Annotated in this window: 59 protein-coding genes, 1 pseudogene and 1 riboswitch (2 of these 61 only partly in view); of the genes and pseudogenes, 57 read left to right on the top strand and 3 right to left on the bottom strand. The window is 30.9% G+C overall.

From position 1 onward, the window contains the following. The 41 genes and pseudogenes from ribE to EDC18_RS06690 all read left to right on the top strand — a co-directional run. Positions 1-106, top strand: partial view of a riboflavin synthase gene (gene ribE / locus EDC18_RS06875; protein WP_132251668.1) — the end only. It extends 545 nt beyond the left edge of the window; 106 of the gene's 651 nt are visible here — the last part of the coding sequence; the start codon falls outside the window, past its left edge; its stop codon occupies positions 104-106. 16 nt (positions 107-122) lie between these two features. After that, positions 123-1,334 (top strand): bifunctional 3,4-dihydroxy-2-butanone-4-phosphate synthase/GTP cyclohydrolase II, encoded by a 1,212-nt coding sequence (locus EDC18_RS06870; RefSeq protein ID WP_132251608.1) that lies wholly within the window; start codon positions 123-125, stop codon positions 1,332-1,334. A gap of 1 nt (position 1,335) precedes the next feature. Next, on the top strand, positions 1,336-1,797 hold the full coding sequence (gene ribH, locus EDC18_RS06865) for a 6,7-dimethyl-8-ribityllumazine synthase (RefSeq protein WP_132251607.1): 462 nt from the start codon (positions 1,336-1,338) through the stop codon (positions 1,795-1,797). 13 nt (positions 1,798-1,810) lie between these two features. Beyond that, complete coding sequence (locus EDC18_RS06860) at positions 1,811-2,464, top strand: HAD family hydrolase (protein ID WP_132251605.1); 654 nt, start codon at positions 1,811-1,813, stop codon at positions 2,462-2,464. Positions 2,465-2,585: 121 nt separating this feature from the next. After that, positions 2,586-3,329: a SurA N-terminal domain-containing protein gene (locus EDC18_RS06855; protein ID WP_132251604.1), complete on the top strand. Its 744-nt coding sequence runs from the start codon at positions 2,586-2,588 to the stop codon at positions 3,327-3,329. A 108-nt stretch (positions 3,330-3,437) separates the two neighbouring features. Beyond that, complete coding sequence (locus tag EDC18_RS06850) at positions 3,438-3,716, top strand: cupin domain-containing protein (RefSeq protein ID WP_207669175.1); 279 nt, start codon at positions 3,438-3,440, stop codon at positions 3,714-3,716. 325 nt (positions 3,717-4,041) lie between these two features. Next, the gene (locus tag EDC18_RS06845) at positions 4,042-4,758 is read left to right on the top strand and encodes a GntR family transcriptional regulator (RefSeq protein WP_132251602.1); all 717 of its coding nucleotides are present in this window, start codon (positions 4,042-4,044) and stop codon (positions 4,756-4,758) included. 127 nt (positions 4,759-4,885) lie between these two features. Next, positions 4,886-5,104: a hypothetical protein gene (locus EDC18_RS06840; protein ID WP_132251600.1), complete on the top strand. Its 219-nt coding sequence runs from the start codon at positions 4,886-4,888 to the stop codon at positions 5,102-5,104. Then, on the top strand, positions 5,104-5,400 hold the full coding sequence (locus EDC18_RS06835) for a spore coat protein (RefSeq protein ID WP_132251599.1): 297 nt from the start codon (positions 5,104-5,106) through the stop codon (positions 5,398-5,400). The genes EDC18_RS06840 and EDC18_RS06835 overlap by 1 nt, the downstream gene beginning before the upstream one ends. Before the next feature lie 272 nt (positions 5,401-5,672). Continuing rightward, positions 5,673-6,017, top strand: a complete 345-nt coding sequence (locus EDC18_RS06830; RefSeq protein WP_132251597.1) for an encapsulin-associated ferritin-like protein — start codon at positions 5,673-5,675, stop codon at positions 6,015-6,017. Positions 6,018-6,032: 15 nt separating this feature from the next. Then, the gene (locus EDC18_RS06825; protein WP_132251595.1) at positions 6,033-6,824 is read left to right on the top strand and encodes a family 1 encapsulin nanocompartment shell protein; all 792 of its coding nucleotides are present in this window, start codon (positions 6,033-6,035) and stop codon (positions 6,822-6,824) included. Positions 6,825-7,030: 206 nt separating this feature from the next. Next, the gene (locus EDC18_RS06820) at positions 7,031-7,732 is read left to right on the top strand and encodes a DUF421 domain-containing protein (protein WP_132251594.1); all 702 of its coding nucleotides are present in this window, start codon (positions 7,031-7,033) and stop codon (positions 7,730-7,732) included. Positions 7,733-7,828: 96 nt separating this feature from the next. Continuing rightward, a complete protein-coding gene (locus tag EDC18_RS14555; protein ID WP_165878505.1) occupies positions 7,829-7,966 on the top strand; it encodes a hypothetical protein in 138 nt (45 codons plus the stop codon). A 16-nt stretch (positions 7,967-7,982) separates the two neighbouring features. Then, a complete protein-coding gene (locus EDC18_RS14550) occupies positions 7,983-8,138 on the top strand; it encodes a hypothetical protein (protein WP_165878504.1) in 156 nt (51 codons plus the stop codon). Between the two features lie 385 nt (positions 8,139-8,523). After that, positions 8,524-8,808: a co-chaperone GroES gene (locus tag EDC18_RS06815; RefSeq protein ID WP_132251592.1), complete on the top strand. Its 285-nt coding sequence runs from the start codon at positions 8,524-8,526 to the stop codon at positions 8,806-8,808. A 22-nt stretch (positions 8,809-8,830) separates the two neighbouring features. Further along, a complete protein-coding gene (gene groL / locus EDC18_RS06810) occupies positions 8,831-10,453 on the top strand; it encodes a chaperonin GroEL (protein ID WP_132251591.1) in 1,623 nt (540 codons plus the stop codon). Between the two features lie 362 nt (positions 10,454-10,815). Further along, positions 10,816-12,162, top strand: coding sequence for an NADP-specific glutamate dehydrogenase (gene gdhA, locus EDC18_RS06805; protein WP_132251589.1), 1,347 nt, complete (start codon positions 10,816-10,818; stop codon positions 12,160-12,162). Positions 12,163-12,423: 261 nt separating this feature from the next. Next, positions 12,424-13,260: a sulfide/dihydroorotate dehydrogenase-like FAD/NAD-binding protein gene (locus EDC18_RS06800; protein WP_132251588.1), complete on the top strand. Its 837-nt coding sequence runs from the start codon at positions 12,424-12,426 to the stop codon at positions 13,258-13,260. Further along, the gene (gene gltA, locus EDC18_RS06795; RefSeq protein WP_132251586.1) at positions 13,253-14,650 is read left to right on the top strand and encodes an NADPH-dependent glutamate synthase; all 1,398 of its coding nucleotides are present in this window, start codon (positions 13,253-13,255) and stop codon (positions 14,648-14,650) included. Before EDC18_RS06800 ends, gltA begins: the two co-directional genes overlap by 8 nt. A gap of 218 nt (positions 14,651-14,868) precedes the next feature. Next, positions 14,869-15,369, top strand: coding sequence for a DUF6106 family protein (locus EDC18_RS06790; RefSeq protein WP_132251584.1), 501 nt, complete (start codon positions 14,869-14,871; stop codon positions 15,367-15,369). Positions 15,370-15,555: 186 nt separating this feature from the next. Then, the gene (guaB, locus tag EDC18_RS06785; RefSeq protein ID WP_132251583.1) at positions 15,556-17,010 is read left to right on the top strand and encodes an IMP dehydrogenase; all 1,455 of its coding nucleotides are present in this window, start codon (positions 15,556-15,558) and stop codon (positions 17,008-17,010) included. A gap of 258 nt (positions 17,011-17,268) precedes the next feature. Beyond that, positions 17,269-18,180 carry a phosphate ABC transporter substrate-binding protein gene (locus EDC18_RS06780; protein ID WP_132251581.1) on the top strand — a complete coding sequence of 304 codons (912 nt, stop codon included), beginning with the start codon at positions 17,269-17,271 and terminating at the stop codon, positions 18,178-18,180. A gap of 173 nt (positions 18,181-18,353) precedes the next feature. After that, entirely contained in the window at positions 18,354-19,352 is a 999-nt protein-coding gene (gene pstC, locus EDC18_RS06775; protein ID WP_442929350.1) for a phosphate ABC transporter permease subunit PstC, read from the top strand. Continuing rightward, positions 19,352-20,476 (top strand): phosphate ABC transporter permease PstA, encoded by a 1,125-nt coding sequence (gene pstA / locus EDC18_RS06770; RefSeq protein ID WP_132251579.1) that lies wholly within the window; start codon positions 19,352-19,354, stop codon positions 20,474-20,476. The genes pstC and pstA overlap by 1 nt, the downstream gene beginning before the upstream one ends. A 15-nt stretch (positions 20,477-20,491) precedes the next feature. Further along, positions 20,492-21,247, top strand: coding sequence for a phosphate ABC transporter ATP-binding protein PstB (gene pstB, locus EDC18_RS06765; protein ID WP_132251577.1), 756 nt, complete (start codon positions 20,492-20,494; stop codon positions 21,245-21,247). A gap of 43 nt (positions 21,248-21,290) precedes the next feature. Next, positions 21,291-21,935, top strand: coding sequence for a phosphate signaling complex protein PhoU (gene phoU / locus EDC18_RS06760; RefSeq protein ID WP_132251576.1), 645 nt, complete (start codon positions 21,291-21,293; stop codon positions 21,933-21,935). A gap of 103 nt (positions 21,936-22,038) precedes the next feature. Continuing rightward, the gene (locus EDC18_RS06755) at positions 22,039-22,752 is read left to right on the top strand and encodes a winged helix-turn-helix domain-containing protein (protein WP_132251574.1); all 714 of its coding nucleotides are present in this window, start codon (positions 22,039-22,041) and stop codon (positions 22,750-22,752) included. Beyond that, positions 22,736-24,508, top strand: a complete 1,773-nt coding sequence (pnpS, locus tag EDC18_RS06750; protein ID WP_132251572.1) for a two-component system histidine kinase PnpS — start codon at positions 22,736-22,738, stop codon at positions 24,506-24,508. Before EDC18_RS06755 ends, pnpS begins: the two co-directional genes overlap by 17 nt. Positions 24,509-24,834: 326 nt before the next feature. After that, positions 24,835-26,370: a glutamine-hydrolyzing GMP synthase gene (gene guaA / locus EDC18_RS06745; RefSeq protein ID WP_132251571.1), complete on the top strand. Its 1,536-nt coding sequence runs from the start codon at positions 24,835-24,837 to the stop codon at positions 26,368-26,370. Positions 26,371-26,509: 139 nt separating this feature from the next. Then, complete coding sequence (locus EDC18_RS06740; protein ID WP_132251569.1) at positions 26,510-27,478, top strand: tyrosine-type recombinase/integrase; 969 nt, start codon at positions 26,510-26,512, stop codon at positions 27,476-27,478. An 83-nt stretch (positions 27,479-27,561) separates the two neighbouring features. Further along, the gene (locus EDC18_RS06735) at positions 27,562-28,599 is read left to right on the top strand and encodes an S-layer homology domain-containing protein (protein ID WP_165878503.1); all 1,038 of its coding nucleotides are present in this window, start codon (positions 27,562-27,564) and stop codon (positions 28,597-28,599) included. Positions 28,600-28,830: 231 nt separating this feature from the next. Beyond that, a complete protein-coding gene (locus EDC18_RS06730; protein WP_132251566.1) occupies positions 28,831-29,388 on the top strand; it encodes a hypothetical protein in 558 nt (185 codons plus the stop codon). Positions 29,389-29,605: 217 nt separating this feature from the next. After that, positions 29,606-29,812, top strand: a complete 207-nt coding sequence (locus EDC18_RS14545; RefSeq protein ID WP_165878502.1) for a hypothetical protein — start codon at positions 29,606-29,608, stop codon at positions 29,810-29,812. A gap of 775 nt (positions 29,813-30,587) precedes the next feature. Next, entirely contained in the window at positions 30,588-30,794 is a 207-nt protein-coding gene (locus tag EDC18_RS06725; RefSeq protein ID WP_132251564.1) for a hypothetical protein, read from the top strand. 82 nt (positions 30,795-30,876) lie between these two features. Beyond that, entirely contained in the window at positions 30,877-31,149 is a 273-nt protein-coding gene (locus tag EDC18_RS06720) for a hypothetical protein (RefSeq protein WP_132251562.1), read from the top strand. 419 nt (positions 31,150-31,568) lie between these two features. After that, positions 31,569-34,271: a phage/plasmid primase, P4 family gene (locus EDC18_RS06715; RefSeq protein WP_132251560.1), complete on the top strand. Its 2,703-nt coding sequence runs from the start codon at positions 31,569-31,571 to the stop codon at positions 34,269-34,271. A gap of 187 nt (positions 34,272-34,458) precedes the next feature. Continuing rightward, a complete protein-coding gene (locus EDC18_RS06710; protein ID WP_132251558.1) occupies positions 34,459-34,890 on the top strand; it encodes a hypothetical protein in 432 nt (143 codons plus the stop codon). 47 nt (positions 34,891-34,937) lie between these two features. Further along, positions 34,938-35,234, top strand: a complete 297-nt coding sequence (locus tag EDC18_RS06705; protein WP_132251556.1) for a hypothetical protein — start codon at positions 34,938-34,940, stop codon at positions 35,232-35,234. Between the two features lie 266 nt (positions 35,235-35,500). Continuing rightward, the gene (locus tag EDC18_RS06700; protein WP_165878501.1) at positions 35,501-36,046 is read left to right on the top strand and encodes a recombinase family protein; all 546 of its coding nucleotides are present in this window, start codon (positions 35,501-35,503) and stop codon (positions 36,044-36,046) included. A 143-nt stretch (positions 36,047-36,189) separates the two neighbouring features. Continuing rightward, positions 36,190-36,774 (top strand): tyrosine-type recombinase/integrase, encoded by a 585-nt coding sequence (locus tag EDC18_RS06695; RefSeq protein ID WP_132251552.1) that lies wholly within the window; start codon positions 36,190-36,192, stop codon positions 36,772-36,774. A gap of 178 nt (positions 36,775-36,952) precedes the next feature. Further along, a pseudogene (locus EDC18_RS06690) lies at positions 36,953-37,171 on the top strand (GMP synthase (glutamine-hydrolyzing)); the annotation flags it as partial. 35 nt (positions 37,172-37,206) lie between these two features. On the opposite strand, the gene EDC18_RS06685 reads toward EDC18_RS06690, so the two are convergent. Beyond that, entirely contained in the window at positions 37,207-37,545 is a 339-nt protein-coding gene (locus EDC18_RS06685) for a DUF5658 family protein (protein ID WP_132251548.1), read from the bottom strand. A 334-nt stretch (positions 37,546-37,879) separates the two neighbouring features. Here EDC18_RS06685 and EDC18_RS06680 point away from each other — a divergent pair, with 334 nt between their 5' ends. From EDC18_RS06680 to EDC18_RS06670, 3 genes are all read left to right on the top strand, one after another. Then, positions 37,880-39,205, top strand: coding sequence for an NCS2 family permease (locus EDC18_RS06680; RefSeq protein WP_207669174.1), 1,326 nt, complete (start codon positions 37,880-37,882; stop codon positions 39,203-39,205). 11 nt (positions 39,206-39,216) lie between these two features. Continuing rightward, positions 39,217-39,301, top strand: a riboswitch (ZMP/ZTP riboswitch). 74 nt (positions 39,302-39,375) lie between these two features. Further along, a complete protein-coding gene (purH, locus tag EDC18_RS06675) occupies positions 39,376-40,932 on the top strand; it encodes a bifunctional phosphoribosylaminoimidazolecarboxamide formyltransferase/IMP cyclohydrolase (protein ID WP_132251546.1) in 1,557 nt (518 codons plus the stop codon). 231 nt (positions 40,933-41,163) lie between these two features. Further along, the gene (locus EDC18_RS06670) at positions 41,164-42,924 is read left to right on the top strand and encodes a methyl-accepting chemotaxis protein (protein WP_132251545.1); all 1,761 of its coding nucleotides are present in this window, start codon (positions 41,164-41,166) and stop codon (positions 42,922-42,924) included. 100 nt (positions 42,925-43,024) lie between these two features. Here the strand turns inward: EDC18_RS06670 and EDC18_RS06665 are convergent, their stop codons facing one another. Continuing rightward, positions 43,025-43,777 carry a helix-turn-helix domain-containing protein gene (locus tag EDC18_RS06665; RefSeq protein ID WP_132251543.1) on the bottom strand — a complete coding sequence of 251 codons (753 nt, stop codon included), beginning with the start codon at positions 43,775-43,777 and terminating at the stop codon, positions 43,025-43,027. A gap of 191 nt (positions 43,778-43,968) precedes the next feature. Here EDC18_RS06665 and EDC18_RS06660 point away from each other — a divergent pair, with 191 nt between their 5' ends. From EDC18_RS06660 to EDC18_RS06610, 12 genes are all read left to right on the top strand, one after another. Further along, positions 43,969-44,913 carry an ABC transporter permease gene (locus EDC18_RS06660; protein ID WP_132251541.1) on the top strand — a complete coding sequence of 315 codons (945 nt, stop codon included), beginning with the start codon at positions 43,969-43,971 and terminating at the stop codon, positions 44,911-44,913. Continuing rightward, complete coding sequence (locus EDC18_RS06655) at positions 44,913-45,860, top strand: iron chelate uptake ABC transporter family permease subunit (protein ID WP_132251540.1); 948 nt, start codon at positions 44,913-44,915, stop codon at positions 45,858-45,860. Before EDC18_RS06660 ends, EDC18_RS06655 begins: the two co-directional genes overlap by 1 nt. After that, a complete protein-coding gene (locus EDC18_RS06650) occupies positions 45,860-46,615 on the top strand; it encodes an iron ABC transporter ATP-binding protein (RefSeq protein ID WP_132251538.1) in 756 nt (251 codons plus the stop codon). Before EDC18_RS06655 ends, EDC18_RS06650 begins: the two co-directional genes overlap by 1 nt. Before the next feature lie 60 nt (positions 46,616-46,675). Beyond that, positions 46,676-47,623: a siderophore ABC transporter substrate-binding protein gene (locus EDC18_RS06645; RefSeq protein WP_132251536.1), complete on the top strand. Its 948-nt coding sequence runs from the start codon at positions 46,676-46,678 to the stop codon at positions 47,621-47,623. Between the two features lie 173 nt (positions 47,624-47,796). Beyond that, positions 47,797-48,276 carry a free L-methionine (R)-S-oxide reductase MsrC gene (gene msrC / locus EDC18_RS06640; RefSeq protein WP_132251534.1) on the top strand — a complete coding sequence of 160 codons (480 nt, stop codon included), beginning with the start codon at positions 47,797-47,799 and terminating at the stop codon, positions 48,274-48,276. A gap of 68 nt (positions 48,277-48,344) precedes the next feature. Then, positions 48,345-51,266 (top strand): insulinase family protein, encoded by a 2,922-nt coding sequence (locus EDC18_RS06635; RefSeq protein WP_132251532.1) that lies wholly within the window; start codon positions 48,345-48,347, stop codon positions 51,264-51,266. Between the two features lie 82 nt (positions 51,267-51,348). Further along, positions 51,349-52,260: a GTPase Era gene (era, locus tag EDC18_RS06630; protein WP_132251530.1), complete on the top strand. Its 912-nt coding sequence runs from the start codon at positions 51,349-51,351 to the stop codon at positions 52,258-52,260. 115 nt (positions 52,261-52,375) lie between these two features. Next, on the top strand, positions 52,376-52,528 hold the full coding sequence (locus EDC18_RS14540; protein ID WP_165878500.1) for a hypothetical protein: 153 nt from the start codon (positions 52,376-52,378) through the stop codon (positions 52,526-52,528). 25 nt (positions 52,529-52,553) lie between these two features. Beyond that, positions 52,554-53,312, top strand: a complete 759-nt coding sequence (recO, locus tag EDC18_RS06625) for a DNA repair protein RecO (RefSeq protein ID WP_132251529.1) — start codon at positions 52,554-52,556, stop codon at positions 53,310-53,312. Positions 53,313-53,388: 76 nt separating this feature from the next. Further along, positions 53,389-54,045 (top strand): zinc ribbon domain-containing protein, encoded by a 657-nt coding sequence (locus EDC18_RS06620; protein ID WP_132251527.1) that lies wholly within the window; start codon positions 53,389-53,391, stop codon positions 54,043-54,045. A gap of 423 nt (positions 54,046-54,468) precedes the next feature. Next, entirely contained in the window at positions 54,469-55,854 is a 1,386-nt protein-coding gene (locus tag EDC18_RS06615; protein ID WP_132251525.1) for a glycine--tRNA ligase, read from the top strand. A gap of 128 nt (positions 55,855-55,982) precedes the next feature. Beyond that, the gene (locus EDC18_RS06610; RefSeq protein WP_132251524.1) at positions 55,983-56,687 is read left to right on the top strand and encodes a cytochrome c biogenesis CcdA family protein; all 705 of its coding nucleotides are present in this window, start codon (positions 55,983-55,985) and stop codon (positions 56,685-56,687) included. Between the two features lie 57 nt (positions 56,688-56,744). On the opposite strand, the gene EDC18_RS06605 is transcribed toward EDC18_RS06610, so the two are convergent. After that, a complete protein-coding gene (locus EDC18_RS06605; protein ID WP_132251522.1) occupies positions 56,745-57,089 on the bottom strand; it encodes a helix-turn-helix domain-containing protein in 345 nt (114 codons plus the stop codon). A gap of 125 nt (positions 57,090-57,214) precedes the next feature. Here EDC18_RS06605 and EDC18_RS06600 point away from each other — a divergent pair, with 125 nt between their 5' ends. Continuing rightward, positions 57,215-57,671: the 5' portion of an SLOG family protein gene (locus tag EDC18_RS06600; RefSeq protein ID WP_165878499.1), read on the top strand. 53 nt of this gene lie beyond the right edge of the window; 457 of the gene's 510 nt are visible here — the first part of the coding sequence; its start codon is at positions 57,215-57,217; its stop codon lies off the right edge, out of view.

Raw genomic sequence — 57,671 nt, 5'->3', positions numbered from 1 at the left:
TGATATGGTTGGCAAGTATATTGAGAAGTTAATGCATTTTAAAGAAGAGGAACCAAAGAAATCAGTTATAGATATGGACTTTTTAAAAAGTAATGGATTTGCATAAGAAGAGGTGAAGAAAGATGTATAAATTTAATACCATTGAAGAAGCAATAGAAGATATTAAAGAAGGAAAAATGATTATTGTTGTGGATGATGAAGATAGGGAGAATGAAGGCGATCTTTTGATGGCGGCTGAGAAAGCCACTAGTGAAGCCATTAACTTTATGGCTAAGTATGGTAGAGGTCTTATCTGCGTCCCTATGGAAAAAGAAAGAGTCAATGAATTGGATATTTTTCCTATGGTATCTAATAATACAGATCCAAAAGAAACAGCATTTACTGTATCGGTGGACCATGTAGATACAACAACAGGTATTTCTGCACCTGAAAGAGCGTTAACCATTCAAAGGTTAGTAAGTAAGGATGCAAAACCAATTGAATTTACAAAACCAGGTCATATATTCCCTTTAGTTGCAAAAGAAGGTGGCGTATTAAAAAGAGCTGGGCATACTGAAGCAGGGGTAGATTTAGCAAGATTAGCAGGGTTATATCCAGCAGGTGTGATTTGTGAGATTATGAATGATGATGGTACAATGTCAAGAGTACCTGAGTTAATGGTGTATGCACAAGAACACAATTTAAAAATTATTACCATAGCAGATTTAATTAAATACAGAAGTGATACTGAAAAGTTAGTTGAAAGAGTTGCAGAATCTTATTTGCCAACTAAATATGGTGATTTTAGAATGGTTGGTTATGTAAATAGGTTAAATGGGGAGCATCATGTTGCTTTAGTAAAAGGTGATGTAACTGGTGATGAGCCTGTTCTAGTAAGAGTCCATTCTGAATGTTTAACAGGAGATGCTTTTGGCTCAACAAGATGTGATTGTGGAGAACAATATGCAGAAGCCGTTAAAAAGATTCAAACTGAAGGCAGAGGCATACTGTTATATATGAGACAAGAAGGTAGAGGTATTGGATTAATTAATAAAATTAAGGCCTATGCACTTCAAGATCAAGGTATGGATACGGTAGAAGCAAATATTGCTTTAGGTTTTCCAGAAGATATGCGAGATTATGGAATTGGTGCACAAATATTATCTGATTTAGGGGTTAAAAACGTTAACCTAATGACAAATAATCCTAAGAAGATATCAGGGATAACAGGTTATGGTATCAAAATAGTGGATAGAGTACCAATACAAATGAATCATAATGAAAGAAATGAATTTTACTTAAAAACGAAAAAAGCCAAAATGGGGCATATGTTTAAATTCAAGGAGGAAGAATAAAATGAAAGTATATGAAGGAAAATTAATATCACAAGGACAAAAGTTTGGAATTATTGTAGGAAGATTTAATGAATTTATTGGTGGGAAATTATTAGATGGGGCTATTGATGGTTTAAAAAGACATGGGGTAGAAGAAGAAAATATTGAACTTGTATGGGTGCCTGGTGCTTTTGAAATGCCTTTAATAGCTAAAAAAATGGCAAAATCTAATAAATACGATGGTGTTATTTGTTTAGGTGCAGTAATAAGAGGTGCAACACCACATTTTGATTATGTATCAAGTGAAGTTTCAAAAGGGATTGCAAGTGTATCTTTAGATACTGAAATTCCTGTAATATTTGGGATACTAACGACAGATACTATAGAACAAGCTATTGAGAGAGCAGGAACAAAAGCAGGTAATAAAGGTTATGAAGCGGCTGTAACTGCAATAGAAATGGCAAATATACTAAAAGAAATATAAGAAGGTTGATAACATGTTTCAAAATATAAAAACCATATTCTTTGATTTTGATGGTACGTTACATGACAGCAGTAAAATATATGTGCCGGCATTTAAAAAAGCATACCAATTTCTTATAGACAATAATGGGGCTGAGGAAAAGGAATGGACTGATGAAGAAGTCGCTTCTTGGCTAGGTTATACAAGTATAGAAATGTGGAAGAAATTTATGCCTAATTTAGATGAGAACATAAGAAAAGAAGCCAGTAAAATTATTGGAAAAGAAATGAATAGTCTTTTAGCCACAGGAAGTGGTTATTTATATGATGGAACAATTCATACTTTAGAATATCTTAAAGGCAAGGGGTATTCCCTTGTCTTTTTATCTAATTGTGGCAATACCTATAAAGAGACTGTTAGAAAAGTATTTTATTTAGATAAATACTTTTCTAATTTTCTATGTGCAGAGGAATATGATTACATCCCTAAATTTCAGATTTTTAAAGAGGTTAGAGATCAATACAAGGAAGAAATGGTTATTATAGGTGATAGGATTCATGATATAGAAACAGGGGTAAAGAATAATATTCATTCTATAGGTTGTTTGTATGGCTATGGTAATGAATCAGAATTAACAAATGCTAGTTACTGTATACAATCAATTACGGAATTAATAAATATACTATAACTTTTTGATTAAAGGCAGAAGGCAACTGTGTGAAAGTGTGTTACATACTTAAATTTGTTGAAAAGAAGAAGAAATTATGTTAGTATGAGTACTGACGTTTAATAAAGGAAGGGGTTTGATCATGAATAATAAAAAAATACTATTTTTTATAATAGCTTTGATTGCAGTTTTAATGGTGGGGTGTGCTGATAAAGATACCAATAATACAGTTGAACCTAATGGAAATGTAGAAAATGGCAGCACTGAGATTAGTGGAGAATATGATGAATCAGTTGTTGTTGCAATTGTAAACGGAGTTGAAATTACTAATAAAGAATTTATGCCAATGTATTTAAAAACAAAATTAAATTATGAAGATTATGGATATACATTTGTAACAGAAGAGGAATTAGCATTATTAGAAGAATTAAAAGGAACAATTTTAGAAAATCTAATACATGAAGAAGTTCTTTTTCAAGAAGCTACAAGAAGTGGACATACAGTTACAGATGATAGATTATCTCGAGAAATAGATATGATAAAATTAGGCTTTGCTAGCGATGCAGAGTACCAAGAAGCTTTAATATCTGAAGGATTAACAGAAGCAGATTTAAAAGAAATCATAAGAAGAGATATTGTTATTGGCAACTACTTTGAAGAGGTACTTAATGTTTCAGTAACAGAAGAAGAAATCTTAGAGATGTATTATGAATTAAAAGAACTGTATGAAGAAATGAGCGAAGGTATGGAAGAGCCATTTGTAATGCCTGAGTTAGCAGAAATAAGAGATGAATTAAGTGATGAGATTATGTATAATAAAGAAATGGAAGAACTCTATAGAATCCTTGATGGATTAATGGAAAAAAGTGATGTTCAAATATTATAAAATCATCTAAGAAAGCACTTTATGTGCTTTTCTTTTTATCCAAATAAATAGTTATAATATTTATTTAATTAAATGTAAGTCGATATAATATACAAAGGAGTTGATACTGTGTCTAGAATAATAATTAAACCTATGTTATTAGAAGAAGCAATAAAATTGGGCATAGATAAATGGAGTATTTGGGAATGTGAATCTAGTACCTTTGATTGGGAGTATCCAGAACAAGAAACAGCTTTTGTTTTTGAAGGGGATGTTATTGTTACATCTGGAGATGAAGTTGCTCATATAAAAGAAAATATGTTAGTTTCTTTTCCAAAAGGTATGAAATGTACTTGGGAAGTACGAAAAGCTATCAGAAAAGCCTATACATTTAATTATGAAATATAAAAGTTGAAACTAGTAGAAAAATCTACTAGTTTTTTTGAGAAAAGAATTACCCCACTAATTTTTAAATTTCAAGAATTAACTCAAGGTATTTGCCAAAAATTTACAGTAGTATTAAAAGTGTTTTGCAGGACTTAAAATATGAGGTTTATATGTTATAATACTAGAGTACAGAACTAGACAGATTTATCTTTTTGTAGGCGTACTATGTTTTAATATTATTAAATCAAGAGGGTATAGTATTAAAATTATGTCTTGTATCAAAGGCATTATATTTATTATTAATGAATCTATAGATGATAATAAATAGGAAAGGAATGAGAAAGAGATGGGAGATATTAAGACAAGTATAACCTTGGTGCAAGAGGCATATAATATTTTGAAAAACAAAATCACTTACTTGGATTTATTACCAGGCCAAGTAATTTCTGATCATTCATTAAGTAAAGACTTAAATATGAGCCGCACTCCTATTAAGCAAGCATTAGTGGAGTTGAAAAGAGATGGGTTATTAGTTGATGTAGTATCAGGTAAGGGTTATCAAATCACAAAAATAACAAAGGAAGAAGTTATTGATTTGTTCGATGCAAGAGAAGGCATTGAAGTTATGGCCCTTAAAATTGCTATGAAAAATAAAATACCAATTGAAGATGTGAAAGAATTAATCATATTTAATGAAAAAATATTAAAGTCGGATTCCAATGATAATCTAATAGATGTTTTTAATAACGATCAAAATTTTCATATTAAACTAGTATCGCTGTCTAATAATAGAAGAGTTATTGGTTATAATGAAAATATTTTATTACAATTAACTAGAATGCGGTTCTTAACATATTTTCAACGTCAATTACCTGGACAAGCAGTAGACGAACATACAAAACTCATTAGGTATATAAAAGATGGTAATTGTGATAAAGCTGTTGAAGTGCTTTCAGAACATATACAAAAAACAAAAAATGTATATTTAACAATTCTTAATACAGTTATTTCACCTGATGAATTTGGTGTTCTTAAATATTTAATGAATGATAAAGTAAATTAGTTTAAAAAACAGTAGACAAAGTCTACTGTTTTTTTTTGTAATATTATAAGCAAAAATTACTTGGGTTTTTATAATGATATGAGTTAACAATATATAAGGCAATAAAAATATAAGGAGGAAAAAATTAATGAGAAAACTATCTGAAATGGAAATATTATCGTTAAGTGGAATACTAAAAATTGAAAAAGATGGTTTGGTTGTTTCTAAAGCATTACAAGAATTAATATCTGATGAAGATTTAGCAGAATTAGCTGAAGCTAATATTTTTACTCAAGAATCAAGAATTAAAACCATACAACAATTTATAAATGAAAACCAAATAACTACAGTAGAGGGGGGATATTAATGAATTCATTTCTTACTAATAGAATAAAATCAAGAACAGATATCACAGATGAAGTAATTGTTAGTAATATGTTAGCGGCATCTGTAGGGGCAGCTAATGTATATCTTAATGCTACAGTTTCAAGTACTACACCAGAATTAAGAAGTTTATACGCGTCTGGATTAAGTGAAGTTATTACAGATAACTCTGCATTAAATGAATTAGCTCTTAAGAAAAACTGGGAAAAACCATATGATGCTCCAAGTCAACAGTTAACGGAGATACTAAAAGAATCAATGGAATTGGATTTAGACTAATAATACTTTAAAGTAGTGATGGCAATATACGCTGTCACTATTTTTTTAATCTTATCTATTACATAAAGTTACAAATGCAACCATATATATAATGGGTATAAATTAATAAAAAATTGACTTAAAATTTAAAGTTGTTACTAAAAAAAGTTACATAAAACACAACGCAAGTTAAAAAAAATATAAAATAATAAAAAAAAAGCATAAATATTGAAAAATGGCTCCAACTATTATATAATAATTATTATTAATTAAAAAATAAAGGAGGTAATATAATGAGCAATTATCAAGAACCAATAGACCAATTGGACGAAAAAACTAAAAATATCTCTAAGGCAATAACAAGTTTAAAAGAGGAAATTGAAGCTGTAGATTTTTATAATCAAAGAGTTGCCACTACGAAGGATGAGGATTTAAGAAAAATATTTGAACATAATCGTGATGAAGAAATAGAACATGCTTGTATGACACTAGAGTGGCTTAGAAGAAATATGGATGGTTGGGATGAAGAACTAAGAAGTTGCTTGTTTAAAGAAGGACCGATTGTTGGACAGCATGGGGAAGAGGAATCTGAATATAAAAGCAGTACATTAAATATTGGTAATCTAAAAACTAAGTAGAAAGGGGAAATAATAATGGATATGTTAAAAAGATCATTGGCGCCTTTGGCGGAAGAAGCATGGAAAGAAATAGAGAATAGAGCTGCTCAAGTTTTAAAAACCCATTTGTCAGCAAGAAAAGTGGTAAAAGTAGAAGGTCCTAAAGGTTGGGATTTCAGTGCTATTTCTGAAGGAAGATTAGAATTAATTAAAGAGGGTAATGGTGAAGTTACTAGTGGGTTATACAGTGTTCAGCCTTTAGTAGAAACTAGAATTTCTTTTGAACTAGACAGATGGGAAATGGATAATATTATTAGAGGAGCTAAAGACATTGATTTAGAGCCATTAGAAAAAGCAGCAGAAAAAATTGCTGCCTTTGAAGAAAATGCAATATACAATGGATATGAAAAAGCAAAAATTAAAGGGTTATCAGAAATTGCTGCTCATAATTTGCCTTTTGGAAAAGATGCAGCCAGTATAATGGATTCAATCTCAAAAGGAATATTGAAATTAAAACATGCTTACTCTGAAGGACCCTATACTTTAATAGTTGGGGATGAAGGTTGGAAGTATGTTAATACAATTGTTAATGGATATCCATTGAAGAAAACAATTGAAAGTTTATTAGGGACGGAGATCATATATACAAAAAATATTGGGAATGCAATACTAATACCATATAACCATGATGATCTAGAATTCACAATCGGTCAGGATTTTAGTATTGGATATGAAGGACACGATACAAAAAAAGTAAAGTTGTTTATTACTGAATCCTTTACATTTAGAATATTAGATTCGAGTATTATTATAAACTATACTATATAAAAAAGGAATTAAGGCTTAATGTCTAATGTTATTAAGTTTAGAATAAAAGAAGAGTCTTTGTGTGTATTAACATAAAGAGCTCTTTTTTTATGTGATGTTGTATTTTAGCTACAAGAAGTAGTTAATTCTTTTTAAAACGTTTAGTATAACTCATATAGGAACATACTAAGAGTGAAGTTATAAATTGTAGAAAGGATAGAAGGATAATGTTTGATTCTCCAATTTTTCAATTAACAATCGAATTAATTATTGGTTTTTTTGCTTTATTTCTAATAACAAAGGTCACAAGAAAATCACAAATCAATCAAATAACACCTTTTGATTTTATTTCTGCAATAGTTTTAGGAGAATTATTAGGTAATGCTATCTATGATGAAAAAACTAGCATTTGGTTTATACTTTATGCCTTAATGTTATGGGGAACATTAATGTATATTATTGAATTTATAACTCAAAAATTTAAAGGCACTAGAAAATTTTTAGAAGGTGAGCCTGCAATTATTGTTAGAAATGGACAAATTGATTATAAAGTAATGAAAAAAGAAAAATTTGATATAAATGAATTGCTTAGTCTTTTAAGACAGAAGGATGTATTTTCCATTAGAGAAATTGAATATGCCATTTTAGAACAAAGTGGCAATATAAGTGTATTAAAAAAGTATCAATACATGACACCGACAACAGAAGATTTAAATTTGGTTTTTAAATCTATATGTCTTCCTACGACATTAGTGCTAGATGGAGAAGTTTTAACAGAACATCTTTATAAAATTGGTTATGATGAAAAATGGTTACGCAATGAAATAGATCGGTTTGGAATAAACAAAATTGAAGATGTGTTTTATGCAGACTGGAAACAAGATGAAGGCATACATGTAATTCCAAGAAATAAAACAAAGTATTTATAGTACCTTACTAGATTTTAATTAAGAGTAAAAGAATATTTTTTTACCATTCTATAAATAATAATATAGAGAAAATAAATTAAGAAAGGAAAATATAGAATGGATAATAATAAAAATAGAATAAAAGAAAGACCCAAAAGCAATGCAGAATTAAGAAAAATGAAACCTAAAGAAAATGCTGATCTTGGAATTATTGATGGGAACAAAATCTCCCAAGGAGATCATAATAAAAATTAAAGAATGAGGTGTTATAATGGATGAATCAATAATCAATAATTTACCCCAGCAAGGGTCACAAAAAAGCAGAAAAAGAAGTGGGTTAGAAAGTGACCCAGGAACTAAGAAAAAAACAGATTTACAAAAACATTGGGATAAAAATAATAAAAGTTATCAATCGAAAGAAAGATAAACAAGACAAAGAATCTGAAAGAGTCATCTTTTGGGTTCTTATTTACTTTATGGTAATATAATCTTTTATTATTTCATATACTTTCAAGGTTAATATATTATTTATATGCAAAAAAGACTATTCTAAAATATTAAAGATTGGTTTGAACTAAAAAATAAGAACGGGATTTTATTATTTAATAAAAACATATAAAATAATTATAAAAATGGAGAAAACAGGAGATATTCTAAGGTAATGAACAATAAATACCAAATGAGGCATATTTTAACCGTTTGTAAGGTTTGCATTAAAATTATGATTTTAATAATATTATAATTGAAATTAGCACTCATTAAACAAGAGTGCTAACAAACAGATTTAGATAATTAAAAGGAGGTTTTCAAATATGAAATTAGTACCTTTAGGTGACAGAGTTGTTATTAAACAATTAGAGGCAGAAGAAACTACAAAATCAGGTATTGTATTACCTACTCAAGCAAAGGAAAAACCACAACAAGCAGAAGTGGTAGCAGTTGGACCAGGTGGTTTAGTAGATGGCAAAGAAGTTCAAATGCAAGTAAAAGTTGGAGATAAAGTAATTTACTCTAAATATGCAGGAACTGAAGTAAAATTACAAGATGAAGAATTAATCGTTGTTAGACAAAACGATATCTTAGCAATTGTAGAATAATAAATATAAGGAGGATTTCAAAATGGCAAAACAAATTAAATTTGGAGCTGAAGCAAGAGCAGCATTAGAATCAGGTGTAAATCAATTAGCAGATGCAGTAAGAGTTACCCTTGGTCCAAAAGGAAGAAATGTTGTTTTAGATAAAAAATATGGTACTCCACTAATTACAAATGATGGTGTTACTATAGCAAAAGAAATTGAGTTAGAAGATGAATTTGAAAACATGGGTGCTCAATTGGTTAAAGAAGTTGCTACAAAAACCAATGATGTTGCAGGGGATGGAACAACTACTGCTACAGTATTAGCCCAAGCTATGATTCAAGAAGGTATTAAAAACATTGCAGCAGGTGCTAACCCAATCATCTTAAGAAGAGGTATGAAAAAAGCAACTGACAAAGCAGTAGAAGCAATTAAAAATATGAGTAGTACACTTAATGGTAAAGATCAAATTGCAAAAGTTGCAGCTATTTCAGCAGGTGATGATGAAGTAGGAAAATTAATAGCTGATGCAATGGAAAGAGTATCTAATGATGGTGTTATAACCATAGAAGAATCAAAAACTATGGAAACAGAATTAGATTTAGTTGAAGGTATGCAATTTGATAGGGGTTACTTATCTCCATACATGGCAACGGATATGGACAAAATGGAAGCACTTTTAGATGATCCATTCATCCTTATTACAGATAAAAAAATAAGTAATATTCAAGAAATATTACCAGTGTTAGAGCAAATTGTTCAATCAGGTTCAAAATTATTAATTATTGCTGAAGAAGTAGAAGGTGAAGCTTTAGCAACATTAGTAGTTAATAAATTAAGAGGAACATTCTCTTGTGTTGCTGTTAAAGCACCAGGATTTGGTGATAGAAGAAAAGCTATGTTGCAAGATATTGCAATTTTAACAGGTGGTACTGTAATATCTGAAGAAGTTGGCTTAGAACTTAAAGAAACAACTTTAGATATGTTAGGAAGAGCAAAATCAGTAAAAGTTCAAAAAGAAAATACAATCATCGTTGACGGTGCAGGAGACAAAGCTGATATCGATGGAAGAGTTAAACAAATAAGAATGCAAATCGAAGAAACTACTTCTGATTTTGATAAAGAAAAATTACATGAAAGACTTGCAAAATTAGCAGGTGGTGTAGCGGTTATCAAAGTTGGTGCAGCTACAGAAACAGAAATGAAAGAAAAGAAATTACGTATGGAAGATGCATTAGCAGCTACCCGTGCAGCAGTTGAAGAAGGCATTATTGCTGGTGGTGGAACGGCTTATATCCACGCTAGCAAGGAAATCGCATCAATTTTAGATGAACTAGAAGGTGATGAAAAAACTGGGGCTAAAATAATTCTTAAAGCTTTAGAATCACCACTTCGTCAAATTGTAACAAATGCTGGATTAGAAGGATCAGTAGTTGTTAACAAAGTAAAAGAAGAAAATTCTAATATAGGATTCGATGCATTAAACGAAACGTATGTAGATATGGTTAAAGTAGGCATTATTGACCCTGCTAAAGTAACAAGAAGTGCATTACAAAATGCAACATCTGTTGCATCAACACTTCTTACAACTGAATCTGTTGTTGCAGATATTCCAGTAGATGAGCCACCAATGCCAGGTGGAGCACCAGGAATGGGTATGATGTAATTGTAATACAAAAAATAAAAGTCCGTAATTGGACTTTTATTTTTTTTGTGTTATAGAAATCTAATAAAAACAGTAGAAAAGGGTATAATTATTATGGTTAAAGCTAAAGTTTAGTTATTATAACCAAAGCAATAAATTATTTAATGGTTATTTATACAGGAAATGAAATTTTTAAAAAATAAACTTGCAATAGCATGTACTTTTGCTTTATAATGATAAAGTGAAAACATAAATATAAAGGAGTTACAGCAATGTAAACTCTATAATAAAAAAACAATAGAATAAAAATGTGAGTACAGAAAGATTATCTTTAAAAAGACAAGCTTTCTTTATAAAATAAAATTAGGTGGAGGATGAAAAAAATGAGTTTTAAAAATGTTTATCTAGAAAACTTAATGCAGGAAGTACAAAGAAAAAATCCTGCAGAAGCTGAATTTCATCAAGCGGTAAAAGAAGTACTTATATCAATGGAATCTGTTGTAGAACGCAATCCAGAATTAATCGAAAAAGGTGTTCTTGATAGAATCGTTGAGCCTGAGAGAGTTGTTATGTTTAGAGTACCTTGGGTAGATGACAATGGTAAAGTACAAGTTAACAGAGGATTTAGAGTACAATACAATAGTGCAATTGGACCATATAAAGGTGGATTAAGATTTCACCCTTCAGTTAACTTAGGAATTATTAAATTTTTAGGATTTGAGCAAATATTTAAAAACTCTTTAACTGGATTACCAATGGGTGGCGGTAAAGGCGGTAGTGACTTCGATCCAAAAGGAAAATCAGATATAGAGATTATGAATTTTTGCCAAAGCTTTATGAGAGAACTTTACAGACATATTGGACCAGATACTGATGTTCCAGCAGGAGATATTGGTGTAGGAGCAAGAGAAATTGGATTTATGTTTGGTATGTATAGAAAAATTAGAAACGAATACACAGGTGTTTTAACTGGAAAAGGATTAAACTATGGCGGAAGTTTAGCGCGTAAAGAAGCTACAGGATATGGATTATGCTACTTTACAGAGGAAATGTTAAAAGCTAAAGGAACATCTTTTGAAGGTAAAACAGTGGTTATTTCTGGATCTGGTAATGTTGCTATATACGCAACAGAAAAAGCAACTGAGTTAGGTGGTAAAGTTGTTGCGTTAAGTGATTCAGCTGGATACATCTTTGATAAAAATGGTATTAACTTAGATACAGTAAAACAACTTAAAGAAGTAGAAAGAAAAAGAATTAAAGAGTATGTTACGATTCATCCAGAAGCAGAGTACCATGAAGGATCTACAAATATCTGGAATGTACCTTGCGATGTAGCATTGCCATGTGCTACACAAAATGAATTAGATGAAAATGCTGCTAAAACACTTATTGGTAATGGTTGTATAGCAGTTGCAGAAGGTGCTAACATGCCATCAACACCAGAAGCTGTAGACTTATTCTTAGAAAAGGGTATCTCTTTTGGACCTGGTAAAGCAGCAAATGCTGGTGGTGTTGCAACTTCAGGATTAGAAATGAGCCAAAATAGTTTAAGATATTCTTGGACATTTGAAGAAGTAGATGCAAAACTTAAACAAATCATGATTAACATTTTTGAAAGTTGTAGTTCAACTGCAAAAGAATATGGCGCTGAATACAACTACGTATTAGGTGCAAATATTGCTGGATTCTTAAAAGTAGCGGATGCTATGATCGCTCAAGGTGTTATCTAGTCAGTAGAATAATATAATCATAAATTATAGAAAACCTACAAGAAAAGTGTGCTTGCACACTTTTCTTGTGATATAAAGAAATGTAAAATCTGAGGGTAGTGAAGAATCTAACATGAACCTAAGTGGGGATTCTTCAATAGGTTCAGAGAAAATAGACTTTGTGGAAAAAATAACTATCCCTTATTTACTTGAGTAAATAAAGATTTTTGTGTATTATATAATGTAGTATAAAACATATTCTTATTTGTGAGGTTGTTGTTAATGTATAAAATAGTAGATAAAAAACAATTGAATGAAGCAGTAGAGCTAATGGTTATTAAGGCACCTTATGTTGCTAGAAAATGTGAACCAGGGCAATTTATTATTCTAAGAGCCGATAATAATAGTGAACGTATTCCTTTAACCATTGCAGATTATAATAGAGAAGAAGAAACGGTAACAATTATATATCAAGTCGTTGGTTATTCAACAAAAGTATTGTATGAGAAACAAGTAGGAGATTCTGTTGTTGATTTTGTTGGGCCATTAGGAAAGCCAACGGAGTTAAAGAAACATAAAAAAGTACTTGGAATTGGAGGCGGCGTAGGTGCTGCACCACTATACCCACAGATTAGAAAGTTACATGAAATGGGTGTAGAGGTAGATGTAATCCTTGGAGGCCGTTCTGATGAATACATAATTTTAGAAGAAGAGTTTAAAGCTGTGACTAAAAACTTATACTTTGCAACCAATGATGGTTCAAAAGGAAAAGAAGGATTTGTAACAGATATTTTAAATGAACTTATAGCAAATGGTGAGGAATATGATGAAGTTATTGCTATAGGACCTTTGGTTATGATGAAAGCTGTTGTAGGCATAACAAAGCCACTTAATATACAAACAGCAGTATCCCTTAACCCTGTTATGATTGATGGAACGGGTATGTGTGGTGGCTGTAGAGTAACTGTAGGAAATGAAATAAAATTCGCTTGTGTGGATGGACCAGATTTTGATGGTTTATTAGTAGACTTTGATGAATGTTTAAGAAGACAAAACATGTACAAAGAAGAAGAACATTCTTGTAGAATTGGACTAGAGGGAGGTCAAAATAATGCCTAATATGAGCCCTAAAAAAGTACAAATACCAGAACAAGACCCTCAGATCAGAAGAAAGAATTTTGACGAGGTAGCATTAGGCTATACATTAGAACAAGCTATGGAAGAAGCAACACGTTGTTTACAATGTAAAACCAAACCATGTGTAGATGGCTGTCCAGTTAATGTGCCAATACCTGAATTTATTAAAGCTGTTGAAGATGGTAATATTGATGAAGCCTATAGTATCATCACAAAAGAGAATGCATTGCCTGCCATTTGTGGTCGTGTCTGTCCACAAGAAAGTCAATGTGAAGGCAGATGTGTTAGAGCTAAAAAAGGTGAATCAGTAGGAATTGGTAGATTAGAAAGATTTGTTGCAGATTATATAATGAGCAAAGGCAATATAGAACCTAAAAACATAGAAAAAAATGGCATAAAAGTTGCAGTAGTAGGGGCTGGTCCAGCAGGTTTAACTTGTGCTGGAGAACTAGCAAAAAAAGGATATGAAGTGACTGTTTTTGAAGCCCTTCACGAATTAGGTGGTGTTCTTTTATATGGGATACCGGAATTTAGATTGCCTAAAAGTTTAGTAGCAAAAGAAGTTCAAAGTATTATAGATATGGGTGTTGAGATCAATAAAAATGTTATCGTAGGAAGATCCATTACTGTTGATGAACTTTTTGAAGAAGGGTATAAAGCTATATTTGTTGGAAGTGGCGCTGGATTACCTAAGTTTATGAACTTAGAAGGAGAAAATCTAAATGGTGTTTACTCTGCCAATGAATTTTTAACAAGAGTTAATCTTATGAAAGCTTATGATTTTCCAAATAACCCAACACCAGTAAAAACAGGAAAAAGAGTTGCAGTAGTTGGTGGCGGTAATGTAGCAATGGATGCAGCAAGAACAGCAGTAAGACTTGGAGCAGAAGAAGTTTATATTGTTTACCGTAGAGGAGAAGAAGAGTTACCAGCAAGGTTGGAAGAAATTCATCATGCAAAAGAGGAAGGGGTTATATTTAAGTTATTAAATAATCCTACTAAAATTATTGGTGATGAAAAAGGTTGGGTAACAGGAATGGAATGTGTGCAAATGGAATTAGGTGAGCCAGATGATTCTGGAAGAAGAAGACCAAGAGTAAAAGAAAACTCTGAGTTCATACTCCCTGTAGAAACAGTTGTTATTGCCATAGGACAAAGCCCTAATCCACTTATTAGACAAACAACTCCAGGACTTAGTGTTGAGAGTTGGGGTGGCATCATAGTTCAAGAGGAGACAATGGAAACAAGTAAGGAATATGTATATGCTGGTGGAGATGCAGTAACGGGCGCTGCTACAGTAATCTTAGCAATGGGTGCAGGAAAAACTGCCGCGGAAGCAATACATAAAAAAGTTTTAGAATTACAAGGATAAACTAAACTTTAAATCTTTACTTATTCTTTAAATTATATTATTATAAAAGTAAGAAAGCTTGTTTACTTACAAGAGGAACTTTCTTACTTTTCTTTTTAGAGTAGAAGTTTGTGAGTATGTCTTTTTAAGTATAGGGAAGAATTGAAAAATTAAATCTATATAAAAGGATATAAAGTTCACGTAATTGTAAGTAGTAAGTTGTAAGGAGGATTTTTATAATGAATGAAGCTTTTGCAGAACAAATTGTAAAAAGGAAGCAAAAACCTAGTGATATGATATTAAAGGTTCTTATTGTTATATTGGCAATTATATTAATGTCAGCCAGTTTAATTTTAAATATAGTAGGTGTGATACTTGCTGTTTTAATTATGTGGGGGGCTTATAGATTATATACCAATCTAAATGTAGAATTCGAATACTCTTTATCTGTAGGAGAAATTGAGATTGATAAAATTTATCATAAAAGCAGAAGAAAGAAAATCATAAATTTTGATGTAAAAAAGATTCAAATTATGGCACCAGTGTTCTCAAAACAATATGATAAAGAATTAAGTGATTATAATAAAGTATTTGATTTTACAAAAGGGCATATAAGTGATGACACTTATGGGATAATTGTAGTTGTAGATAAAGAAAAATATAAAATTCTAATAGATCCTAATGAAAAATTCTTAAATACAATCAAAACACATATAGCGAGAAAAGTAATGGAAAAATAAATATAATAATAAATCCAGTATAAAACCATATCTTGAATATTAATCAATATATGGTTTTATACTATTTATTCATACTATTAATTATGGTTATATAATTATTAGTATATGTAGGTTGACAAAACTCGTATAATTTGCTAAACTTCATTAAAATTCCCTTAAACATTTCTTAGAAAGAGAGGTTCTACAATGGGCAAAATAGTAAAAGAAGGTATAACTTTTGATGATGTATTATTAATTCCAGGTTTATCAGAAGTACTACCTCATCAAGTTAATTTAGAGACTTATTTAACAAAAAAAATTAAGCTTAATATTCCTTTGATAAGTGCTGGTATGGATACTGTAACAGAGCATCGTATGGCAATTGCAATTGCTAGGCAAGGTGGTCTTGGGATCATACATAAAAACATGTCAATTGAACAACAAGCGGATGAGGTAGACAAGGTTAAACGTTCGGAAAGTGGAGTAATAACAGATCCTTTTTACTTATCACCTGACCATACTTTATATGATGCCAATGAATTAATGGCAAAGTATCGTATATCAGGGGTTCCAATCACAACAGGCAAAAAATTAGTAGGAATCTTAACAAATAGAGACTTGCGTTTTGAAATGGATTTTGATAAAAAAATAAAAGAAGTTATGACATCTGAAAACCTAATTACAGCTGCAGAAGGAACAACACTAGATGAGGCAAAAGGTATAATGGGAAAACATAGAATAGAAAAACTGCCAATAGTGGATGATGCAGGCAATTTAAAAGGTCTTATCACAATTAAAGATATAGAAAAGAAAATAAGATACCCACATGCTGCAAAAGATGATCACGGTCGTTTATTAGTAGGGGCAGCAGTTGGTGTTACAAAAGATTCTATAGATCGAATCAAAGCTTTAGTAGAAAGCAAAGTAGATGTTGTTGTTATCGATACAGCACATGGGCATTCAAAAGGTGTCATAGATACAGTTAGAACCATTAAGGAAACATTCCCAGACCTACAAGTAATAGCAGGTAATGTTGCTACAGGAGATGCTACAAAAGCTCTTATTGAAGCAGGGGCAGATGCAATTAAAGTTGGTATTGGACCTGGATCTATTTGTACAACACGTGTAGTTGCTGGAGTTGGTGTGCCACAAATAACAGCTGTAATGGACTGTGCAGAAGCTGCAAAAGAATATGGCGTACCTATTATAGCAGACGGTGGTATAAAATACTCTGGAGATATTGTAAAAGCCATTGCAGCAGGCGCAAATGTTTGTATGATGGGAAGTATATTTGCAGGTTGTGATGAAAGTCCAGGAGAAACTGAATTATACCAAGGAAGAAAATTTAAAGTATATAGAGGTATGGGTTCCATTGGCGCAATGGAAAAAGGAAGTAAAGACCGTTACTTCCAAGCAGATGCAAAAAAACTTGTACCAGAAGGCGTTGAAGGCCGTGTAGCATACAAAGGATTATTAGAAGACACAGTATTCCAATTAATAGGTGGATTAAGATCAGGAATGGGCTATTGTGGATCAGAAAGTATACCAGCATTACAAGAAAAAGGACAATTTGTAAAAATAACAAGTGCATCATTAAAAGAAAGTCATCCTCACGACATTCATATAACAAAAGAAGCGCCTAACTATAGTATAAGTCAATAATCAAAAGCCCCAAGAGTCAAAAACTCTTGGGGCTTTTTTGTATTAAGAAATTTTTTAGATTGGTTCTAGTCCCGCTGAAAGGAAAGGCTAACGGCCCACTCCAAGAAATATAATGTTTAACCTATTTCTATATAATCTTCAAGGCTTAACAATGCACTTTACATACACTTAACATTGCCATTATATCTTATTAACACTTAAATGTTAAATTACATAAGTAAAGAAAATTAACAAACACAACGTGGGAGGAAATTAGAAATGAAAAAAATGAAAGCAGTATTTTCTTTAATTTTAGTAATTGCAATGATAGGCGTATTTACAGGGTGCTCTAACAATGATGATACAAATACTACTCCAAGCAATCAACAACAAGACAACCAACAAGCTCAACAACCAAATAATCCACAACCAAATACACCACCAGCAAATCAAGGTACAAACAATTTAAGTGGTCCAGTTACAATTTCAGGATCTACTTCAGTAGAAAAAGTTGGTGTTGAAACGGCAGAAGAGTTTATGGCACTTAATCCAAATGTAGTCATTACTTATGAATCCATTGGATCAGGTGGTGGTATTACAAATGGTAATGAGAGAGTTACAAATATTGGTGCAACTTCTCGTGATTTAAAATCTAATGAAAAAGAGTTTGGCTTAGTTGAAAAAGTTATTGCTTACGATGGAATAGCAGTAATCACTCATCCAAGTAATCCTGTAGAAGGATTAACCAAAGAAGAAGTTCGTAAAATTTACGCAGGTGAGATCACTAACTGGAGTGAAGTTGGTGGGAAAAATGAATCTATAATGGTGGTTTCAAGAGAAGCTGGATCTGGTACGAGAGGGGCTTATGAAGAAATTATGAATTTTGAATTAGTAAGCACTGCAACAGTAGCAGAAGGTAATGGTAATGTACAAAGTACTGTAGCAGGTAATCCTCAAGCAATTGGTTATGTATCCTTTACATATATTAATGATACAATAAAACCATTAAATGTTGATGGATATCCTCCAACAGTAGAAGATGTATTAGCTAACAGATATACAGTGGCAAGACCTTTCATCTATGTATATCACGAAGATAATATGAACGATGCAGCTAAAGCATATATTGAATTTGTTATGGGTGATGGTCAAAAAATAGTTGAAAGCTTAGGCGGAATTCCAGTTAACTAACATATATAAAAGAATAAACAAATATAACTCTATGAGTTATATTTGTTTTTGCTCATTAGAATGTAAAGTTAAAGAAAAAAATATGTAAAATTTAATACAAACAGAAGTATTCAATTTCCTGCAAAGTTGATGAAATATATGTGTTTTAAGTGATTTGGGTTCGGAGGGATTAGATGGATTATAATGAAAAAATAGAGCCTATAGAAGAAGCTATAGAATCTATTAAACTTAAAAAAGCTATCTTCAATAAAAGAAAAATAAAAAACAAATCAAAAGATATGACCATTAATAAAAAGAGAGAAAGATATGAGTTTATAGCAGAAAAAATATTTTTTTTATGTGCTTTTATTGCTGTATTTAGTGTTATAGCAATATCTATTTTTGTTTTTTACAAAGGATTACAACCTTTTTTTGCTACAAATGAGGAGGGAAAATACTCTTTCTTAAGATTTGTAACAGGATTAGAGTGGAGAGTTTACAACAATAACTTTGGTGTCTTATATATGATGATTGGATCCGTGTTGGCATCTACAGGAGCAATATTAATAGGGGTGCCTGTAGGTTTGTTTACAGCTGTATTTATATCAGAACTTGCGCCAAATTCTGTAGTAAAAGTAATAAAACCTGCTGTAGAAATATTAGCAGGGATTCCTTCTGTGTTATATGGTGTTTTTGGATTAGGCATCATAGTGCCTTCTATTATGAGAATATCGCCTCAAAGCAGAGGGCAATCCTTATTAGCAGTTATTATAGTGTTATCTATAATGATTTTGCCTACGGTTATTGCCATTTCAGAAACAGCATTACGTTCAGTTCCAAAAGCATATAGAGAAGGATCATTGGCTTTAGGTGCATCAAAAACAACAACTATATTTAAAGTAACCATACCCTCAGCAAAGTCTGGTATTTTAGCAGGAGTGGTTTTAGGAATAGGAAGAGCGATAGGTGAAACAATGGCAGTAATGTTAGTAGCAGGTAACCCAGAAGCAGGTATACCCTTAAGCATATTTGATCAAATTAGACCGCTTACAACGAATATAGCTATGGAAATGGGATATGCAACTGGCCTGCATCAACAAATGTTATTTGCAACAGGTGTAGTATTATTTATGTTTATTATTTTACTTAACTTAGTATTAAATAAAATCACATCAAAGGCAGGTGATAAATAATGAACAAACAAAAAGATATTCTTTTACAAGGTTTAATTTATTTATCTGCTTTTATAACAGTAGGAGCATTGGTGTTTATCCTAGGTTTTATATTTGTCAATGGTATTTCAAAAGTAAATTTACACTTTTTAACATCAAATTATGATCCACAAACGCATTTTATAATGGTAGAGCCAATGACAAGTCAAAATAAATCTACAGAAGGCTATATTGGTGAAATAGGTGCAATTATAGGAATTAATGATGAAGGCATACCCTATGTTAAATCCGTTGATAGAAACTCAACTGCAAGGAAAGCAGAAAACAGAGTAGGAGATCCTTTTGGTTTAAAATCCCAAGATTTATTACAAGGCATTAACGATGAAAGATTAGAAGGAAAGTCAGTTGAAGAAATACAAGAGTTATTTAGAGCAAATAGTAATCAACAATATACATTAAGAGTAAGAAGACCTGGTAAAGGTGTTTATCCAATGATTATTACAACATTATACTTAATCGGCGTTGCATTGTCTATTGCAGCACCTATAGGTATACTGTCCGCCATATATCTAACAGAATATGCAAGGCCAGGGAAAGTCCTTAGACTTATCCGATTCGCAACAGAATGTTTATCAGGAATACCCTCTATTATCTATGGTTTGTTTGGGATGTTATTGTTTGTAATGACATTAAATATGGGCTATTCCATTTTAGCAGGTGCGTTAACATTAAGTATTATTTTATTGCCTGTCATGATTAGAACAACAGAAGAATCATTAAAAGCAGTGCCTATTGCGTACAGAGAAGCATCTCTTGGATTAGGGGCTACTAAGTTGCAAACCATTAGAAAAGCTGTTCTGCCAAGTGCTGTCCCAGGAATACTTGTTGCTATTATACTTAGTATTGGGAGAATTGTTGGAGAATCAGCGGCCTTATTATTAACAGCAGGTACTGTAGCAAGAATTCCAGAGAATGTCCTTTCAGGAGGCGCATCGTTAACAATAAAAGCCTATACAGTTGCAAAAGAAGAGGCGGACATTGCCATGGCTTGTGCAATTGGTACGGTAATAGTTATGTTAATTATAATTCTAAACCTAACATCCAAGTTGCTAACTAAGAAACTAAATAAAGCTACAGTAAAATAATATGAGGTGAAATGTATGAAAGATATAAAATTTAAAATAGATAACTTAGACTTATTCTACGGAGATTTTCAAGCTTTAAAAGATGTTAATATGAAAATAGAAAAGAATGAAATAACTGCATTTATAGGGCCTTCAGGATGCGGTAAATCAACTTTTTTAAGAACGCTAAACAGGATGAATGATTTAATTGATAATGTAAAAATCACAGGGGATATTCGTTTAGATGGGGAAGATATTTATGGAGAAATAGATGTTATTAAGCTCAGATCAAGAGTAGGAATGGTATTTCAAAAACCCAATCCTTTTCCAATGAGCATATATGATAATGTAGCATATGGTCCAAGAGTCCATGGCATAAAAAAGAAAGGGCATTTGGATGAAATCGTTGAAAAAAGTCTTAGAAATGCTGCTATTTGGGATGAAGTAAAAGATAGGCTTAAAAAAAATGCATTAGGTTTATCTGGTGGCCAACAACAGAGGCTATGTATTGCTAGAGCTTTGGCTGTAGAACCAGAAGTCTTATTAATGGATGAACCCACATCAGCATTAGATCCTATTTCTACTTTAAAGATTGAAGATTTGGCAGCTGAACTTAAAAAGAATTATACCATAGTAATGGTAACTCATAATATGCAACAAGCAGGGCGTATATCAGATAAGACGGCGTTTTTCTTATTAGGTGAATTAATAGAATTTGACAAAACAGAAAAGATATTTAGTAATCCTACAGATAAAAGGACAGAAGATTATATAACTGGTAGATTTGGTTGATTTTTTATAGTATTTTAGTTAAAATTATAAGGGAGTCGTGTATATGCCTATAAGACAGGAATTTATAAAAGAATTAGATAAGCTTCATAAAAACGTTGTTAAAATGGGAACAATAATTGAGAAATCAATAGATGATGTCATAGAAGCTTTAGTTAAACAGGATGTAAAGTTAGCCAATGACATTATTGATAGAGATGATGAGATTGATGAATTAGAGAATCACATTGAGCAAGAATGTATAATGCTTATTGCAAGACAGCAGCCAATAGCAAGTGATTTAAGAAAAATCGCTTCTGTAATGAAGATCATAACAGATTTAGAAAGAATTGCTGACCATTGTGCTGATATATCCAAGTATACTATAAAATTAGCAAATGAAAGTTATGTCAAACCGTTGGTTCACATACCAGAGATGGCAAAAAAGGTTAAAGAGATGGTAAGAGAAACCATTGATGTCTATATTAAAAGTGATTTAGAAGGTGCAAAAAGAATTATAGAAAAAGATGATGAAATTGATCATTATTTTAGTATGTTGGTGAAGGAACTATCAGAGCTTATGATAAGTAAACCTGAAGTAGTACCTCAATGTATTAATTTTATATTCATTGTTAAATACTTAGAAAGAATGGGTGACCATTCTACCAATATTGCTGAGTGGATTCAATATATAGTAACAGGAAATTTATAATAAAACTTGTAACGCTAGTAAATAAAATAGGCATAAGTAAGTGGTATAAAGGACTCCTACTGGTAAGTGGGAGTTTTTAATAAATATAAAAGTGGGGATGGTTATGAGTAAGAAAGTAATTTTAACAGTTGATGATGAAGAACATATCTTAGAACTTTTAAAGTATAATCTTGAGAGCAATTCATTTTCAATTCTACAAGCTGATACAGGGGAAAAAGCTTTAGAAATAATTGAAACTGAAAAAATTGACCTTGTGTTACTAGATCAAATGTTACCTGGTATAGATGGGATACAAGTGCTTAAAACCATAAGAAATACGGAACAATTTAAAAAACTACCAGTTATATTGCTTACAGCAAAAAGCGAGGAAATTGATACTGTTATAGGATTAGAAATGGGGGCTGATGATTATATAGGCAAGCCATTTGGTGTTCACGAACTTGTTGCAAGAATTAAGGCTGTATTACGAAGAACGGAAGAAGAACCAAAGGGTGAGGTAAAAGTTTATGATTTAATTACAATCGATGAAGTATTAATTAATAAATCCACCCATACGGTTCATATTAAAGATAAAACCATTGAATTACCATTAAAAGAATTTGAGTTGCTCTATTTATTGGCTAAAAATAGAGGTCGAGTTTTTTCAAGAGATTATTTATTAGAGAAAATTTGGGGATATGACTATTATGGAGAAACGAGAACAGTAGATGTACATATCCGTAATTTAAGGAAAAAAATTGAAGACGACGATAAAAACCCAAAATTTATAAAGACTGTTCGTGGTGTAGGTTATAAGTTTATTGAAAAAGGAAAGTGATGAGATGCAAAAAAAGCTTTTTGGAACTTATTTTATAATTATACTGTTTACATTAATTGTGTCCGTTTATTTTACTTGGTCAAAAAGCTATGAGTTTTTAACGAAGCAATACGAGCAACAATTTATTTCACAAGGGAATCTTATATCAGAGTTTTTTAAGGCCAAAGATATTGATAATTATGATGAGATTCAAAACTTTATTAATAAATACGCAGCTACAATGGAGGCAAGAATTACAATCATTGATAAAAGTGGACTGGTTATTGCTGATTCTGATGAAGCCCCTTTGGCCATGGACAATCACGCTTATAGAACGGAAGTTAAAAGAGCATTGAATGGTGAGATAGCATCCAGTATAAGGTATAGCAATACAATGGGGAACTACTATTCCTATACAGCCCTACCTTTAAAAACCAACTTTATTGATGGGGTATTACGCCTTTCAATCCCTGTTAATGCCATTGAGAAAATTACATATGAATTGATAAGATATATTATCATATCTTTAATAATCTGTTCTGCTATTGCAATTCTAATAGCTTTCTTATTTACCCGTATATTTATGAAGCCTATTAATACTTTAACAAAAGCTGTTGGAGAAATATCTAATGGTAATTATGAAAAAAGAATATATATCAATCAAAAAGATCAGATTGGCAAGCTGGCAGATGCTTTTAATGAAATGGCAGTTAGATTAAAACTAAATATGTGGAAACTCACTCAAAGAAAAACACAGTTAGAGGCAATATTAAGCAGTATGAATAATGGTATTGTTGCTGTTGACGATGAGTTTAAAATTGTATTTTATAATAAAGCATTTAATGAAGTTTTGAGTATTACTGATGAAGGAATCGTAGGAAAATCAATATATGATATTATTAGGAATACCGTATTGTTTAATGTGTTAGAGAAGTCTATAGAGAATAATGAGAACATCACTGAGGAAGGTAAGCTGTTACTAGAGAATGAAGAAAAGATTATTCGAATTTATGCCAATCCTATTAAGTTGGAGAAAACTAAAAATCTTGGAATTTTATTAGTCATACAAGATCTTACACAGATTAGAAAACTAGAGAATATCAGAAGAGACTTTGTGTCTAACGTTACCCATGAGTTAAAAACACCTCTTACTTCTATTAGAGGTTTTGTTGATACCCTTAAAAATGGTGCTATTAATGATGAAGTTGTTGCTAAAAGGTTTTTAGACATTATAGATATTGAATCTGAAAGATTGTATCTTTTAATTCAAGACATTCTATCTTTATCAGAGATTGAGTCTAAACAAAATGAAAAGAATGTTGGATTTTATAATTTATCTGAAGTAATTTTTGAGGTTGTAGATTTGTTAAAGCCTAAATTAAAAGATTCACAGTTAGAGATTAAAGTGGATATTGAAAATGATATGCCTGAGTTTAAATGTAATAAAGATCGAATTAAGCAATTATTAATTAATCTTGTGGATAATGCAATAAAATATACTGAAAAAGGGCATATAATAATAAAGACTAATTATTCTAATGAACATTTTATAATTGAAGTTGAAGATACAGGAATTGGTATTGAGAAGGAACATATTCCTCGGTTGTTTGAGCGATTTTATAGAGTGGATAGAGGTCGATCTAGGAAACAAGGTGGTACTGGATTAGGGTTGTCTATTGTTAAGCATATTGTTGAGTTGTATGATGGATTGATTAAGGTGGAGAGTCGTGTTGGAGAAGGGACTCGGTTTATTATTAGATTGCCTGAGAAGAAGTAACTTATCTTTTATGTCTAGAGGGACGACTTGCTGGTGTTATATATAAGATTAATCGACCCATAACCATCCTTGGTTATGAGGGTCGCGCTCCGCCATCTCCTTGGGTCGAGTAGTATATCCAGTATCTCTGACTCTTATTTGCGAGAGTAAAAAAATTGTAATTTTTTGTGCTAAAAATCCCGTTTTATGGTATAATACCCTTTAATGTATTGGTGAATTATAAAAGTCGAACATTTTTTTAAAAAAGTGCAAAAACGTTTGACTTTATTTGTGGGATTTAGTAAGATGTTGTTATTAAAATGTTTTTAAACTCAGGAGGAAATTTTATGAATCATGAATTAGTTGTTGTTCTTGATTTTGGTGGACAATATAACCAGTTAATAGCAAGACGTGTAAGAGAAGCTAATGTTTATTGTGAAGTGCTTCCATATGATACTTCAATAGAAGAAATTAAAGCGTTAAATCCAAAAGGGATTATTTTTACTGGTGGTCCTAGTGTTGTTTATGAAGAGGATGCACCTGTTGTAGGAAAAGAGATTTTTACTCTAGGCATTCCAGTTTTAGGGATTTGCTATGGATCTCAGTTAATGGGATATTTATTAGATGGTAAAGTGGCTAAGGCTACTCATAGAGAGTATGGCAAAACAGACTTAAAAGTTATGGCAAATAATCCATTATTCAATGAATTAGATGAAGAGACAAGTTGTTGGATGAGTCATACTTATTACATTAGTGAGCCACCAGTTGGTTTTGAAGTTATTGCTACAACTGAAACTTGTCCTGTAGCAGCTATGGCACATGTTGAGAATAAGTTATATGGTGTGCAATTCCATCCAGAAGTAGTTCATACACCACAAGGAAATAAAATGTTACGTAATTTCTTATACAATGTTTGTGAGTGTAAAGGCGATTGGATTATGTCTGACTTTGCAGAAGAGACAATTAAGCAATTAAAAGAAAAAATAGGTGATAAGAAAGTTTTATGTGCCTTATCAGGAGGAGTAGATTCTTCTGTAGCAGCGGTTTTAATTCATAAAGCAGTTGGTAAGCAATTAACATGTATCTTCGTAGATCACGGTTTGCTTAGAAAAGATGAAGGCGACGAAGTAGAGCAGGTTTTCAAAGAGCAGTTTGATATGAATTTAATTCGTGTAAATTGCGAAGACCAATTTTTAGGAAAATTAGCAGGAAAATCAGATCCAGAAGAAAAACGTAAAATCATTGGTGAAGAATTCATCCGTGTTTTTGAAGCAGAAGCTAAAAAAATTGGTGTTGTAGATTATTTGGTTCAAGGGACAATTTACCCAGACGTTATTGAATCAGGTACTAAAAATGCAGCAGTTATTAAAAGTCATCATAATGTTGGAGGACTTCCAGAACATGTTGATTTTAAAGAAATTATAGAGCCACTTAGAGATTTATTTAAAGATGAAGTTAGAAATGTTGGTCGTGCAGTAGGCATTCCTGAGTTTTTAGTATCTCGTCAACCATTCCCAGGTCCAGGACTTGCTATTCGTGTTATTGGCGATATTACAAAAGAAAAATTAGATACATTAAGAGAAGCAGATTTTATATTTAGAGAAGAAGTTAAAAAAGCAGGCATTGCTGGAGGACTTGGACAATACTTTGCAGTTCTTACGAACTTAAGAAGTGTTGGTGTTATGGGTGATGAAAGAACATACAGCTACACAGTAGCCCTTCGTTCTGTTGATACATCAGACTTTATGACAGCAGACTGGTCAAGAATTGACCATGAATTATTGGCTAAAATATCTAATAGAATTGTTAATGAAGTAGATAATGTAAATCGTATTGTTTATGACATTACATCAAAACCACCAGCTACGATTGAGTGGGAATAATAGGATAAGAATAGAGCAAGACAAATAAAGGGTTTTATAATTGGTTTGTAAGTAAAATAGGAAATAGATGTCTATGATTAAGGCTGTAAAATGGCCCATCAGAGACATCTATTTTTGTATTTTATAGGAGGTTAAACAGGTGGAAAACAAGACTAAGGAGCCTACAATCAAAAGAAGAAAGAATTTACTAATCAGTAAAGTAGCAAATATCAATTATGATGACCTATACTTTTTATATGCAAGTGATTGTAAACTAAGAAATATATCTGATATAACAATTAAAGGGTATGAATTTGCTCATAAGAAATTCAAACAGTTTACAGGGGAAGGGTTGAAATGTGAAGATATATCCCAAGACCTTATCAATGAGTATATACTATATCTTAAAGATAAGTTAAAGCCACAAACAGTTAATTCCTATCTATTTAAGATATCACCAATCATTAAATTTGGTATTAGAAAAGGATATATAAAAGATACTATTGAGTTTACTCACTTAGTAGAACAAGAACATTTTAAAGAGATATATACTACTAGAGAACTAGAGTTATTATTAAAAAAACCAGAAGGGAATTCATTTGCACAGTATAGAACATGGGTCATCATAAATTTACTATTAGCAACAGGAATAAGAGCAAAAGAATTAAGAGAGTTACAGATACAAGATGTTAATCTAGACAATGCTATTCTAAGCCTAAATCATACCAAAAACAGAAAGCCTAGAGCCATACCTATACCTACTAGTTTATTGATTGTTTTAAAAGAATATTTAAGGATTAGAAATGGAGTAGGAGAAGAACCATTATTTTGTAATATCTATGGTGAGCCATTGCCTAGGACTACTTTGCAGATAAGTGTAGTGAAGTATTGTAGGGCAAGAGGGGTTGAAAAGACAAGTCTACATTTATTTAGGCATACATTTATTACACTAAGTGTTAGAAAGGGTATGTCTCCTATTCTACTTAAAAGGATAACGGGACACTCTAATTTAAAAATGTTAAATAGATACTATAATTTTGATATTAGTGATCTGGTAAATATAGTAGATGAGTATAATCCACTAGAAGATTTTAGGGTAAAGAAATCAATGAAATTAACAAAAAAGTGATAGAAAATATAGACTTTAGGATTAACTCTAGTTATAATCAATCTAATGAAATATTTTACCAAGGAATGAAAGGGGAAAAATTAATGAGAAAGAGTTTTTTAAAGAGGGTATCTGTATCATTAGTAATAATTATCTTAACAACAATTAATATCTATGCAAATCAATCAAATCTATCCGACATCAAAGGACATTGGGCTGAACCCACAATCCAGAAGTTAGTAGCAAGAGGTGGTATATCAGGATATCCAGATGGAACATTTAAGCCACAGAATACAATCAGTAATGCTGAGTTTATAGCAATCCTAATGAGAACAACCACAGGTAAGACCTTTACTCGTCAACAGGGTCAACATTGGGCTTCAGGTGAGTTTGAGGAGGCTTATAAATTGGGTATAGTAACAAATAGTGAATTAAGTTCAAGAGATTTTGACAAACCAATAACTCGATTAGAGATGGCAAAGTATACAGAAAGAGCTTTATTAAATATATTAGGTGAAGAGCAAGTAAATTCAGATGGTATAGAGGTTTTAATAGGTGATTATAATAAAATAACAAAAAGAAGTGAGCAATATTATATCAAGTCAGTATATGCACGAGGTATAATAGTAGGTGATGACAAGGGTAATTTCAATCCGGGTAACAATGCTACAAGAGCAGAGGCTTCTACAATAATATTAAGAACGTTAGAGAAACCAGAAAGACAAGAAGTAAAGATACCAGAGGTTGGTGCATTAACATTAAGACACAATGACCCTAACAGACCAATGGCAAAAGAGGGTGACACCTTCATAACACCAGATGGTAGAAGTGTAGTATTAAAAGTAGACCCAAAGACGGGTATTCTAGGTTTTGGTCAAAATGTAGCCACAGAAATAGGTAGAGCCCATCCAAATGGTAAGTTAATAGAGCATGGTGATTTAGGAAGTAATAAAGAGTTCTTGGGAAGCCCTTACCTAGTAGATAACAACACAGGAATGGGGTTATACAGAAGTCAATGGTTAGATGTTCAAAGTGCAATCGACCCATATAAAGAAGTACCAAATCCCAAAGAAGGGCAAGTATACATGGATTATTTCATATTTATGCATGGTATATGGTATTGGAATGGTCCGGTTAGATAGGTAAAGAATTACAAGTAATAAAATCAATAGTGTGAGAAGATAACCTTTCAAACGGTTATCTTTTTACATGTTTTATTAAAAAAGGACATAGTTAAAATTCTAGAGTTGATAAATAATGTCTTTATTATGGACATAAATACCTACAGTTTTATTTAATAACTAAATAAGGTGGTGAAGTCTAAAATATTGCAAAGTAACAATTAAAAGGCTATACTGGTATAGGGTGATTAAATGAAAGCATTTTTTGTTTCTATATTAGCAGGCTTAATATCCAGTGCAATATTTTCAATAATTATGATGAGTATAACATTAGACAATATAATAAGTTATTATCCGGGTTTATTATCTATAATACAAACAGTAATAGTAGTTTTAATTTATTTACTATGTAGCTTCGGGTATAATCAAAGTAATAAGTTTGTAGATAAGCATGCCTCAGACCAAAGTGAAAAATCAAAAGATTTAAGACATAAAGTATATAAGTTTGTTTGGTTAACAATATACATAGGTTTAATATTAATAGCATTTGATATATTTAATAAATCTTTAATAGAGCAAAGAAGTGTTTATTTAAAGTATGGATTAACTTTTGGAGTTATAACCCATGAAGTAAAAGTATTTTTCTTATGGTTATATGAATACTTTTTAGCAATAACTTTTATAAGAGTTTTAGAGTTACAAATGAGAAAAGAAAAAAGTGCATTAGATTTATTAAAAGAAAGTAAAAAAGAAGATGTATTGGTATATATTATAGGTTCAATAATATTATTTTTAGCAGTATTACTCTAATTAAACCAATAAAAGATAACCTAATACTTAGGGTTATCTTTTTACATGTTTTATTAAAAAAGGACATAGTAATAATTAAAAACTGCAGTTAAAATTATATTAACTCTAGACAATACTTTTTTATATATAAAGTAACTAAAATAAATCTAAGGGTGAAAAGAATGATACCAGAAAATGATAAAAAGATATTAAAAGAATGTTGGTCGGAACTAAAAAAATGTATAAGAAAGATTATCTTATATTGCTAAAAAGTATATTAATATGTATTCCATTTTTAATATTTACTTTTTGTTGGGTAGCAATAATACCATTAAAACCATCATTAATAGGTGTACTAATAATAGCCATCTTACCAACAATAACTTCAATAGGGCCTTCTGCTATTTATCTATTTAAATTAGCAGATAAAAAAAACTTAAAATAAAAATAAGGTTTTATAATTTAACCAAAGTAATGCTAAAATTATTAAGATGGGATTAAGTAAAAATTGATCAGGTTGCTTTAGTGGATCAGGTTAGAAAAATAGACAATTGAATAAAATTTTTAAGAGTATTGAGCATAGGGCTCTTTTTTTATGCCCTTTTTTAGAGAAATGAATATTTAAAAATTGATTTGAATGAAGTTTAAGAAATCCTATTGAGTATTTATAGGTTAAAAGGTTTTAAATTCTTAATCAGGTCAAAAAATGGGAATTGGGCAGACTTGGATTGATGGGTTTTAAAAGAATTAGAGCAGTTTTAGAAAGATGAAAAATGGGGGGAGGTTATAAGGTAGATATAGAAAGGGTTTAAAGAGTTATTAATGAAATTAGATGTATTTTAGTAAAAATGAAGAAAAATCATGAATGGATGGTTGTAGAAATATCTAAATCTAAAATGTGAGGTAGCTTATAACCTAGGTATAGAAAGGGTTTGAAGGTATTATTGTAAGAAAAAAAAGAGATTTTAGGACATGTTTCATAAAACAAATAACATGTTTTATGAAATAAACAACATATTTCACAAAAAGCATTGACAGGTTATATAAAAGAGAATGGACATGAATAATATTGCTCCTTAGTGAAACAGGGGGATTTCTAGGCTATAACTGCATTTAAAAAAACTTCTTGGGGACGCTTAAAAATGGACAATTGTGCTGGCTGTTTGCCGTATATAGGTATGACAAAGTTATCAAAATTTTTACGAGGGGGTGGATTTAAGATGATACATAAAATATTTAAAACAATGAGCAACACAGAGCAGAATGTAGAAGTTACGATAGAAATTGATTTACCTGAAAGTTTAACAAAAGAACTTGATTATTATTGTATTGAAGAGTTTGAGGGAAATTATAGTTTTTCATCTGGTAAGTTGGTTTTAAAAGGCAGTTATGAACGCAATTACAAGTATAAAGTTTATGAGGATTAAAAGGGTTATAGTTCTACTTATAGTAGGAGTCAAATATAAGTAGAGGCTATACGAGATTAAGGGAAAGGGGGTGAATAAAGAGATGGCAAATTCATTACAAACAAAGATTAGGCTTCCACTCAGCAAAAGAGTTATAGATGTCCTGATCGCAAAATTTGAAGAGGCTCATATAGAGGAAGATTGTGTATACATTTTTTCTCAAGGGTTCGTGCTACATAACTTTCTGATAACACTATCAGAAGAGCTAGATGAGGATATCATCGCAGAACATTCTTCTAGTATAGATAGATATTGTACTTTATATGTTGAGCGTTATCGTAAAGGAATTAGTGAGACTATAGAAGTAAAATCTTAATCTCTAACCTATTACTTGGAAGTGATTAAGTAAAATTAACTAAAAGTAGAAGTAGTACAAGTTTATAAGGTTAGGGACAATAAGGTGTGATTGTGAAAAATCAAGAGACCCCAAAAAAGTCTTTATGGGGTCGGATTTTCCTGATTTGGGTGTAAAAAGTGAACTTCATTTTCAGTTTTATTTTTTTCTAAGCTTATAATTCTTTAACTTCTATTTTTTATAAAACTTTTTTAGAGAAAAAATAAAGTTATTTACTTAATCATAATCAAGGGTAGGTATATCAAGAAAAAAATAGGGTTGTTTGACAATAAGAAACCTTAGTTAAATTACGCAAGATAGCAATAACAACAAATAAATAGGGTGATGAAATTTTATAGAGATAAAAAAGTTAACACCTTAACTAAAAGGAGAAAGAAAAGATGACTAAAGTTAATATAGAAAAAATGAAAAGAAACACAGCAAATATACCCACAGTATTAAAATCTTTAAATACTTGGGTAGGGTTTTGTGCAAATGAAGAAGGAGAGATAGTTAAAAAACCTCTTAGCTTAGTGGATTATAGAGGTGTGGGAACAAAAGATACAGATAGATTAGTAAGTTTTGATAAGGCAGTAGAGGCATTAAATGAAGAAAAAGTTGTGGCATTAGGTGTAGGATTAACAGCAGATTGTGATGTCACTTGTATAGACATTGATTGTCATGACATAGAAAAACTAGAAAAATTTGAGGAACTTAATAAACTCCTACTATCACAGTTTAACAGTTATGCAGAAACATCAATAAGTGGCAAAGGAACGCATATCTTTATTAGAGCAAAAAAACCTGAGGGATATAAACATGTAGATAGATATGGAATAGTAGAAGTTTATGATAGTGCTAGATTTATGATAGTGACAGGGGATATCATTGGAAGTAATCAAGAAGTGGTAGATTGTCAAGACGAACTAAATAAACTATGTGAGACCCATTTACCTAAACTGCAAAATGAAAACATTGAGTTCATAGATCAGGGCATCTATGAAGTATCTAATGACGATGTATTAGAAAAGATTAAATCATTTAAGAAAGGCAAGTTGTTTCTAGAAGGAAATTGGGAAGAAGTAGAGAAGTGGGATAAAGATAGTAGATGTAGTATAAAGGCTTATGATAGTCAGAGTGCTGCTGATTTTGCTTTTATATCACAAATATTATATGTGAATGGAAACAACCCTGCACAAGCCGAGGAAATATTTAAAACTTCAAAAATGTATAGAGGCAATAAAAAATCAACAGGGTATGTAAGACATCAAGTAACACAAGCATCCCTAAGAATAACAAAAGTTTACGATTGGAAAAAAGTAAGCAAAGAAAAAGTAGAAGAAGTAGTAGACATGGAAGAAATAATCTTAAAAACAAGAGAAGAAGAGTTTATGAACTCAATAAAAATTAAAGGGTTACATTGTTTTACTAGCAAAGAGTTGAATAAATATATGACAAAATACATACAAAACTTCGGATTGGATTATAAAAATGTAATAGATACGAGATTAGGTGATTATAACAATTCAGACAGTGGTAGAAGATTTTACTATATAAACAAGGAAAATCTTAGATACATAGACAGCTCGAAGGAATGGTTGAAGTGGACAGGAAAATATTGGAGTAGAGTTTATGATATGGACTTACTAGAATTTGCTGAAAAAGTTTTTACAAATCTAAAACATGAGGCCTATAATCTAGCCATATCTTCATTAAATGAATTAGATAGTCTAGTAAAAGAAAATGCAGAATTTGAGGCTGAAGAACTTTTTAAGTATACTGCAACAAGTAGAAACAAAAGGAATTGTCTAGAAATAATAGAGTTTTCTAAAAGCCATTTTATTAGAGAATTTGGTGATATTACAATAGAAGAAAAAAATGCTCTTAATCTATCTAATGGAATATATGATTTTGATAAAATGGAATTTGTTGAGCATTCAAAAAAATATTATCAAACTAAAATAAGCAAGGTAGAATACAATCAAGAGTTAGATTGTCCTTTATGGGAAAAAACCATTAGTAGATTAGTACCATCAGAAGAGGTTCGACATTACCTTCAAAAAGCTTTAGGGTATACAATTAGTGGCAAATGTAATGAAAAAGCACTCTTTATATTGCAAGGTTCAGGGAATAACGGAAAAACATTATTTATAAATACTATCCTAAAGATTTTAAGTGACTATGCTGTAATCGTTTCCCCACAAACGGTTATGCAAAATTACGCTAATAAAAACAATGGTCCCAGACCTGACTTGTTAAGACTTAGGGACAAACGATTTGCTACTGTATCAGAAACAGAAGAGAATGACAAATTGAATGAAGGGTTAATAAAATCATTAACTGGTGGTGGCTATATCAGTTGTAGAGGATTACATAAAGAAAATGTCGAGTTCCCATCAAGATTTAAATTGTGGTTTGATACCAATTACAAACCCAGGGTGACAGGGACAGATATAGCCATATGGTCTAGGCTAAAGATAATACCATTTACAACACAGATACAAAAAGAAGAAATGGATAGGGAACTAGGAAGTAAATTAGAAAAAGAGTTGTCGGGCATATTAAACTGGTGCATTGAAGGATATAAGTTATATGTAGAAGAGGGATTATCAGAACCAGATGAAATGAAGCTTGTAGTAGAAGAATTTGCAGAGGATATGTCAGCGATGGACCAGTGGTGGAAAGAATGTGTTCAGTTAATACCACCAGATAAAATATTTAAAAATCATAAATGCTTTAGTTCAAAAGAATTATATTTGTCTTATAAAAATTGGTGTGATTTCAATGGTGAATACAAGTGGACACAAAGAAAATTCACACAAGAAATGAACAAAAAAGAAGCCTGCAAGTTTATAAAAAAAGTAAATGGATTTGTAAGATACTTAGCAATACAGTTAAATGAATTAGGGGAACATTGTGCAGAAAAGGAAGGTCATTTAGCATTAGAGTTTGCAACAAAATACAATAAAATAGTCAATGCACAGTTTACACAACTAGCTAAACTAGAAAAAGAAATAAAGAATTATGAAAAAGGTAAAGAAAATAATGTAATACCTATAACTACTTCCACTTCTAATAAAAATGTAAGTTTTGGTGGTAAGTAAATCTAGAAATTACATAAACAAACAAAGCCATATGATCCTCTTTCTGCGAAGCAGAAAGAGGATCATATTATTTAAATGGACACTTATAATAAATTTTACTATAAAACGAATTGATTAATACATCTATAAATATTTAATGGACAGAAAAAAGTATTTTAATTATAAAACTTAAAGGAGTGAATTAAAAATGTTTAATCAAAACAAACAAAATCAAGTTGATGGTTTTAATTGTGCACCAAAAGCCACAATTAAAATCCCAATACCTCAAGAAGTAGCACTTTTATTAGCAGATATATTTAATCAAAAAATAGGTGCAGTTAATATTAGTCTTGAGGAGTTACAAAATGAAGGAACACAATTAGTAATTTCAAGTATTATTACTAAAAAAACCAGTGGTAATAGAAAGTATGGCTTATATGGTATTTACAAAGAAGATGAATTAAAACAGTTAAAAGAAGAAATGAGCAAAATAATAAAAGAAAAGTTTAAAATGGATGAAGAAGAGTTATTAGAGTATTTCAGTAAAATCAACAAAGAAGAAAACGAAAGATTAGAGCAAGAAATATTAGAAGATGAGGATTGGGAGGATTGGGAAGAAGATGATGTCTTGTATTTCTAAGAAGTAGGGCTTTATCGTTCTACTTCTATAAAAAGGAGGTGGAAAAATTGAGTAAAAGAATAATAAAGAATAAAAACAAAGAGACAAGAGCAATAGAAGGTACTGAGTTTGTCTTAATGACAAATGATAGAGATAAAATCACAAAGAGAATTCTAACACTATTACTCAAACAATTCACATTGTTAATTGAGCTACATGACAATAGATTAATAGCGGCTACATATAAAGATTTTAAAATGATAGGAAGAACACCATCAAATATCCTCCTGGTTTACAATGAACTGACAGAAGAAGAAAGAGAGATAAACATTGAAGATATTAAGATAGTAAGAGTTTTTAAGTAGTAGAAAAAGATTAATGATTTTGGGAATGTTAAAATCTATAAAATTTTAATAGTATCAAAAACTCTATTTTGATACTATTTCCCAAAACTATTGTAGATTTTCTTTTTGCTAAAAACATACGATTGATAGTAGTTTTTGTTTGAAAAATTATAAAGAATATTTTTGGGAAAGTATTTTGGGATAAGTTATTAAGTTTGTTATAACATCTAGAGATATTAACTGTATCAAAATCTCTAGAAATAAAAAGAAAAAATGGGGTGTATGACTTGAAAAACTATATTTACTTCATAGAAAATACGGATAGAGAGCAGATAAGAGATAATACAAAGGTCTTTAATCTTAGAAACGATTTAGATATCCATGAGAACGATATTTTTATTGATACTGATGCTTGTAAAGATGAACTAGAAAGTTTATTAGATACAATCGAAAGTGGAAAAAGATTAATTATAAGGTCAGTTATAGACTTATCAGATGATGCTAAAGAGTTACTAAAAGTATTAAAAGAGTTACAAGGAAAGGAAGTTATTCTTTGTAGTATCGAAGAACCTTATCTGAATGGCACTGAATACTATACGTCAATGAGAGGATTTGCAGATATCAATAAATACTATTTAGAGAAAAGAAGACTAGATGGGTATTTAAAGGCGAAAGAAAAAGGAAAAGTTGGTAGACCAAGGCGAACAGAAGATATTGATAAGGGAATTCGATTGTATCGTACTAAGGCGTTCTCAATATCTGAAATTGAAGAGCTATCTGGGATATCGGGTTCAACCTTATTTAGAGCCATGAAAGAGATGGACAAAGAGTAAAAAATAAGTACGTTTTATATACATAAAAAGAACAAAGTAGAGATATTAATAAGGAAAAAATAGGGAAGTTAAAATCCGAACATTAATATTAGATAATAAGAACTGTTTAAGAAAACTTATTGACAAAGGGGTGAAAATACATAATGGCAAATATAAAAACAAGAGCATTGACAGAAGAGGAATATTCTCTAATCATCAAAACGATAAGAGAAGGTTTTTTAACTAAGGATAATATAAAAGTTAGACCCAATGAACGAATAGCAGTAGCCTTGACAATACAATTAAATTTAGGATTGAGGATAGGGGATATAGTAAATCTTAGATTATCAGATATAGTAAAAGATGGAAGTAGATATAGGTTAGAAATAAAAGAGCAGAAAACAGGTAAAAAAAGAGAATTCACAGTACCACAAGAGATATACAGTTATCTACAATCATATGCCCTAGATAATTCTATCGGACCAAAACAAAAACTATTCGATATAACAGTTAGAGCAGTACAAAAACATTTAAAACTAGTTACAGACTACTTAGGATTAGAAAACATTGGGACCCATAGTTTTAGAAAGACCTTTGCTGTATCCATCTACAATAACAATAATTATAATGTAGAGTTAGTAAGACAATTACTACAACATTCAACAGTAGCAGTGACACAACACTATTTATCAGTTCAACAAAGAGAAGTAGAAGATGCACTTGCTAAGCATATAAAATTACCTTCATAATATAAAAAAAAAGTAGTTAGAATTGCTTGAGTTTTCTGATGATATATGATACCATCTCGATGTTGAAATTGGAGCCACCTAACAGTTTTAAAATCATAGTGTCACTCCTTGTACAAACAAACCAAAGATTATAAACCCAAGTAATCCTAAAACCCTTTAATTTACTGATAAAATGCTACTTAGAAGTGTTGGTGTTATGGGTGATGAAAGAACATACAGCTACACAGTAGCCCTTCGTTCTGTTGATACATCAGACTTTATGACAGCAGACTGGTCAAGAATTGACCATGAATTATTGGCTAAAATATCTAATAGAATTGTTAATGAAGTAGATAATGTAAATCGTATTGTTTATGACATTACAAGTAAGCCACCAGCTACGATTGAGTGGGAATAGCAATAAGTATAAAAGCGTCGTTTTTAACGACGCTTTTAATAATTATAATATACAAAAATCCAATACATATGAAGAAATAAAGGTATAAACTGTATACCTACCATACCATTTACAACTAAAACAATCCTTTTTTTGTTCTCAGTAAGTGAAAAAGCTAATAACATTAGAGTAACTGGGAATAATAAAAAAAGTATTCTTAAAGGTAGTCCAATAAAAAAAGGTAATTCCATAAAAAATCGCATAAAAGGGTTGCCTTCAGATATAAAGTTCAATAGGTGAATACCTATGTATGTTAGGATATAGTCTATTAGCATTAATGAAGACAATAAAAATAATAATTTCTTGGTTTTATTTAGATCATTAAAGGTTTCCATACATACCTCCTTATTTACTATTTTTGACAATATTTATAAGGATTATGTCTTAAAGAATAAAATTTATAAAAAAAGAGCTTGTACTTTAATGTAAAAGCAAAAGTTTTCAATAATAACAATATATGATGTAATAAGAAAAAAGTGAGAAAAATTCAAATGTTTAAGATAAATAATAGGTAATATGTAGAAATATAAGAAGTGTAATTAAAATTCATTACAAAATAACACGAACATTATTTAAATAAAGCTGCTTAATGTTCATTTTTTCGTTGACATGTAAAAACTTGTCTGTTAAAATAAATTTATATTATACGAATATGAGGAGGTCTTCTAGGTGGAAAAGTTTTTCAAACTAAAAGAGAATGGTACAAATGTAAAAACAGAGGTACTTGCAGGGATTACAACATTTATGACAATGGCGTATATTCTTATTGTTAATCCTAACATTTTAAGTACTACAGGTATGGACAGAGGTGCTTTATTTACTGCAACAGCTTTAGCTTCAATTATTGGTACATTAATAATGGCAATTGCTGCTAATTATCCTTTTGCGTTAGCTCCAGGGATGGGTCTTAATGCATATTTTGCTTACTATGTAGCAACTCAATACGGATGGGAAATTGCTTTAACAGCGATTTTTGTAGAAGGTTTAATCTTTATCGTATTAACACTTATCAATGTTAGAGAAGCAATATTTAATACAATTCCAAATAGTTTAAAATATGGTGTAGGTGCTGGTATTGGTTTGTTTATCGCACTTATTGGTTTCAAAAATGCAGGTATTATTACTGCAAGTCCTGCTACATATATTACATTAGGTGATATAACACATGTGACAGTTGTTCTTGCGGTTATTGGTGTCATTTTAACAGCTATTTTAGTGTCTAGAAAAGTAAAAGGTGCTATTTTAATTGGTATATTAGCTACATACGTATTAGGTATTATAGCGCAATTAACTGGATGGTATGTGGTTAATGCAGATATTGGTCAATACGATTTAATACCTAATGGCATAATTGGTTCAATACCTTCAATAAGTACGATTGCATTACAATTTGATTTCTCAAATTTCTTTTCATTAGATTTCTTTGTAGTCGTATTTGCATTCTTGTTCGTTGATTTATTCGATACACTTGGTACTTTAATAGGTGTATCTAGTAAGGCAGGATACCTTGATGAGCAAGGTAGATTACCAAGAGCAAAACAAGCTTTATTAGCAGATGCTATTGCTACAACTGCAGGTGCTGTCCTTGGAACATCAACTACAACAACTTATGTAGAAAGTGCTGCAGGGGTTGCAGATGGTGGACGTACAGGATTAACAGCAGTTGTTACAGCAATTTTCTTTGGATTAGCATTATTCTTCTCACCAATATTCTTAGCTATTCCAGGTTTTGCTACTGCTCCAGCATTAATCATCGTTGGTTTCTATATGTTAGACTCAATTAAAAAAATTGACTTTGACGATTATACTGAAGCAATTCCGGCTTTCTTAGCAATTATTGCTATGCCATTTACATTTAGTATTTCAGAAGGTATTTCTTTCGGTATTATATCTTATACTTTAATAAAATTATTTACTGGAAAAGCTAAAGATGTAAATTGGTTAATGTATATATTAACAATATTATTTATTCTTTATTATGTATTTATTGGATAATGAAAAATTGTATAACTCTATATGACTGGCGGATAAGTGGGATTAACCCACAGGGAATATAGGGTGTGTATTTAGCCGACCGCCTGGGCATTCTATTATTGAATAGGATGCCCAGGCGGTTTTTTAATGGAAACTAAGTAAATATTAATATAAAGTGGAGGTCTATAAAGATGAAAAGAGCATTAATCAGTGTTTCAGACAAAACGGGTATTGTTGAATTGGCAAAAGAACTTGATAAATTAGGTGTAGAAATCATCTCTACAGGTGGTACATCTAAAAAATTACAAGAAGAAGGTATAAATGTAATTAATATATCTGATGTAACTGGATTCCCTGAGTGTTTAGATGGCCGTGTAAAAACATTACATCCCAATATTCATGCTGGTTTATTAGCTATGCGTTCTAATGAAGAGCATATGAAACAAGTAAAAGAATTAAATGTTGATTTAATTGATTTGGTAGTGGTTAATTTATATCCTTTCAAAGAAACCATTTTAAAAGATGGGGTTTCAAGAGAAGAGGCTATTGAAAATATTGATATTGGTGGCCCAACAATGCTTCGTTCAGCAGCAAAAAACTATCAAGATGTTGCAGTTGTTGTTGATCCTAGAGATTATAGTACAATAATAGAAGAAGTAAAAAATAAAGGTGAAGTTTCTTTAGAGACTAAGTTTTATTTATGTAAAAAAGTATTTGAACATACAGCACATTATGATTCATTAATTGCTAAGTATTTAATTAAAGAAGTTGGGGAAAAAGATTTACCAGAAACCATTACAATGACATTTGAGAAAGTACAAGATATGCGCTATGGTGAAAACCCACATCAAAAAGCTGCGTTTTATAAAGAAATTGGTAAGACAACAGGGGCTTTAACAGAGGCAGTTCAATTACATGGTAAAGAGTTATCCTTCAATAATATTAATGATACCAATGGGGCATTGGAATTACTAAAAGAATTTGAAGAGCCAACAATCGTTGCTTGTAAACATGCCAATCCTTGTGGTGTTGGGAGTGGTGAGTCAATATTTGAAGCCTATAAAAAAGCATATGAAGCTGACCCAGTGTCTATATTTGGGGGGATAATTGTAGCAAATAGAGAAATAGACGAACAAACGGCAGAAGAAATCAATAAAATTTTTGTTGAAATCGTTGTAGCGCCAAGCTATACGGATAAAGCTGTTGAAGTATTAACAAGTAAGAAAAACATAAGAATACTAAAGTTAGACAATATTGAAACAAAATCTCCATCAGATTCTTTAGATCTTAAAAAGGTTGCAGGTGGATTATTGGTTCAAACAATAAATAGTGTTTTATTACCTGATGAAGAATTAAAAGTAGTTACAGATAGAATACCAACAGATAAAGAAATGGACGATATGTTATTTGCATGGAAAGTAGTAAAACATGCTAAATCTAACGGAATAGCAATTGCAAAAGATAAGACTTCTATTGGTATTGGACCAGGTCAAGTAAATCGTATATGGGCTTGTAAACAAGCAATTGATCACGCTATTGAACATTTAGGAGAAGAGAGCCTCAAAGGTGCATCATTGGCATCAGATGCATTTTTCCCATTTGATGATTGTGTCGAAGAAGCTTATAAAGCAGGTATAACAGCTATTATTCAACCAGGTGGATCAATAAGAGATCAAGATTCTATTGATAAATGCAATAAATATGGGATTGCAATGGTATTTACAAATATGAGACATTTTAAGCATTAATAATATAGTTTCAATAAAAAAGGGATATCAATAAAAGTTGATATTCCTTTTTGCATTGGTCTAATATAAAATATATTGTGTTATTATGAATAAATTTGTATAATTATAATATGAAAGTATGATGGCAAACTTGCTTGCAAGGATTTGAAAACATGCTTTCAACAAAGCTCGTGACTCTGACGAAATAAGAGGTATAATAATAAGTTGATAACAACACTTGGGAGGAAAACAATGGAAGAGAGTAGACAGCATACACAGAAAGAGATCCAGTCAAAAATTAAGTTTTTCAAAAAGGTTAGTACAAAAATCTCCTTGTCTTTATTAATTAGTGTTTTAATAACGACAGCCATAACAATAACAACAATTTTTTTACCCTTTATGAACAGTATTACAGAGAATATAAAACAAGAAGCTGCAAGAACCGTTGAAATAGCGATGGATGTTGTTAATCCACAAGATATTGCTAAGATATTAGAAACACAAGACACCAATAGTACTATATATATAAAGCTTAAAGAAGAATTGAACCGAGTTAGAAAAATTTCTAGTTCAAAATATGTATATATTATGTCTAGAGACAGTAATGGAAACTACTTTTATGTCGTAGAAGGGGCAGATGACAACGATATATATGCTGCAGAATTCGGTGATATAGAAGAGATTTATGATGGTTTCGCTGAAGCCATGAGTGGTGAGAAATTTATTGGAGATATCGAAAGCGCAGAAGAATATGGCTCCTTTATATCAGCTTTTTATCCAATTGTTTATAATGATGAGGTCATTGGGTTTTTAGGTGTAGATAAGGATTTGGATTATATGAATGCCTTATTATCTAACATTAATTTAAAGCTAATAGTTATTAACCTTATTATAATACTACTTGCAGTATTATTTGCTTTAGCTCTATCAAAAAGGTTATCAAAACCTTTATTAAAAGCAACTCAATTGGCCCAACAACTTTCAGAGTATAATTTAAGTGTTGGCGAACTTAGTGTTACATCACAAGATGAAATAGGCTTACTTACTAAAAGTCTTAACAATGTAACTAAAAATATTAGAGAGCTAGTACTTTATGCAGATGAGTTAGGTGTTAATACAGAACAATCCTCTAATAAAGTTAAAGTAGTTATAAATGATGTTAACTTTACAAGTAGAGAAGTGGCAAAGTCTATACAAGAAATAGCAGCAGGAGCAAATAGTCAGGCTGATGAAAGTTTTAAAACGGCAGATAAATCTGGAGAATTAGCCTCAAAAGTTGAAGAAATGAAAAACAATGTATCAAAAACCTTACTCTCAACGGAAGAAACCATAGAGAAAAACCGTCTGGGGACGGATTCCTTAACAAGCTTAAAGAATCAGTTTAATCAATATCAAGGAAATGCATCAAAGGTAGTAGAAAGCATTCAATTATTATTTAAGAGTTCTCAAAGCATTAGTGATATTGTAAATACCATAAACTCAATATCAGAGCAAACCAATTTATTGGCTTTAAATGCTGCTATAGAAGCAGCTAGAGCAGGTGAACAAGGCCGTGGGTTTGCAGTAGTAGCTGATGAAATAAGAAAATTAGCAGAACAGTCATCCTCTGCTACCAAAGAAATACAAATAATAATAAACAATATTATTAATGAAATTGAAAAAACAAATGGTTATACAGAAGAATCTAAAACCCTAATCAAAGAAGTAAGTGAGTCAATGAATCATTCATCAGATGCTCTTGGAGATATAATGAGTAGAAGCGAGATTGTAATGTCAGAAATGAAAAACCTTAATAACAATATTGTGGATGTCCAACAATTAAAAAATGATGTACTTAATTCAATTCAACATATTTCTGAAGTATCCCAACAAGCAGCTGCTTCAACAGAGGAAATTAGCGCTTCTTCAGAGGAACAAGTGGCATTAATGGAAAGTATTACTGGATTAGTGGATGATTTAGATAACAGTATCAAACAAGTCATTGCTCAAATCAATAAATTTAGGATTAAGTAAAGATAAGATAAATAAATAATAAGCAATAAATAATAAGCAATAAATAAAGTGGTTTCATATATTCTATATAAAGGTTTAGAATATATTGAAACCATTTTGTTTAAAAATCCATATTTCGATACTGATAAGGAGTAATATCATTCATTTTTTTAAAAATCATATTATAATAATTTTGATTATTAAACCCAACAGCAATAGCAATATCTAATAAGGACAAATCAGTATCTTTTAATAATTCTTTACTCTTCTCAATTCGTATTTCATTTAGAGCTTGAGTAAATGTTTTCTTAGTGTCTTTTTTAAACAAAGAACAAAAATAACATTTACTTATTCCTAAATAATCAGAAATTTCCTCAACAGTTAGAGGTTCATTGTATTTTGTACTAATATATTCTAATGCCTTTCTTACATATATAGAATAATTAGGCTCTCTCTTTTTTCTAATAAAGTCAGAATCTCTAGCAAGATTACGAAGTAAAGTAATAAGGTGGGGAATGCAATTAGATGGTTTATACAGAACTAGGTTATTTGTCAAAGGATTAGTTGTGTATGGACCTAATATATAAAAGCCTCTATCAAAATTCTTTGGACAAAGATATATTACCGTAAATTCAATATGCTTATTAGATAGTATTAAGCAAGTATTAATATCTTCTTTATCCATCTCATTATCTATTCTATCTAGAACCTTATGCTCGCGAAAAATAGATTCATACACATCTGAATGCCCCTCTGTATGTATAACTGTACATTCTTTATCAACTGCCTTTATAGGGATATGAGTACATAAATGAAATCTTTCCATAGTACTAATGACGTACTTTTTACCTGGAGACTGAAAAGAGTCCCCCATAAAGATCAACTCCTTTTATAAAAATATTGTTATAAAAATAGAAATATATTTAAGTTTTACCATATTATTTCTGTTATGATACTACAAGTAAATGATAATCATAATCAAAATCAATATCACGAAAACATGTATTTATTATAGGCATCTCACACAGAGATGTCAAATAAAAAAGCATAAAATTAGGGGACATTATGAAAAAAAGATATTTATTTATAGCACTTATTATTCTTTCAATCGCATCCTTATTTATAGGCGTCAATAACATTCGTATTATAGACCTACTTCGGCTGGATGATATGCAAGTACAAATTATTTTAATAAGTAGAATACCACGTTTGGTTAGTATTATTGTTGCAGGTGTTAGTATGAGTATGGGTGGTCTAATAATGCAACAGCTAACCAGAAATAAATTTGTTTCACCCACCACTGCAGGAACTGTAGATAGTGCAAGACTTGGTATATTAGTAGCGCTGCTATTATTTTCTTCATCTAGTAGTTTAACAAAGATGATGGTATCCTTTGCCTTTGCATTAGGTGGGACATTATTATTCATAAGAATAATAAAAAAGATCAAGTTTAAAAACAAAATATTTGTGCCCTTAGTTGGTATTATGCTTGGTAATATAATTGATTCTATAACAACCTTTTTTGCATATAGGTACGATCTTGTACAAAACATATCCTCTTGGTTACAAGGTGACTTTTCAATGGTTATAAGAGGAAGATATGAACTTTTATACATAAGTATTCCACTGGTGTTTGTCGCATTTTTTTATGCTAATAAATTCACAGTAGCAGGAATGGGAGAAGATTTCTCAGCTAATCTTGGGTTAGATTACAATAAAGTTATGAATATAGGACTTATGATAGTAGCTTTAACCACATCTCTTGTTGTAATAACCGTAGGTAGAATGCCCTTTTTAGGACTTATCATTCCTAATATCGTTACAATTTATCAAGGAGACAATTTAAAGAAAAACTTACTACCTACAGCGTTGCTTGGTGCAGTTTTTTTACTTTTCTGTGATATTTTAGGGCGTATTATTATTTTCCCCTACGAGATCTCCATTGGGTTAACAGTTGGAGTAATAGGAAGTGTTGTATTTTTATACTTGCTGTTTAGGGGGGACAAATAATGACGAACAATAAAAAGCTGCTATTACTAGGTAGCCTACTGTTTATATTAATGATTCTTTATTTAACCATTGGTTTAAACAGTCGTAACTGGGAATATGCCTTACCAAGAAGAATTCCAAAGGCTGCTGCAATTTTGTTAACTGGCTCAGTAATTGCTTTTTCAACACTTATATTTCAAACAATAACCAATAATAGAATTTTAACACCAAGTATTTTAGGCCTGGATGCAATGTATTTATTTGTTCAAACGACTATTGTTTTTATATTAGGGGCTAGAACATTAGAAGTTGTTAATGTAACTCAGAACTTTGTACTCTCCATAGTGGTAATGATGTTCTTCTCAGGCGTGTTGTACAAATTGTTATTTAGAAAAGAAACTCAGAATATTTATTTTTTACTTTTAGTAGGGATGATCTTTAGTACTTTCTTTCAGAGTATATCTTCCTTTATGCAAATGTTAATTGATCCTAATGAATTTAGCATTGTTCAAAATAGGATGTTTGCTAGTTTTAATAATGTGAACACAGATTTGTTGAATTTGTCAGCGCTAATATTTGTGGTATTGGCCATTTACACCTATCCATATATTAAAAAAATGGATGTCCTTTCTCTAGGAAGAGAACATGCAGTAAATTTAGGCGTTGATTACGATAAAGTTATTAAAAGAATGTTGGTTGTTATTGTAATAATGATATCTGTAGCAACGGCATTGGTTGGTCCAATTACTTTCTTAGGACTGTTAGTGGTAAATCTAGCTAGAGAAATGTTAAATACATACAAACATACCTATTTGATTTTAGGATCTATGATATTAAGTGGTATTGCTTTAATCGGCGGTCAGTTAATTGTTGAAAGGATTTTTAACAATCACACCCCATTAAGTGTAATAATTAATCTTGTTGGCGGTATTTATTTTATATATCTGCTACTTAAGGAGAGAAAATAATGATAGAAGTTAGAAACCTTACTAAAAGTTATGGCAATAAGAAAGTTGTAGACAATGTGTCTTTACAACTGCCTAAAAACAAAATAACATCATTTATCGGACCTAATGGTGCAGGTAAAAGTACTCTGCTTTCAATGATTAGCCGACTGTTAAAAAAGGATGAAGGAGAAGTATATATAGATGGCATAGAGATAGGTAAATGGGATACCAAGGATTTATCTAGAAAAATATCAATCCTAAAACAGTCTAATCATCTTGATATTCGCTTGACCATAAGAGAACTGGTAAGCTTTGGTAGATTTCCTTATTCTCAAGGAAATTTAACGAAGGAAGATGAAGAACAAATAGACCAAGCCATAAAGTATATGAAGCTTGAAGAAATTCAAGATAAATTTATAGATCAATTAAGTGGTGGACAACGACAACGGGCTTATATTGCCATGGTTATAGCTCAAAACACGGAATACATTCTATTGGACGAGCCTCTTAATAACTTAGATATGAAACATGCTGTAGAAATTATGAAGATTCTTAGAGGGCTAGTAGAGAATCTAGGAAAAACCGTTATTATAGTAATACATGATATTAATTTTTCTTCTTGTTACTCTGATTATATTGTAGCTATGAACGAAGGGAAATTAGTAGAAGAAGGTCATACAGATAATATCATCGACGAGAAAGTATTATGTGGAATTTATGATATGAATTTTAATATTCAAAATATCAATAACCAAAAAATTTGCGTTTACTTCTAAGAGATGAAAATATAAAAATTAAGTAATTAAAAAAATAAAAAGAAAAGGAAAGTGAAAAAAATGTTTAATAAGAAAAATTTAATGTTAGTAGCTATTTTAACAATTATATCCATAGTAGGGTTAACAGGTTGTTCAAAAAATGAAACAACTGAGGTTTTAGCTGAACCAACAGAAACGGTTACAATTGCCCACGAATTAGGGGAAACGACAGTAGTTAAAAATCCAGCTAGGGTCATTGTTTTTGATTATGCAACCCTTGATTCTTTAAATCAAATGGATGTAGAAATTATTGGTTTACCAAAGTCTAATATTCCAGCTTTCTTAGGACAATACAATGATGGAAAATACGAAGATGTAGGCACTTTATTTGAACCAAACTTTGAGAAAATATTTGAACTTCAACCAGATTTAATTTTAGTTGCAGGAAGACAAAGAGAAGTTTATGATGAACTCGCTAAAATCGCACCTACTATAATGTTATCAATAGACAATCAAAACTACATGGCTTCTTTTGAAAGTAACCTTAGAGCATTAGGACAAATCTTTGATAAAGAAGAATTTGTAAATAATCAACTAAATGATATTGAAAAAAGGATAAATGAATTAAATGCTTTAGTTGCAGGAAGCAATAAAAAGGCTCTTATTATTATGGCAAATGATGGTGCATTAAGTGCCTATGGTAAGAATTCAAGATTTAATTTAATTCATCAGGAATTTGCATTCCCAGCGGCAGATGAAAACATTGAAGTATCTAACCACGGACAAAAAATTTCTTTTGAGTATATATTAGAAGTAAACCCAGACATAATATTTGTAATTGATCGAGCAGCTGTTACAGGTGGTAGCAATGCAGCGGCAAGTGTTCTAGACAATGATTTAGTAAAAATGACAAATGCTTATAAAAATAATGGAATAAATTACTTAAGTTCTCATATTTGGTATGTGGCTTCAGGTGGAGTAGAAGGTATGAACATAATGATATCAGAAGTAGAAGCAGCCATTAAATAAATCTATAATACAAATAAAGGCCCACAACAGATATTATCTATTGTGGGTCTTTATTACGTTAGGGATATATTATACTTTTTGAAATGGAAAATAGGAATATTTTGGAATAGAATATTGTTAAATAGATAAATATATGTTTATATTATAGTTATAATATTTTTTAGGAGGTCAATATGACTTTAGAAGAAAAAAATAATATATACGAAATATTAGTCTCCCAGGTAAAAGAAATTATAAAAGATGAGCCAGATGTTATTGCAAACATGGCAAATATTTCTTCTATACTGTATAATGGATTAAAAGACGTTAATTGGGCTGGATTTTATATATGGAAAAAAGACCAACTGGTATTAGGACCATTCCAAGGGAAGCCTGCTTGTATTAGAATTCCTAAGGGCAAAGGTGTTTGTGGTACAGCTGTTTTAAAAAAAGAATCACAAATTGTAGAAAATGTTCACAATTTCCCGGGACATATTGCCTGTGACAGTGCCTCCAATTCGGAAATTGTCATTCCTATAATAAAAGAAGAAAAAGTTCTAGGGGTTTTAGATATTGATAGCCCTAACTATAATCGTTTTGATGAAATCGATGAAAAATTTTTAAAAGTTGTTGTAGCATTATTATTAAAAGAGTGTAAATGGGATAATGAGTAAATATTATTTTTTTGAACAAACTAAATAAGATGTAAAGTGCGTTCATTTTCAAAAAAGGAGGAATTATAATGGAAAAAGGCAAGACCTATTCTGGATTTAACCTAATTGAAGAACAAAAAATTGACGAAATAAATTCTACTGCTAGAGTATTTGAACATACAAAAAGTGGCGCTAAAGCATTGGTGTTATCCAACGAAGACACCAATAAAGTCTTTTCAATTAATTTTAGAACCCCACCAACGGATGACACAGGTTTACCACATATATTAGAGCATTCCGTACTATGTGGATCAAAAAACTTTCCAGCCAAAGACCCATTTGTGGAGTTAGCAAAAGGATCCCTTAACACATTTTTAAATGCTATGACCTATCCCGACAAAACCATGTATCCTGTGGCAAGTTGTAACGACAAAGATTTTGTAAATTTAATGCATGTCTATATGGATGCAGTTTTTCATCCTAATATTTATAAAGAAGAAAAGATTCTTAAGCAAGAAGGATGGCATTATGAATTAAATAATGTAGATGAACCGTTGCAATACAAAGGGGTTGTTTACAATGAAATGAAAGGTGTGTTTTCATCTCCTGAACAAGTATTGTTTAGAAGAATTCAAGCCTCTTTATTCCCAGACACACCATATGCAAAAGAATCAGGTGGAGACCCTGAATTTATTACAGACCTAACACAAGAAGACTTCTTAGAATTTCATAAAAAGTATTATCATCCTTCTAATAGCTACATCTTCTTATATGGTGATTTTGAAGTGGAAGAAAAATTAGAATGGTTGGATAAAGAATACTTAAGTCATTATGATAAGATAGAGGTGGATTCTTCTATTCCAGAACAAAAACCATTTGATAAAGTGAATGAAGTGGAAGAATTATATTCCATATCCAATAATGATGATCCAAAAGATAAAACGTATTTAAGTTATAATTATGCTATTGGAAAAGCAACAGATACAGAGCTTTACTATGCTTTTGATGTTTTAGAATACTTGTTATTAGAAGCTCAAGGGGCACCTTTAAAGAAAGCATTAATTGATGCCAATATTGGAAAAGATGTATTTGGTTCTTATGACAATGGCATTTTGCAACCTACTTTTAGTGTTGTAGCAAAAGATACAAATGAAGAGGAAAAAGAAAGATTCGTTAATGTTATTAATGAGACCCTTAAAAATCTAGTTAAAAATGGATTAGATAAGAAAAAGATTGAAGCGTCTATTAACTATCATGAATTTAAAATCAGAGAAGCAGATTACGGAAAATACCCAAAAGGTGTTGTGTACGCCATCCAACATTTAAACAGTTGGTTATATGATGCTTGCCCATTAATGCATTTTAAATACAACGATACATTCAAAAAGTTAAGAGACGGATTAAAAACCGATTACTTTGAAAAGTTAATTGAAAAATATTTAATCAACAATACCCATGCGTCATTAGTAGTTGTAAAACCTGAAAAAGGATTGACAGCAAAAAAAGAAAAAGAAATTGAAGACAAATTACAAGAATACAAAAGCAGCTTAAGTGATGATGAACTTAGAACCCTTGTGGACGAAACAAAAGAATTACTAGAATACCAAGAAGAACCAACTAAAAAAGAAGATTTACAAAAAATTCCTTTATTGGATTTAAAAGATATTAGAAAAGAACCTGAACAATTACCATTAGAAATTGTAGATATGCATAATATTAAGGTGTTATTGCATGAAACATTTACAAATAATATTGGTTATGTAAAATTATTATTTGATACAAAAAATGTCCCTGTGGATTTAGTACCTTATCTTGGCATCTTATCCACAGCATTAGGTAAAATGGATACAGAAAGATATTCATATGATGAATTAGAAAGAGATATCAATATCAATACAGGTGGTATTTCTGCATCAATGAATGTGTATGGCTTTAATGAAATGGCAGATACTTATGTGCCCAAAATGGAAATAAGAGGTAAAGCATTTGTTGAAAAATTACCTATATTATTTGACTTGTTGAATGAAGTGGTAATGAAAACAAAGCTGGATGATACAAAGCGACTTGAAGAAATATTACTAGAAACAAAATCAAGACTACAAATGTTCTTAAACGGATCTGGTCATACGGCAGCCGCTAATAGAGCATTATCCTATTTCTCAAAGTTAGCTTTTTATAAAGAAATGGTAAGTGGAATTACCTATTACAGATTTGTTGAAGAGTTAGTAAAAGACTACGATACGAAAAAACAAGATATTATTGAAAAACTTAATGCGTTGGTCAAATATCTTTTCAGAAGAGAAAATTTAATGATCAGTTATACAGCTGAAAAATCAGCATTTGGTATCTTTGAAAATGAAGTAGAAACTTTTGTAGCAGATTTATATACTGAACCTGTTGAAGAAAAAGGGATGATATTTAACCTTAAAAGACAAAATGAAGGTTTCTTAACACCAGGTAAAATTCAGTATGTTGCCAAAGCTGGTAACTTCGTTACTGAAGGATTCAAATACTCTGGCGTATTAAGAGTACTACAAACCATATCACGATTAGATTATTTATGGAACAATATTAGGGTTAAAGGTGGCGCATATGGTGCCATGTGTTCATTTAATAGAACAGGGAATGTTTACTTTACTTCCTATAGAGATCCTAATTTAAAAGAAACATTAGAAAGCTATGATAGATTATACGATTATCTAAATCATTTCAGTGTAGATGAAAGAGATATGACAAAATATATTATTGGTACCATAAGCACGCTAGACACGCCACTAACACCATATTCAAAAGGAGAAACAGCTGCCTCTGCCTATTTAAGCAATATCTCTTATGAAGATTTGAAAAAAGAAAGGGAAGAAGTCTTAAATACAAAACCAGAGGATATCAGAAGGATGGCAGAGCTTGTTCATAAAGTATTAAAACAAGACAATATATGTGTTATTGGAAATGAAAACAAATTACAAGCCAATGAAAATCTATTTGAAAAAATAGAATCATTGTTTAACTAAATGAAAATACGAGATAGGAAAGGAAAAGTTCTTTTCCTATCTCATATAAAAAAACATAGAGATAAGATCTTTAGGAGGATTAATATTGAAAAACTTTAAATCAGGATTTGTAACATTAATTGGACGACCAAATGTGGGGAAATCAACATTAATGAATCAATTAATAGGACAAAAAATAGCCATAACATCAGACAAGCCACAAACAACGAGAAATAGAATACAAACCATTGTAACAAGAGAAGAAGGACAAATTGTCTTTATTGACACCCCAGGGATACATACACCAAAACATAAGCTTGGGGAATATATGGTTTCTGTTGCAGAAAAAACTCTTAGAGAAGTAGATGTTGTATTATGGCTTATTGAACCAGATAAAACCATAGGTAAAGGGGATAAGTATGTATTAGAGCAACTGAAAAAAACAAAAACCCCTGTATTTCTAATCATCAATAAAATAGACACGTTACCAAAAGAGGAAATATTCGATGTTATTAACAAATACAAAGACCAGTACGACTTTAAAGAAATTATTCCAATCTCTGCATTAAGGGGAGAAAACACAGATGATTTAATTAAAATTTTATTAAAGTACCTTCCAGAAGGACCACAATTCTTCCCAGAAGATATGATAACAGATCAACCTGAAAGACATTTGGTTGCTGAATTAATAAGAGAAAAAGCATTAAGATCATTAAGCCAAGAAATACCTCATGGGATAGCAGTTGTCATTGATAAAATGAAAAACAGAGAAAACAGTGATATTATAGATATAGATGCAACAATCATTTGTGAAAAAGATTCTCATAAAAGAATTATTATAGGAAAACAAGGTAGCATGCTTAAAAAAATTGGTTCACAAGCAAGAGGAGAAATTGAAGGCTTACTAGGAACAAAGGTATTTATGCAGCTTTGGGTTAAGATTAAGAAAGACTGGAGAGATAGTGATTTTCTTATTAAAAACTTTGGATATGACCAAAGAGAAATAGACCAATAATTAGCCTGTCAAGGTTAAATACAAAATAGCAAATGGTATTTTTTTCGTAGTATACCAAAATAAAAATGGGAGAACCTATAAATATAAAATATAGCAATTTATAGGGGGCATCAGAATGTTAGTAAATAGTTTTTGGGAAATATTTAAAAATACTGGTAATATAGAAGCATTTATTTCATATAGCGAATTTAGGAAAAATCACAAAACAAAATCCGAAATAGATAATAAAGTAGAAGTGGTTTATAAAGAAGAAAGAAAAAGCGTATAACAATCTAATTTTTCTAGGAGAAAAAATGAGTCAATTAATTAAAACAACTGCTATCGTTTTAAGCAGTATGCCAATTGGAGAATACGATAAAAGACTTGTATTACTAACAAAAGATAAAGGGAAAATCAACGCCTTTGCAAAAGGGTCAAGACGTCCGAATAGTCATTTGCTAGCAGGAAGTCAAACTTTTGCAGTAGGCGAATTTCTTATTTATAAAGGCAAAAACTCAAATTCAATTTCACAGATTAACATGATAGAAGCCTTTCATGACTTAAGGCAAGACATTGAAGTTGTATCTTATGGTTTATATTTTAATGAATTTATAGATTACATAACGGATGAAGATATGCCTACTTACGAACTACTAAAATTGCTCTATAAAACATTAAGTATATTAGGAAAAAAAGTAAGTTCATTTGAGTTAATAAAATCCATATTTGAATTAAAACTTTTAAGTCTTAGCGGTTTTACGCCTGAAGTAACAAAGTGTTTAACCAGTAATTGTGAAACCACTTCGAGCAAATATTTTTTTAGTCCTTCAGAAGGAGGGCTTTTTTGTCTTGAACACGGAAAAGTCATTAAAGACAAAATAATGATCAGTGAAAGCACGCGTTATACCATGCAATATATTCTTGCATCTCCAATTGAAAAATTGTATAAATTTAAAATTACAGAGGATATCCTTAAAGAATTAGAAATGGTTTTAAAAAAGTATATTGATGTTCATATAAATTATAGTTTTAAAACTTTAAACTTTATAGATAAACTTAATAAAGGCTATTGAAAAAAAGTATATTTAAAGTTAAAATATACTTTAGGAATATTTATACATATATAAGCCAATAATGGGAGGGGATTATATGGCAGATTTTTTTGGTAAGCTTAAGGGAGAGTTTAAAAAAGTTAGCGTAAAATCAACGACATTGATAGAAATCAATAAAATTAAAAGCGAAATAACAGCTCTTTTAAAAAGAAAAAAAGAAGCGTGTGCTGTGTTAGGTGAAAAAGTATATGTAATGAAAGACAAAGATATTTTAAATACTGACTTGTTTCAAAATGATTTTACTAAAATTATAGCCATAGATGAATCAATCAACAAAAAAGAATTAGAAATAAAAAAACTAGAAGAAAAAATGAATGAAGCAATAAAAGAAACCAACGCATCTATAGGGAATGCAAAATGTACTTGTGGGAATACTTTAGATGAAGATGCTAAATTTTGTACTGCATGTGGTAAAAAAGTTCCTGAAAAAAAAGAAGAAATTGTGTTAGATGAAGTTAAGGATATAGAAGCAGAAATAAATTCATTGGAAGAATCACATAAAGCCATAGAAGGATCAGTAGTAGAAGATGTAGATGATAACGCTTCTGATATGGAAGAAATCATAAAAACAGAAGAAGAAACAGCAATCACAAATATTGTGCAAGAAATTGCTTGTGAATGTGGTTGTGTATTAAGTGAAGAAGCCAGATTTTGTACTTCTTGTGGCAAAAAAGTAAGATTGAATTTTATTTAGCAAACTGTGAAGATAAAGAGGAGTAATTAAAAAAAGGATAAAGCGAGTTTAGGGTGGTGAGAGCTAAACCGAATTTTTTTAATGAAGGGCACTTTGGAGCAGTTTTAAAAAAAGAGGATATAGAGGAATCTATATCAATAAGGGTGGAACCGCGGAAGAGTATCTTTCGTCCCTTAGGTGGGACATTAGAATGCTCTTTTTTTCATGTTTTTAAAAATCTTTAGAATTGATTTAATGGTATTATTCAAGTGATTTATACTTAACTTGGCTGCCTTTCTCTTCGACCGGTCGATGCCAAATTAAGTATAAATTACTTGAATATGCTAGGGTCTATTTAGAGTAATAAAAAACACAATTGTAGTATCATAGCAAAAATAATATAAAATTATTATAGATTAAGAACATTAGAAAGGACGATTTAAGATGGAAAAAACAATGGAAAAGATAGTTGCTTTATCAAAAGCAAGGGGATTTGTATATCCAGGTTCAGAAATATATGGAGGCTTAGCCAATACTTGGGATTATGGTCCACTTGGAGTAGAATTAAAAAACAATATTAAAAAAGCTTGGTGGCAAAAATTCATTCAAGAAAACCCATACAATGTTGGTGTTGATTGTGCCATTCTTATGAACCCACAAGCTTGGGTAGCTTCAGGTCATGTTGGTGGATTTAATGATCCTCTTATGGACTGTAAAAAATGTAAAGAAAGATTTAGAGCAGATAAAATTATTGAAGATTATGCGTTGGCAAATGATTTAGAAGTGGATGCAGTAGACGGTTGGCCAAATGAGCAAATGAAAAGCTATATTGATGAGCACAAAATTGGATGTCCAACTTGTGGCGCTATGGATTATACAGATATTCGTCAGTTTAACCTTATGTTTAAAACATTCCAAGGTGTAACAGAAGACGCTAAAAACACAGTTTATTTAAGACCTGAAACAGCACAAGGGATTTTTGTAAACTTTAAAAATGTTCAAAGAACATCAAGAAAGAAAATACCTTTTGGTATTGGCCAAGTTGGTAAATCATTTAGAAATGAAATTACACCAGGTAACTTTACATTTAGAACAAGAGAATTTGAACAGATGGAACTTGAATTCTTCTGTGAGCCAGGAAAAGATATGGAATGGTTTGGCTATTGGAAAGAATTCTGTATTAACTGGTTAAAATCATTAGGGATGAAAGAAGAAAGTATTAGAGTAAGAGACCATAGTGAAGAAGAATTATCTCACTATAGTAATGCTACAACTGACTTAGAGTTTGCATTCCCATTTGGTTGGGGAGAGTTATGGGGGATAGCGGATAGAACAGACTATGACTTAAAACAACATCAAGAACACTCAGGTCAAGATATGATGTACTTTGATGATACAACAAATGAAAAATACATCCCATACTGTATCGAACCATCTTTAGGTGCAGATAGGGTAACTCTAGCTTATCTTTGTGAAGCATACGATGAAGAAGAATTAGAAGGTGGGGATGTGCGTAATGTATTACGCTTCCACCCAGTATTGGCACCAGTAAAAGTTGCTGTACTGCCATTGTCTAAAAAATTAAATGACAAAGCTGAAGAAGTATTTACTAGCTTATCAAAATTATACAATGTAGAATTTGATGATAGAGGCAGTATTGGAAAAAGATATAGAAGACAAGATGAAATTGGTACACCTTTCTGTATCACTTACGACTTTGAGTCTTTAGAAGATGAAGCAGTTACTATCAGACATAGAGATTCTATGGAACAAGAAAGAGTAAAAATTGCTGATTTGAAAGCATACTTTGAAGAAAAAATTTGCTTTTAGTTTATATATGTAGAAGCTCCGATTATTCGGGGCTTTTTTCTTTTTAATCAATAGACTTGTTATAACAAAGGAACTCCCTTCATATAAATTTAAAGAGCTTATCTATTTTATATGAAGGAGATTGATAAATGAATGAGTATATGCATGTATTACAAGATTTAATTTTAAGAGATTCTATTATAGTATACATAGTTGTATTTGTTATCGGGTTTATTGTTTCATTGAATCCACATATGTTAGGGATGGTGCCTTTGTATGTGGGGCATATGGTGGATGACTGTAATGGTGGGAAAAAATGGAGAAACTTAATAGCCTTTTCATTAAGCTTTTCAGTGATACTTACCCTTTTAGGGATTGGGGTTTCAATTGTTGGGATGTCGTTACACGCTATAATGACCATAAGTTATTATGTTGCAGGGATCATATATTTGTATATGGGGGCAAGGCTTTTAGGATTTAAGTTATCTAGTGTTATTCCCATTAAGGTTGTAGTAATTTCTACAAAAGCAAAAAAATCTAAAAATAAGTTACTTTCCAATATTTTATTGCCCTTAATTACTACACCATGTAGTATACCCTTTATTATTTCATTATTGACTTTAGTAATGATAAGAGGAAGTGTTCTATATGGAGCTATTATTCTATTTCTATTTGGATTAGGGCATAGTTTGATCTTTATCTTATTTGGTGCTTTTTCAACCTTTTTTATAAGCTTTGGTGAGAAGTATAAATACAATAAATTGGTATTTAAGATTCTAGGGATAGTGCTTATTATTTTAGGGATTGTATTTTTAAGTTTAAACCAAAATCCAGATATACATAGTGGACATTAGAATTTAATGGGGTGATTGTAAATAGATAAAAAGCAAAGTAACTCATTAAAAGTGAAGTTACTTTGCTTTTTTATCTGTTTCTTTATCTAATAAGGCCATAGCATATCCAATAACCCGTTCTTTCTTTGAATCTGGTAATTTACGAAACACAGAAAGCAATTCAAGCTCTGCATAGGATAAATCAGACTTGGATATGGTATTAAATTCTTTAACATCTGTTCTGCCAAGGAGATAGTCGACAGAAGTATCAAGAGAATCAGCGAGTTTTACTAACATATCAGCAGGAGGGGTTGCTTTATTGATCTCATACCCACTAATGGTTTCTTGGGACACTCCTAGTTCAATACCAAGTCGAACTTGTGTCATGTTTTTAGATTCCCTCAAATGTTTTAGTCGTTCCATTTACACCACCTCAATTCTAATATTCATATTATCAATCTTATTTGACATATTTAGTCACATCATTTATATTGTATATAAGGAGTATCCATATGAGAGATAAATATTATGACTAGAGAGGGATGAATATGAGGAGTAAAAGAGAAAAAGCACTTTGTTTTGTTGGAGATGAGTCTGCAATTCTTTACAAAGATGATTTGCAAGTAAAAACAATAGAAGCATTACTTTTAAAAGAAATTGATCAAGCAATTGAAAAAGGCATTGAGACATTTTATTTTGGTGCTTGTTATGGATTTAGTCATATATGTGCTAATGCCGTATTAGTACATAAAATGGTTTTTAATAATTTAAGAAATATTCAACTCATTGCTGTAGTACCCTATGAAGAACAGGCAAAGGATTTGAGTGAAAAAAATCGGAAAGTTTATTATAACACCCTGGCTCATTGTGATAAAGTTATAACTTTAAATACCAAATACAAACAAGGTTGTTATGAAAAAAGAACCCGTTATATGATAGATCATAGCAGCCAAATGATTTGTTACTATGAAGGTTACAAAGGCAGTGGAGAATACCCTCTTAGAT

The sequence above is a fragment of the Natranaerovirga pectinivora genome (assembly GCF_004342165.1).
Taxonomy (GTDB): Bacteria; Bacillota; Clostridia; order Lachnospirales; family DSM-24629; genus Natranaerovirga; species Natranaerovirga pectinivora.
Note: the sequence above shows the minus strand (reverse complement) of the source record. Positions and strands in the feature narration are given on the sequence as shown.

What these genes read in the sequence shown, in the direction of transcription:
- EDC18_RS06650 (WP_132251538.1), top strand. Translation starts at nt 45,860, where the DNA reads ATGATAGAAGTTAGAAACCTTACTAAAAGTTATGGCAATAAGAAAGTT.
- gltA (WP_132251586.1), top strand. Translation starts at nt 13,253, where the DNA reads ATGCCTAATATGAGCCCTAAAAAAGTACAAATACCAGAACAAGACCCT.
- groL (WP_132251591.1), top strand. Translation starts at nt 8,831, where the DNA reads ATGGCAAAACAAATTAAATTTGGAGCTGAAGCAAGAGCAGCATTAGAA.
- EDC18_RS06870 (WP_132251608.1), top strand. Translation starts at nt 123, where the DNA reads ATGTATAAATTTAATACCATTGAAGAAGCAATAGAAGATATTAAAGAA.
- EDC18_RS06860 (WP_132251605.1), top strand. Translation starts at nt 1,811, where the DNA reads ATGTTTCAAAATATAAAAACCATATTCTTTGATTTTGATGGTACGTTA.
- EDC18_RS14545 (WP_165878502.1), top strand. Translation starts at nt 29,606, where the DNA reads ATGTATAAGAAAGATTATCTTATATTGCTAAAAAGTATATTAATATGT.
- gdhA (WP_132251589.1), top strand. Translation starts at nt 10,816, where the DNA reads ATGAGTTTTAAAAATGTTTATCTAGAAAACTTAATGCAGGAAGTACAA.
- EDC18_RS06735 (WP_165878503.1), top strand. Translation starts at nt 27,562, where the DNA reads ATGAGAAAGAGTTTTTTAAAGAGGGTATCTGTATCATTAGTAATAATT.
- EDC18_RS06620 (WP_132251527.1), top strand. Translation starts at nt 53,389, where the DNA reads ATGGCAGATTTTTTTGGTAAGCTTAAGGGAGAGTTTAAAAAAGTTAGC.
- EDC18_RS06835 (WP_132251599.1), top strand. Translation starts at nt 5,104, where the DNA reads ATGAATTCATTTCTTACTAATAGAATAAAATCAAGAACAGATATCACA.
- EDC18_RS06605 (WP_132251522.1), bottom strand. Translation starts at nt 57,089, where the DNA reads ATGGAACGACTAAAACATTTGAGGGAATCTAAAAACATGACACAAGTT.
- purH (WP_132251546.1), top strand. Translation starts at nt 39,376, where the DNA reads ATGAAAAGAGCATTAATCAGTGTTTCAGACAAAACGGGTATTGTTGAA.
- EDC18_RS06720 (WP_132251562.1), top strand. Translation starts at nt 30,877, where the DNA reads ATGGCAAATTCATTACAAACAAAGATTAGGCTTCCACTCAGCAAAAGA.
- EDC18_RS06635 (WP_132251532.1), top strand. Translation starts at nt 48,345, where the DNA reads ATGGAAAAAGGCAAGACCTATTCTGGATTTAACCTAATTGAAGAACAA.
- guaB (WP_132251583.1), top strand. Translation starts at nt 15,556, where the DNA reads ATGGGCAAAATAGTAAAAGAAGGTATAACTTTTGATGATGTATTATTA.
- EDC18_RS06755 (WP_132251574.1), top strand. Translation starts at nt 22,039, where the DNA reads ATGAGTAAGAAAGTAATTTTAACAGTTGATGATGAAGAACATATCTTA.
- EDC18_RS06820 (WP_132251594.1), top strand. Translation starts at nt 7,031, where the DNA reads ATGTTTGATTCTCCAATTTTTCAATTAACAATCGAATTAATTATTGGT.
- EDC18_RS14555 (WP_165878505.1), top strand. Translation starts at nt 7,829, where the DNA reads ATGGATAATAATAAAAATAGAATAAAAGAAAGACCCAAAAGCAATGCA.
- EDC18_RS14550 (WP_165878504.1), top strand. Translation starts at nt 7,983, where the DNA reads ATGGATGAATCAATAATCAATAATTTACCCCAGCAAGGGTCACAAAAA.
- EDC18_RS06790 (WP_132251584.1), top strand. Translation starts at nt 14,869, where the DNA reads ATGAATGAAGCTTTTGCAGAACAAATTGTAAAAAGGAAGCAAAAACCT.
- EDC18_RS06660 (WP_132251541.1), top strand. Translation starts at nt 43,969, where the DNA reads ATGAAAAAAAGATATTTATTTATAGCACTTATTATTCTTTCAATCGCA.
- msrC (WP_132251534.1), top strand. Translation starts at nt 47,797, where the DNA reads ATGACTTTAGAAGAAAAAAATAATATATACGAAATATTAGTCTCCCAG.
- EDC18_RS06800 (WP_132251588.1), top strand. Translation starts at nt 12,424, where the DNA reads ATGTATAAAATAGTAGATAAAAAACAATTGAATGAAGCAGTAGAGCTA.
- EDC18_RS06825 (WP_132251595.1), top strand. Translation starts at nt 6,033, where the DNA reads ATGGATATGTTAAAAAGATCATTGGCGCCTTTGGCGGAAGAAGCATGG.
- EDC18_RS06610 (WP_132251524.1), top strand. Translation starts at nt 55,983, where the DNA reads ATGAATGAGTATATGCATGTATTACAAGATTTAATTTTAAGAGATTCT.
- ribH (WP_132251607.1), top strand. Translation starts at nt 1,336, where the DNA reads ATGAAAGTATATGAAGGAAAATTAATATCACAAGGACAAAAGTTTGGA.
- EDC18_RS06670 (WP_132251545.1), top strand. Translation starts at nt 41,164, where the DNA reads ATGGAAGAGAGTAGACAGCATACACAGAAAGAGATCCAGTCAAAAATT.
- EDC18_RS06830 (WP_132251597.1), top strand. Translation starts at nt 5,673, where the DNA reads ATGAGCAATTATCAAGAACCAATAGACCAATTGGACGAAAAAACTAAA.
- EDC18_RS06615 (WP_132251525.1), top strand. Translation starts at nt 54,469, where the DNA reads ATGGAAAAAACAATGGAAAAGATAGTTGCTTTATCAAAAGCAAGGGGA.
- EDC18_RS06840 (WP_132251600.1), top strand. Translation starts at nt 4,886, where the DNA reads ATGAGAAAACTATCTGAAATGGAAATATTATCGTTAAGTGGAATACTA.
- EDC18_RS06685 (WP_132251548.1), bottom strand. Translation starts at nt 37,545, where the DNA reads ATGGAAACCTTTAATGATCTAAATAAAACCAAGAAATTATTATTTTTA.
- EDC18_RS14540 (WP_165878500.1), top strand. Translation starts at nt 52,376, where the DNA reads ATGTTAGTAAATAGTTTTTGGGAAATATTTAAAAATACTGGTAATATA.
- EDC18_RS06645 (WP_132251536.1), top strand. Translation starts at nt 46,676, where the DNA reads ATGTTTAATAAGAAAAATTTAATGTTAGTAGCTATTTTAACAATTATA.
- EDC18_RS06725 (WP_132251564.1), top strand. Translation starts at nt 30,588, where the DNA reads ATGATACATAAAATATTTAAAACAATGAGCAACACAGAGCAGAATGTA.
- EDC18_RS06855 (WP_132251604.1), top strand. Translation starts at nt 2,586, where the DNA reads ATGAATAATAAAAAAATACTATTTTTTATAATAGCTTTGATTGCAGTT.
- pstA (WP_132251579.1), top strand. Translation starts at nt 19,352, where the DNA reads ATGAACAAACAAAAAGATATTCTTTTACAAGGTTTAATTTATTTATCT.
- EDC18_RS06845 (WP_132251602.1), top strand. Translation starts at nt 4,042, where the DNA reads ATGGGAGATATTAAGACAAGTATAACCTTGGTGCAAGAGGCATATAAT.
- EDC18_RS06655 (WP_132251540.1), top strand. Translation starts at nt 44,913, where the DNA reads ATGACGAACAATAAAAAGCTGCTATTACTAGGTAGCCTACTGTTTATA.
- EDC18_RS06730 (WP_132251566.1), top strand. Translation starts at nt 28,831, where the DNA reads ATGAAAGCATTTTTTGTTTCTATATTAGCAGGCTTAATATCCAGTGCA.
- guaA (WP_132251571.1), top strand. Translation starts at nt 24,835, where the DNA reads ATGAATCATGAATTAGTTGTTGTTCTTGATTTTGGTGGACAATATAAC.
- EDC18_RS06815 (WP_132251592.1), top strand. Translation starts at nt 8,524, where the DNA reads ATGAAATTAGTACCTTTAGGTGACAGAGTTGTTATTAAACAATTAGAG.
- EDC18_RS06710 (WP_132251558.1), top strand. Translation starts at nt 34,459, where the DNA reads ATGTTTAATCAAAACAAACAAAATCAAGTTGATGGTTTTAATTGTGCA.
- EDC18_RS06665 (WP_132251543.1), bottom strand. Translation starts at nt 43,777, where the DNA reads ATGGGGGACTCTTTTCAGTCTCCAGGTAAAAAGTACGTCATTAGTACT.
- phoU (WP_132251576.1), top strand. Translation starts at nt 21,291, where the DNA reads ATGCCTATAAGACAGGAATTTATAAAAGAATTAGATAAGCTTCATAAA.
- EDC18_RS06695 (WP_132251552.1), top strand. Translation starts at nt 36,190, where the DNA reads ATGGCAAATATAAAAACAAGAGCATTGACAGAAGAGGAATATTCTCTA.
- pstB (WP_132251577.1), top strand. Translation starts at nt 20,492, where the DNA reads ATGAAAGATATAAAATTTAAAATAGATAACTTAGACTTATTCTACGGA.
- EDC18_RS06715 (WP_132251560.1), top strand. Translation starts at nt 31,569, where the DNA reads ATGACTAAAGTTAATATAGAAAAAATGAAAAGAAACACAGCAAATATA.
- pstC (WP_442929350.1), top strand. Translation starts at nt 18,354, where the DNA reads ATGGATTATAATGAAAAAATAGAGCCTATAGAAGAAGCTATAGAATCT.
- EDC18_RS06780 (WP_132251581.1), top strand. Translation starts at nt 17,269, where the DNA reads ATGAAAAAAATGAAAGCAGTATTTTCTTTAATTTTAGTAATTGCAATG.
- recO (WP_132251529.1), top strand. Translation starts at nt 52,554, where the DNA reads ATGAGTCAATTAATTAAAACAACTGCTATCGTTTTAAGCAGTATGCCA.